General features: G+C 70.9%; 52 protein-coding genes and 1 pseudogene. 31 read left to right on the top strand and 22 right to left on the bottom strand.

What is annotated here, in order from left to right; translation table 11 throughout:
* The first annotated feature begins 13 nt into the window (after nt 1-13).
* Both ACWFR3_RS21335 and ACWFR3_RS21330 read left to right on the top strand, forming a co-directional pair.
* A complete protein-coding gene (locus tag ACWFR3_RS21335) occupies nt 14-661 on the top strand; it encodes an HD domain-containing protein (protein ID WP_453736165.1) in 648 nt (215 codons plus the stop codon).
* 76 nt (nt 662-737) lie between these two features.
* Nucleotides 738-1,472 carry a Clp protease N-terminal domain-containing protein gene (locus ACWFR3_RS21330; protein WP_453736164.1) on the top strand — a complete coding sequence of 245 codons (735 nt, stop codon included), beginning with the start codon at nt 738-740 and terminating at the stop codon, nt 1,470-1,472.
* Nucleotides 1,473-1,500: 28 nt separating this feature from the next.
* Here ACWFR3_RS21330 and ACWFR3_RS21325 read toward each other — a convergent pair whose 3' ends face one another.
* Nucleotides 1,501-2,625 carry an isopenicillin N synthase family dioxygenase gene (locus ACWFR3_RS21325; RefSeq protein WP_453736163.1) on the bottom strand — a complete coding sequence of 375 codons (1,125 nt, stop codon included), beginning with the start codon at nt 2,623-2,625 and terminating at the stop codon, nt 1,501-1,503.
* A gap of 50 nt (nt 2,626-2,675) precedes the next feature.
* Nucleotides 2,676-3,566: a (2Fe-2S)-binding protein gene (locus ACWFR3_RS21320; protein WP_453736204.1), complete on the bottom strand. Its 891-nt coding sequence runs from the start codon at nt 3,564-3,566 to the stop codon at nt 2,676-2,678.
* A gap of 501 nt (nt 3,567-4,067) precedes the next feature.
* Between ACWFR3_RS21320 and ACWFR3_RS21315 the strand changes: the two genes are divergently transcribed.
* From ACWFR3_RS21315 to ACWFR3_RS21295, 5 genes are all read left to right on the top strand, one after another.
* The gene (locus ACWFR3_RS21315) at nt 4,068-5,273 is read left to right on the top strand and encodes an ATP-grasp domain-containing protein (RefSeq protein ID WP_453736162.1); all 1,206 of its coding nucleotides are present in this window, start codon (nt 4,068-4,070) and stop codon (nt 5,271-5,273) included.
* On the top strand, nt 5,270-7,183 hold the full coding sequence (locus tag ACWFR3_RS21310) for an IucA/IucC family protein (RefSeq protein WP_453736161.1): 1,914 nt from the start codon (nt 5,270-5,272) through the stop codon (nt 7,181-7,183). Before ACWFR3_RS21315 ends, ACWFR3_RS21310 begins: the two co-directional genes overlap by 4 nt.
* Nucleotides 7,180-7,392: a hypothetical protein gene (locus ACWFR3_RS21305; protein ID WP_453736160.1), complete on the top strand. Its 213-nt coding sequence runs from the start codon at nt 7,180-7,182 to the stop codon at nt 7,390-7,392. Before ACWFR3_RS21310 ends, ACWFR3_RS21305 begins: the two co-directional genes overlap by 4 nt.
* Nucleotides 7,393-7,472: 80 nt before the next feature.
* Nucleotides 7,473-9,368 carry an IucA/IucC family protein gene (locus ACWFR3_RS21300; protein ID WP_453736203.1) on the top strand — a complete coding sequence of 632 codons (1,896 nt, stop codon included), beginning with the start codon at nt 7,473-7,475 and terminating at the stop codon, nt 9,366-9,368.
* Complete coding sequence (locus tag ACWFR3_RS21295) at nt 9,365-10,567, top strand: type III PLP-dependent enzyme (RefSeq protein ID WP_453736159.1); 1,203 nt, start codon at nt 9,365-9,367, stop codon at nt 10,565-10,567. The genes ACWFR3_RS21300 and ACWFR3_RS21295 overlap by 4 nt, the downstream gene beginning before the upstream one ends.
* Before the next feature lie 69 nt (nt 10,568-10,636).
* Here ACWFR3_RS21295 and ACWFR3_RS21290 read toward each other — a convergent pair whose 3' ends face one another.
* Both ACWFR3_RS21290 and ACWFR3_RS21285 read right to left on the bottom strand, forming a co-directional pair.
* Entirely contained in the window at nt 10,637-11,566 is a 930-nt protein-coding gene (locus tag ACWFR3_RS21290; protein WP_453736202.1) for a D-2-hydroxyacid dehydrogenase, read from the bottom strand.
* A gap of 212 nt (nt 11,567-11,778) precedes the next feature.
* Nucleotides 11,779-12,294, bottom strand: a complete 516-nt coding sequence (locus ACWFR3_RS21285; protein WP_453736158.1) for a hypothetical protein — start codon at nt 12,292-12,294, stop codon at nt 11,779-11,781.
* 270 nt (nt 12,295-12,564) lie between these two features.
* Here ACWFR3_RS21285 and ACWFR3_RS21280 point away from each other — a divergent pair, with 270 nt between their 5' ends.
* A complete protein-coding gene (locus tag ACWFR3_RS21280) occupies nt 12,565-13,503 on the top strand; it encodes a GlxA family transcriptional regulator (protein WP_453736157.1) in 939 nt (312 codons plus the stop codon).
* Between the two features lie 20 nt (nt 13,504-13,523).
* Here the strand turns inward: ACWFR3_RS21280 and ACWFR3_RS21275 are convergent, their stop codons facing one another.
* Nucleotides 13,524-14,252, bottom strand: a complete 729-nt coding sequence (locus ACWFR3_RS21275; protein WP_453736156.1) for a class I SAM-dependent methyltransferase — start codon at nt 14,250-14,252, stop codon at nt 13,524-13,526.
* 101 nt (nt 14,253-14,353) lie between these two features.
* Between ACWFR3_RS21275 and ACWFR3_RS21270 the strand changes: the two genes are divergently transcribed.
* Together ACWFR3_RS21270 and ACWFR3_RS21265 are read left to right on the top strand one after the other, a co-directional pair.
* Nucleotides 14,354-15,208 carry a slipin family protein gene (locus tag ACWFR3_RS21270; RefSeq protein WP_453736155.1) on the top strand — a complete coding sequence of 285 codons (855 nt, stop codon included), beginning with the start codon at nt 14,354-14,356 and terminating at the stop codon, nt 15,206-15,208.
* A gap of 227 nt (nt 15,209-15,435) precedes the next feature.
* Nucleotides 15,436-16,263, top strand: coding sequence for a hypothetical protein (locus tag ACWFR3_RS21265; protein ID WP_453736154.1), 828 nt, complete (start codon nt 15,436-15,438; stop codon nt 16,261-16,263).
* A 53-nt stretch (nt 16,264-16,316) separates the two neighbouring features.
* On the opposite strand, the gene ACWFR3_RS21260 is transcribed toward ACWFR3_RS21265, so the two are convergent.
* Nucleotides 16,317-17,000 (bottom strand): alpha/beta fold hydrolase, encoded by a 684-nt coding sequence (locus tag ACWFR3_RS21260; protein WP_453736153.1) that lies wholly within the window; start codon nt 16,998-17,000, stop codon nt 16,317-16,319.
* 158 nt (nt 17,001-17,158) lie between these two features.
* On the opposite strand from ACWFR3_RS21260, the gene ACWFR3_RS21255 reads away from it, so the two are divergent.
* Entirely contained in the window at nt 17,159-19,603 is a 2,445-nt protein-coding gene (locus ACWFR3_RS21255) for a polysaccharide lyase 8 family protein (protein ID WP_453736152.1), read from the top strand.
* A gap of 292 nt (nt 19,604-19,895) precedes the next feature.
* The gene (locus tag ACWFR3_RS21250) at nt 19,896-20,342 is read left to right on the top strand and encodes a subtilase-type protease inhibitor (protein WP_453736151.1); all 447 of its coding nucleotides are present in this window, start codon (nt 19,896-19,898) and stop codon (nt 20,340-20,342) included.
* An 80-nt stretch (nt 20,343-20,422) separates the two neighbouring features.
* Here the strand turns inward: ACWFR3_RS21250 and ACWFR3_RS21245 are convergent, their stop codons facing one another.
* Entirely contained in the window at nt 20,423-20,809 is a 387-nt protein-coding gene (locus tag ACWFR3_RS21245; RefSeq protein WP_453736150.1) for a YunG family protein, read from the bottom strand.
* A gap of 86 nt (nt 20,810-20,895) precedes the next feature.
* On the opposite strand from ACWFR3_RS21245, the gene ACWFR3_RS21240 reads away from it, so the two are divergent.
* Nucleotides 20,896-21,420 carry a GNAT family N-acetyltransferase gene (locus tag ACWFR3_RS21240; protein WP_453736149.1) on the top strand — a complete coding sequence of 175 codons (525 nt, stop codon included), beginning with the start codon at nt 20,896-20,898 and terminating at the stop codon, nt 21,418-21,420.
* A 194-nt stretch (nt 21,421-21,614) separates the two neighbouring features.
* Here ACWFR3_RS21240 and ACWFR3_RS21235 read toward each other — a convergent pair whose 3' ends face one another.
* Entirely contained in the window at nt 21,615-22,490 is an 876-nt protein-coding gene (locus ACWFR3_RS21235) for a TauD/TfdA dioxygenase family protein (protein ID WP_453736201.1), read from the bottom strand.
* 253 nt (nt 22,491-22,743) lie between these two features.
* The gene (locus tag ACWFR3_RS21230; protein WP_453736148.1) at nt 22,744-23,592 is read right to left on the bottom strand and encodes an SAM-dependent methyltransferase; all 849 of its coding nucleotides are present in this window, start codon (nt 23,590-23,592) and stop codon (nt 22,744-22,746) included.
* Nucleotides 23,593-23,855: 263 nt separating this feature from the next.
* Here ACWFR3_RS21230 and lpdA point away from each other — a divergent pair, with 263 nt between their 5' ends.
* A complete protein-coding gene (gene lpdA, locus ACWFR3_RS21225; protein WP_453736147.1) occupies nt 23,856-25,259 on the top strand; it encodes a dihydrolipoyl dehydrogenase in 1,404 nt (467 codons plus the stop codon).
* Nucleotides 25,260-25,395: 136 nt separating this feature from the next.
* Nucleotides 25,396-27,552, top strand: a complete 2,157-nt coding sequence (locus ACWFR3_RS21220) for an MMPL family transporter (RefSeq protein ID WP_453736146.1) — start codon at nt 25,396-25,398, stop codon at nt 27,550-27,552.
* A gap of 18 nt (nt 27,553-27,570) precedes the next feature.
* On the opposite strand, the gene ACWFR3_RS21215 is transcribed toward ACWFR3_RS21220, so the two are convergent.
* A complete protein-coding gene (locus ACWFR3_RS21215; RefSeq protein ID WP_453736145.1) occupies nt 27,571-28,377 on the bottom strand; it encodes an isocitrate lyase/PEP mutase family protein in 807 nt (268 codons plus the stop codon).
* Nucleotides 28,378-28,578: 201 nt separating this feature from the next.
* Between ACWFR3_RS21215 and ACWFR3_RS21210 the strand changes: the two genes are divergently transcribed.
* The 4 genes from ACWFR3_RS21210 (at nt 28,579) to ACWFR3_RS21195 (ending at nt 31,515) form a co-directional block, all read left to right on the top strand.
* On the top strand, nt 28,579-28,995 hold the full coding sequence (locus ACWFR3_RS21210) for a YciI family protein (protein WP_453736144.1): 417 nt from the start codon (nt 28,579-28,581) through the stop codon (nt 28,993-28,995).
* Nucleotides 28,992-30,227, top strand: a complete 1,236-nt coding sequence (locus ACWFR3_RS21205; RefSeq protein WP_453736200.1) for an RNA polymerase sigma factor — start codon at nt 28,992-28,994, stop codon at nt 30,225-30,227. Before ACWFR3_RS21210 ends, ACWFR3_RS21205 begins: the two co-directional genes overlap by 4 nt.
* A 14-nt stretch (nt 30,228-30,241) precedes the next feature.
* Nucleotides 30,242-30,910, top strand: a complete 669-nt coding sequence (locus ACWFR3_RS21200; protein ID WP_453736143.1) for a formylglycine-generating enzyme family protein — start codon at nt 30,242-30,244, stop codon at nt 30,908-30,910.
* A 251-nt stretch (nt 30,911-31,161) separates the two neighbouring features.
* Entirely contained in the window at nt 31,162-31,515 is a 354-nt protein-coding gene (locus ACWFR3_RS21195) for a hypothetical protein (protein WP_453736142.1), read from the top strand.
* 18 nt (nt 31,516-31,533) lie between these two features.
* Here the strand turns inward: ACWFR3_RS21195 and asnB are convergent, their stop codons facing one another.
* Nucleotides 31,534-33,375, bottom strand: coding sequence for an asparagine synthase (glutamine-hydrolyzing) (gene asnB / locus ACWFR3_RS21190; RefSeq protein ID WP_453736141.1), 1,842 nt, complete (start codon nt 33,373-33,375; stop codon nt 31,534-31,536).
* 164 nt (nt 33,376-33,539) lie between these two features.
* Complete coding sequence (locus ACWFR3_RS21185; RefSeq protein WP_453736199.1) at nt 33,540-34,127, bottom strand: TetR/AcrR family transcriptional regulator; 588 nt, start codon at nt 34,125-34,127, stop codon at nt 33,540-33,542.
* A gap of 182 nt (nt 34,128-34,309) precedes the next feature.
* On the opposite strand from ACWFR3_RS21185, the gene ACWFR3_RS21180 reads away from it, so the two are divergent.
* The gene (locus ACWFR3_RS21180) at nt 34,310-35,269 is read left to right on the top strand and encodes a DMT family transporter (RefSeq protein WP_453736140.1); all 960 of its coding nucleotides are present in this window, start codon (nt 34,310-34,312) and stop codon (nt 35,267-35,269) included.
* On the opposite strand, the gene ACWFR3_RS21175 is transcribed toward ACWFR3_RS21180, so the two are convergent.
* The 3 genes from ACWFR3_RS21175 to ACWFR3_RS21165 all read right to left on the bottom strand — a co-directional run bounded on the left by ACWFR3_RS21175 (nt 35,242) and on the right by ACWFR3_RS21165 (nt 37,947).
* Entirely contained in the window at nt 35,242-35,688 is a 447-nt protein-coding gene (locus ACWFR3_RS21175; RefSeq protein ID WP_453736139.1) for a cupin domain-containing protein, read from the bottom strand. The two genes, ACWFR3_RS21180 and ACWFR3_RS21175, sit on opposite strands and share 28 nt — an antisense overlap.
* Before the next feature lie 152 nt (nt 35,689-35,840).
* Nucleotides 35,841-36,446 (bottom strand): TetR/AcrR family transcriptional regulator, encoded by a 606-nt coding sequence (locus ACWFR3_RS21170; RefSeq protein WP_453736198.1) that lies wholly within the window; start codon nt 36,444-36,446, stop codon nt 35,841-35,843.
* Nucleotides 36,447-36,468: 22 nt separating this feature from the next.
* Nucleotides 36,469-37,947 (bottom strand): MFS transporter, encoded by a 1,479-nt coding sequence (locus ACWFR3_RS21165; protein ID WP_453736138.1) that lies wholly within the window; start codon nt 37,945-37,947, stop codon nt 36,469-36,471.
* 221 nt (nt 37,948-38,168) lie between these two features.
* Here ACWFR3_RS21165 and ACWFR3_RS21160 point away from each other — a divergent pair, with 221 nt between their 5' ends.
* From ACWFR3_RS21160 to ACWFR3_RS21140, 5 genes and pseudogenes are all read left to right on the top strand, one after another.
* Nucleotides 38,169-39,053 carry a Gfo/Idh/MocA family protein gene (locus ACWFR3_RS21160; RefSeq protein ID WP_453736137.1) on the top strand — a complete coding sequence of 295 codons (885 nt, stop codon included), beginning with the start codon at nt 38,169-38,171 and terminating at the stop codon, nt 39,051-39,053.
* 493 nt (nt 39,054-39,546) lie between these two features.
* A pseudogene (locus ACWFR3_RS21155) lies at nt 39,547-39,783 on the top strand (helix-turn-helix domain-containing protein); the annotation flags it as partial.
* 123 nt (nt 39,784-39,906) lie between these two features.
* The gene (locus ACWFR3_RS21150; protein ID WP_453736197.1) at nt 39,907-40,368 is read left to right on the top strand and encodes an MmyB family transcriptional regulator; all 462 of its coding nucleotides are present in this window, start codon (nt 39,907-39,909) and stop codon (nt 40,366-40,368) included.
* A gap of 123 nt (nt 40,369-40,491) precedes the next feature.
* Nucleotides 40,492-41,532, top strand: coding sequence for a 3-oxoacyl-[acyl-carrier-protein] synthase III C-terminal domain-containing protein (locus tag ACWFR3_RS21145; protein ID WP_453736136.1), 1,041 nt, complete (start codon nt 40,492-40,494; stop codon nt 41,530-41,532).
* 55 nt (nt 41,533-41,587) lie between these two features.
* Nucleotides 41,588-42,376 (top strand): GNAT family N-acetyltransferase, encoded by a 789-nt coding sequence (locus tag ACWFR3_RS21140; protein ID WP_453736135.1) that lies wholly within the window; start codon nt 41,588-41,590, stop codon nt 42,374-42,376.
* A gap of 49 nt (nt 42,377-42,425) precedes the next feature.
* Here ACWFR3_RS21140 and ACWFR3_RS21135 read toward each other — a convergent pair whose 3' ends face one another.
* The 6 genes from ACWFR3_RS21135 to ACWFR3_RS21110 all read right to left on the bottom strand — a co-directional run bounded on the left by ACWFR3_RS21135 (nt 42,426) and on the right by ACWFR3_RS21110 (nt 50,152).
* Entirely contained in the window at nt 42,426-42,980 is a 555-nt protein-coding gene (locus ACWFR3_RS21135; protein ID WP_453736134.1) for a DUF1062 domain-containing protein, read from the bottom strand.
* Nucleotides 42,981-43,170: 190 nt separating this feature from the next.
* On the bottom strand, nt 43,171-46,107 hold the full coding sequence (locus ACWFR3_RS21130) for a tetratricopeptide repeat protein (RefSeq protein WP_453736133.1): 2,937 nt from the start codon (nt 46,105-46,107) through the stop codon (nt 43,171-43,173).
* A 150-nt stretch (nt 46,108-46,257) separates the two neighbouring features.
* Nucleotides 46,258-46,806, bottom strand: coding sequence for an isochorismatase family protein (locus ACWFR3_RS21125; RefSeq protein WP_453736132.1), 549 nt, complete (start codon nt 46,804-46,806; stop codon nt 46,258-46,260).
* Between the two features lie 97 nt (nt 46,807-46,903).
* On the bottom strand, nt 46,904-48,304 hold the full coding sequence (locus ACWFR3_RS21120; protein WP_453736131.1) for an MFS transporter: 1,401 nt from the start codon (nt 48,302-48,304) through the stop codon (nt 46,904-46,906).
* Complete coding sequence (locus tag ACWFR3_RS21115) at nt 48,301-48,780, bottom strand: MarR family winged helix-turn-helix transcriptional regulator (protein ID WP_453736130.1); 480 nt, start codon at nt 48,778-48,780, stop codon at nt 48,301-48,303. The genes ACWFR3_RS21120 and ACWFR3_RS21115 overlap by 4 nt, the downstream gene beginning before the upstream one ends.
* A gap of 145 nt (nt 48,781-48,925) precedes the next feature.
* Nucleotides 48,926-50,152, bottom strand: a complete 1,227-nt coding sequence (locus ACWFR3_RS21110; protein WP_361388264.1) for an acyl-CoA dehydrogenase family protein — start codon at nt 50,150-50,152, stop codon at nt 48,926-48,928.
* Between the two features lie 167 nt (nt 50,153-50,319).
* On the opposite strand from ACWFR3_RS21110, the gene ACWFR3_RS21105 reads away from it, so the two are divergent.
* On the top strand, nt 50,320-50,967 hold the full coding sequence (locus tag ACWFR3_RS21105) for a TetR family transcriptional regulator (RefSeq protein WP_453736129.1): 648 nt from the start codon (nt 50,320-50,322) through the stop codon (nt 50,965-50,967).
* Between the two features lie 30 nt (nt 50,968-50,997).
* Here the strand turns inward: ACWFR3_RS21105 and def are convergent, their stop codons facing one another.
* Nucleotides 50,998-51,537 (bottom strand): peptide deformylase, encoded by a 540-nt coding sequence (gene def / locus ACWFR3_RS21100; protein WP_453736128.1) that lies wholly within the window; start codon nt 51,535-51,537, stop codon nt 50,998-51,000.
* Nucleotides 51,538-51,679: 142 nt separating this feature from the next.
* Between def and ACWFR3_RS21095 the strand changes: the two genes are divergently transcribed.
* The 5 genes from ACWFR3_RS21095 to ACWFR3_RS21075 all read left to right on the top strand — a co-directional run bounded on the left by ACWFR3_RS21095 (nt 51,680) and on the right by ACWFR3_RS21075 (nt 56,168).
* Entirely contained in the window at nt 51,680-52,918 is a 1,239-nt protein-coding gene (locus ACWFR3_RS21095) for a MurT ligase domain-containing protein (protein ID WP_249585950.1), read from the top strand.
* A 40-nt stretch (nt 52,919-52,958) separates the two neighbouring features.
* Complete coding sequence (locus tag ACWFR3_RS21090) at nt 52,959-53,687, top strand: type 1 glutamine amidotransferase (protein ID WP_453736127.1); 729 nt, start codon at nt 52,959-52,961, stop codon at nt 53,685-53,687.
* Nucleotides 53,688-53,830: 143 nt separating this feature from the next.
* Nucleotides 53,831-54,856 carry a 6-phosphofructokinase gene (locus tag ACWFR3_RS21085; protein ID WP_453736126.1) on the top strand — a complete coding sequence of 342 codons (1,026 nt, stop codon included), beginning with the start codon at nt 53,831-53,833 and terminating at the stop codon, nt 54,854-54,856.
* Nucleotides 54,857-54,959: 103 nt separating this feature from the next.
* On the top strand, nt 54,960-55,910 hold the full coding sequence (locus ACWFR3_RS21080) for a cytochrome c oxidase assembly protein (protein ID WP_453736125.1): 951 nt from the start codon (nt 54,960-54,962) through the stop codon (nt 55,908-55,910).
* 96 nt (nt 55,911-56,006) lie between these two features.
* Nucleotides 56,007-56,168: a hypothetical protein gene (locus tag ACWFR3_RS21075; RefSeq protein ID WP_393406862.1), complete on the top strand. Its 162-nt coding sequence runs from the start codon at nt 56,007-56,009 to the stop codon at nt 56,166-56,168.
* Nucleotides 56,169-56,171 lie beyond the last annotated feature (3 nt).

The raw sequence follows: 56,171 nt of genomic DNA, 5'->3' as shown, positions 1-56,171 counted from the left end.
CAGGAGTCACGCCATGACCGTCCACGCCTCTTCCGCCGCCGGAGTGTCCGTGCCGGACACCGAGCTGGCCGCGGCGGCCACCGAACTGGTGCGGGACACGACGAGCGAGCTGATCTACCACCACTCCCGCCGCGTCTTCTGGTTCGGCAGCCTGCAGGGCGGCCGGCGAGGGCTGAGCTTCGATCCCGAGTTGCTCTACATCGGCGCGATGTTCCACGACCTGGGCCTGGGCGAGCGATTCCATGACAGCGGCCGCCGCTTCGAGGTGGACAGCGCCGAGGAGGCCCGCGGCTTCCTCCACGCGCACGGTGTGCCGGAGGACAGCGTGCGCCGGGTGTGGACCGCCATCGCCCTGCATACGACCCCCGGCATCCCCGAGTTCATGGAGCCGGAGGTCGCCCTGGTCACCGCCGGGGTGGAGTACGACGTACTCGGCATCGGCTACGACGACCTGACCGCCGGGCAGCGCGCGGAGATCACCGCGCTGCACCCCCGCCCCGACTTCAAGCGGCGGATCCTGGAGGCATTCACCGAGGGCATCGCCCCCAAGCCGGAGACCACCTTCGGGAACGTGAAGGCCGATGTCCTGGAGCACTTCGTCCCCGGCTTCACGCGCGGCGACTTCGTCGAGGTGATCCGGAAGTCCCCGTGGACGGAGTAGGCGCCGGAGCCGCACCGGAAATCCGGTTGTCAACCCGGGGTTGACGCCCTCTCGGCTGTCAACCTACGGTTGACACATGACGCAGCCCACACACCCCATCCGCCTTGACGACCTGATCCAGGCCATCAAGAAGGCCCACCCCGAAGAAGCACTCGACCAGCTCTCCGACGCCGTGATCGCCGCCGATCACCTCGGCGATGTCGCCGACCATCTGATCGGCCACTTCGTGGACCAGGCGCGCCGCTCGGGCGCCTCGTGGACCGAGATCGGCAAGAGCATGGGCGTCACCCGGCAGGCGGCCCAGAAGCGGTTCGTGCCCAAGGACCCGGGCGAGGTCTCGGATCTCGACCCCCGCCAGGGCTTCAGCCGGTACACCGACCGGGCGAAGAACGTGGTCATGGCCTCGCAGGAGGAGGCCCGCGCGGCGGGCAACGACGAGATCGGCCCCGGCCATCTGACGCTCGCCCTGCTGACCGAACCGGACGCACTCGCCGCGAAGGCGCTGGTCGCGCAGGGCAGTTCGCTCGACGCGATCCGCGAGAGCGTCACCGCGACACTGCCGCCCGCGGTCGGCGAGGTGCCCGACCTCATCCCGTACGACGCCGGGGGGAAGAAGGTCCTGGAGCTCACCTTCCGCGAGGCACTGCGGCTCGGTCACAACTACATCGGCACCGAACACATCCTGCTCTCGCTCCTGGAGGCGGAGGGCGGCACGGGCACGCTCTCCGGGCTCGGGATCGACAAGGCGGCCGTCGAGGCGAACATCCTCGAAGCCCTGGAAGTCATCCGCGCCTCCCTCGACCAGGGGTGACGCAACCGGAACCGGCCGCGGGGCCGCCCTACCGGGTCTCGTGCCCCGCGGCGCGCTCCGTCGCCGCACGCACCCGCGCCGCCTCCCGGACGGCCGCCGCGTTCGCCTTGCCCTGCCGGGATCCCGCCAGCTTGGCCTTGATGTGGTCGCGTACGAGGATCGGTTCGTAGGCCAGTTCGTCGTCGGCATCGAGGTGGCTCGGCAGCGTGGCGATGACCGCGTCGACGTTGCCGTCGTGGAAATAGGCGGCGGAGCGGCGCCGGACGATGGAGCCGTCGACGATCGGCGGCTTGACGCGGTGCAGGGTGGACATCCAGCGGTCGTTGGTCAGCCGGGCGGTGAGGTCACCGAGATTGACCAGGAGCGCACCGTCGACGGGGGAGACATCGTGCCAGGCCCTGTCGGTGCCGAGCACCTGCAGCCCGGCCACCTGATCCGCCCACAGCACGGTGACCAGACCGAAATCGGTGTGCTCCCCCATCCCCGTCGGATCGCCGTCGGGACTGACGGAGCCCTCCGGCAGGGCGTAGTTGTTCATGCGCAGTACGTCGATGGAGTGATCGGTCAGCGGCTCGAAGAAGCCGGGAGGCTCCCCCAGGGCATCCGCGAAGATCCGGGTCAGGGTGCGTGCCACACGCCCTGCCTCGGCGAAGTAGCCGAGTACCGCCGGTTGGAAGCCCTCGACGCGCGCGGGCCAGACGTTGAGGCCGTAGTCGTCCTCGGACAGGCCGAGTCCGGGGAACGAGCGGGCTTCGGTGCCGATGTTGAACGCTTCGAAGAAGTCGTTCATGCTTCCGGCGGACTCCACGCCCAGGCTCAGGCTCAGGGATTCACTCCGGGGCGGGCTGTAGCCGCGGTTCGCCCCGGTCACCCGGTAGTCCTTCTTCGTCTCCAGGGGCAGGCCGAAGAACCCGTCCACCGCGGCGGCCAGACCCCGCACCGTCTCGTCGGGAATCCCGTGGCCGAGGATCTGGACGAAGCCGACGCGGGCGCAGGCATCGTCCATCTCGCGTGCCACGCGGGCGCGTTCGGCCTCCGGGCCGCCCTGGACGTACGACGTGATGTCGATGACGGGCACCTCGAAGGGCACGGGCGGAACGGCCGACACAGGCGGCCCGGCCGGCACAGGTGGCTCGGTCGTGGACGGGGACATGGGCGTCTCCTGACGTGAGCAAGGGCTACGCCAGAGTGCCTATCACGGATTCACCGAGCGGTTTTTGACGCCGCATCGACCACCGCGATGTCCGTCTCCATCCGCCGCAGCCGCTCCTCGTCGCAGACGCGCGGGCAGGTGCCGCACGCATCGGCGGCGGGGATCGTGTAGTAGAGGCAGCACCCGAGGCGGGTGCGGGTCGGGTGCCGTTCACCGTCACGGGTCGTCAGACGACGGAAGGCCGCGCCGCCGGGGAAGGGCGCGACGGGGCCCGGAAGCAGGGCGTCCACGGCCCGCAGCGCCTCGTCCTCCTGGCCCAGCATGCGCCCCAGGTACCAGATCCCGGAGACGAGATCGTCCCCGGCCATGCCCCACAACACCCTGCGCGCCCGCCGCGCTTGGGGCCCGATCGCCGTGAGCAGCGGCCGCATGTGCGCGACGACCGCGGCGCGCAGTTCGACGCGCAGCGACTCCTCGTCGGGGAAGACCCGCGTTCCGGGCAGTCCTGCCGCCGGGTCGTCCGGGAAGCAGGCGAAGGAACCGGGGACGATCTCGAAGGCGCCGGTCTCCAGGTGGACGCGTACGTCCTGCGGGCGGATGCGCGGCACGCGCCGCTCCAGGTACCAGGCACCGCTCATCAGCAGGCAGACCGACCAGAGGTAGCCGTGCAGGGCGCGGGACGCGGCGACGTCCGGGCGCGGGGTGTGGTCGTGACCGGCGCGGATGCGGGTGGCCTCCGCCTCGACGAAGGCATCGAGGGCAGGTTGATGTGCCGTCAGTTCGGCGCCGGAAAGCCACCCTTGTCCGGCACTCGAACCGGGTTGCGCCACCGTGACGTCGAGCGTCTCGCAGTGCGTGGTGAGACGCCGGTAGGTCGTGGCGAGCAGGGCGGCTGGGCTCAGGGCGGTGGCGGTCGGCGCCAGGTCCGGGGCCACGGTCAGCGGCACGCGTAACTCCTTGGAAGGCAGGTCCACAGATCGTTCACCGGCGGACCCGTCCGCGGTGAACTAGGTAAGGCTTACCTTATTTCTCTTCAATTTACCGCATCGGCAGCGGCGTGCCGCCCGCCGCGCCGTGGCGAGTGACCCCGCCCTCACGGCGAGTTGACATCGTTAGGCATACCTAACCTAAACTCTCACCCCGTGTCCAAGATCGCTCGGGCCGTCCCGCCAGACAGCCTCTTCACGCGGCGGACCCCTCTCTGTGCCCTGCATCTGACGCGGCCCGTCGAACGCGTCCGACCCCGACAGGACCCGGCAGAAGGACGCCACGTCCAGCCGCGGAGCACGTCCCCCCTGACGTGGCCAGGGCGACGGACGCCGAACCGCCTGCGCGGCGGGCGCCCCTCTTCGGGCCTGCTCCGGGCGAGTCCCTCCTGAGGCCCGCCCCTTCCTTGCCTCTCCACACATCCACCTCCGCTCGCACCCGGAAGTGAACGCGCCATGCGGCTGTACGTCCTTGCCCGCAACCCCACCGACTCGGTCACCGAAGGCTTTCTGCCCGCCGCGGGCAGGCTCGGCCTCGACGTCACCCTCCTCACCGATCAGCCCGACGCCCACCGGCGCGCCCCCGCCCCGGAGAACCTGAGCGGCCCGGAGATCCTTGAGTGCGACGTGCGCGATTTCCGCGCCGTCATCAGCCGGATCTCCGCACATCACTCCCCCGGCGCCGTCTTCACCAACAGCGACCACCTGCAGACCCAGGCCGCGCTGGCCGCCGAGTACTTCGGACTGCCCGGCAAGGACTGGCGGACAGCGCTGCGCACCAAGGACAAGGCGCAGATGCGGCGTCATCTCGCGGCGGCGGGCGCCGACGCGGTCTGGTCCGCGGAACTCCCCGAAGGCCAGGACCCGGCCGCGCTGACCGCGCTCGACGTGCCGTTCCCGTGCGTGGTCAAACCGCGCGAGGGCGTGGCGAGCGAGGACGTCGTGCTGGTCGAGGGGCCGGGGCAGTTGGAGCGGCGGTGCGCGGAGATACAGGCACGGCGGCCGGGAGCGGCGCTGGTCGTCGAGGAGTATCTCGCCGGGGAGTTGTGCACCCTGGAGACGCTCGGCGACGGCCGCGTCCGGCATGTCCTGGGCGGTTTCCGTACGGAGCTTTCGCCGCCGCCGTACTTCATCGAGGAGCGGATGACGTTCGTACCGGCGCACCCGGAAGCGGTGACGGCCCAGGTGCTTGCACAATTGAACGTACTGGGGGTGGGGTTCGGCGCCTGTCACACGGAGTTCGTGGTGGCGGAGGGACGAGCACGGCTCATCGAGGTCAACTACCGCGCCATCGGCGACCAGTGCGACCTGCTCCTGGCCCAGCTCCTGGACATACCGCTCTTCGAGCACATCCTGCGTACGCATATGGGCCGGCCGCTCCCCGCAGAACTGGGCGCACGCTCCGACGGCCGGGCACGGCTCGACTATCCGTGCGCGAAGAGCGCCGGAACACTGACGGCCGCACCGCCCGCTTCCGAAAAGACAGTGGACGGGGTGCGGCTGACGTATCGTCCGCTGCGAGCGGTCGGCGAGCGGCACGACCTGCACGGGACCAACCGCGACTTCCTCGGCGTGGTCCGCGCCACCGGCACCGAACAGGGCGCGGTGGACCGGGCCGTGGCGGACTTCGTCGCCGGGCATCACTGGGAGATCACGCCGTGACAGGCCGCACGGGCAAGGCCGCGCCTTCCCCGGCGGTCGGCGTCGAGGGCGAACTCTTGTTACGTGTGCTCGGTGCGCTCCTGCGCGAGGACGTGGTGGGGTGGCGCACCCGGAGCAGCACGGTGCGGCAGACGGACGGCTTGTGGCTGAGGCTGCCGGGGTGGGGGGCGGACGCGGATTCGCTGCGGGATTCTTCGGCAGCCGGGTACGTGGCACGGCCCGGCGCCCCCGCGCGCTCGCCCCGGAACGCCCTGCTCATGCCCGTCCGCGCGGACGGCTACCAGGGGACGTACGCCGCCAGGCTTCCCCTTCTCCGTCAGGAGCCGGACGGAGCCGAACTCACCGACGCGGGCGGCATCATGTCCGCCCTGCGTGACCTGGCCGACCCCGTCGACCGCGGCGGGTTCGACGCCTTCGCCGCGGAGTGCGGGGAGGCGCTCGACGCCATGCGGCTGCACGCCGGGACGAGGAGCGAGACGGACGCCCTGCTCACCCGGCGTTACGGCGGCGATCCCGCCGCCTGGACCGGCCTCACGGGCGGGCTCGCCCACGACACGCTCGCGGCGCGCGCGGATCATCCCGTGTATCCGACCTCGCGCGGCCGCTCCGGGCTCTCCATGGCGCAACTGCGCGCGTACGCACCCGAGTTCCATCCCGCCTTCGCGCTGCGGCAGCTCGCCCTGCCCCGCGAGGCCGTCACCGTCGGCGGCAGCGGGGGAGGCAGCGACAGCAGCGGAGACAGCGGCAGTCACGCCTGGCTGTCCCCCGCCGCAGCCGGCGTTCCCGAGTTCGAGGACAGCCATCTTCTGCTCCCCGTACACCCGCTGACCGCGGACGAGCCCCTGCGGGACGCGCTACGGGAAGCGGGGCTCGACGGGCGGGCCCGCCTCGTCGAGGGGCCCGGCCCCGATGTCGTACCGACCCTGTCGATGCGTACCGTCGCCCTCGCTTCCCGCCCCACGGAGCACCTCAAGCTGCCCCTGGCCACCGCCACCCTGGGCCTGCGCAATCGCCGTACGATCAAGCCGGGCACCCTCGTCGACGGCGCCGCGGGCCAGCGCCTCGTCGAAGCCGTCATCGCCCGCGAGGCCCGGTTCGCGGGGGTCGTCCTGCACGCGGACGAGACCCGTTTCGCCCACGCAGGGCATGAACTCCTCGCCGTGCTCCTGCGCCGCTACCCGGCCGGACTCGACGGCTCCGCGGTCGTACCGATGGCCGCCCTGCTGTGCCCGGCACCCGGCAGCGATCGCCTGGTGATCGACCACCTCGCCGAACGCTTCTACGGCGGCGATCCCCTGGCCCTCCTGGACGCCACGCTCGCGCTCCTCTTCGACTGGCAGACCACGCTCTTCGCCCACGGGATCGCCCTGGAGTCGCACCAGCAGAACATCTCGCTCGTCCTTGACAGGCCCGCGGACGAGGGCGCGGACGGAGGCGCCAACAGCCGGACCCGGCTGCGGCTGCTGTTCAAGGACAACGACGGGCCGCGCATCAATCTCGCCCGACTGCGCGATGTCATGGGCCAACAGGCCCTGGATCGAGCAGAGTTCGATGATGCGAGGATCTTCGTCGACGGCGACCGGCCCGTGCTCGATCTCTTCATCACCATCACTCTCCACCTCTGCGCGGGCTCTTACGCCTTCGGACTCGCCCGGCACGGCCGCGCCCCACTGGAGCGGCTGCTCGGGCTCGTGCGCGACCGGCTCTCCGAGGCCGTCGAGCGGCTCGGCGCGGGCCCCGGCGAGCCGGGCGCACTGCTGCGGGCGCACGTCCTGGACGCGGCGGAGCTGCCGGTCAAAGCGATGGTCACCGCGGGCACCCTGCTCTCCAAGGAGCGCTCCGGGGCCGCCGACATCAACAAGCACTACACGACGGGCCCCAACTACCTGCGGAGGGCGGGGGCTTCATGACGGCCGCCGCATCAGCCTTCGTGTCGTCCTTCGCCGCGCTCGGCCTGCCGCCGTATCTCGCCGAGACCCTGCACCAGGCCGTCGAGCGCCGCCCCATACCGGGGAACGCCGCCGGGTCCGGACCGGTCGCGCCCGCCCCGCCGTCCCCGGCCACCCTCATTCTTCCCGCCCTGTTCCGCCGCTCGCCCCGCATCCGCTGGAGCCGTTGATGTCCCTGCCGACCGGCACGTTCGCCGCCCCGTCCGCCCTGCCCGCCCAGTCCACGCCGCCCGCCAAGTCCGCTGCCCTCATGGCGGGCGCCCCCGTCACGGGCACCCCCCTCACAGGCACCCCCGTCGCGGGAGCTCCCCTCGCCGGTGCCGCGCCCACCCGGCTGCCCAGCGCCGACCAGGCGGTGACGCACACGCTCCTCAACTGCCTGCTGCGCGAGGTCTCGGGGCCCGAGCACCAGACCGCCGTCGTCGACGGCGATCTTCTGCTCCGGCTGCCGCGCCGCGGGGTCCTGCTGCGCGTCGCGCTGCGCCGCGCCTCGCTCCTCGGCGCCCACCGCTTCACCGGCCCGGTCACCGAGCAGCGGGACGGCCGCTGGGTGGAGGTGGACTGGCCGCGCCTGGCCGAGTACACGCATGCGGAGCTCTCGCTGCGTACGGGCGTGAGCAACGAGGAGTTCCTGGAGCAGATCGCCTCCAGCCATGAAGGCGTCAGCGCCGCCATCGCCGCCGCCCGTCCGGCGCCTGCCACGGGGGCAGCTCCCACCGCGCGTTCGGCCACCGCCACGCATGCGACCCCCGCCACGCGTGCGATCTCCGCCGCGCGTGCGACCTCCGCCACCGATCCGGCCCCGAAGTGGCTCGCGGACTACCTGGCCTCCGAGCGGTCCCTGCTCTTCGGCCACCGCTTCCACCCCACCCCCAAGGCCCGCGGCGGCGACCTCGCCGACTGGTCCGCGTACGCCCCCGAAACCTCGGCCGCCTTCCCGCTGCGCCACCTCGCCGTACGGGACCACCTCATCGCCGAGGAGTCGGCGCGGCCGGACGCCACGGCCCCGCTCGACCGCCTCGGAAGAGTGCCGCGCGGTTATCGCCTCCTTCCCGTGCACCCCTGGCAGTACGACCTGTTGCGGGGGCATCGGGGGCTGCGCGCCGCCCTGGACCGCGCGGACGTCATCGACCTGGGGCCCGGCGGCTCCCCCTTCGCGGCCACCGCCTCCGTACGCACGCTGTACGACGGCGACACCTTCCTGAAGTTCAGCCTGAACATCCGCATCACCAACTGCCTGCGCAAGAACGCCAGTTACGAGCTCTCGGGCGCCGTCGCCCTCACCCGCACGCTCGAAGGCGCCCTGGACGACCTGTCCGCCCGTTTCCCGGGCAGCGCCGTGCTCCGCGAACCCGCATACCGCAGCCTGGCGATCCCGGGTCCGGGCGGGCGACCCGACCTCGCCCTCCTGGAAGGCTTCGGCGTCATCGTCCGCGAGGGTCTGGCCGGACGACTGCTGCCCGGCACGACACCGCTGCTCGCCGCGGCCGTCGCGGACGAGTACCCGACGGGGCCCGGCCACATCTCCCGCCTCCTCGAAGGCGCGGGGCCGCACCGGGCGCTCCAGTGGTGGCGCACCTACCTGCGGCTCCTGCTGCCGCCGGTGCTCGCCGCGTACTTCGACTACGGCCTGGTGCTCGAACCGCATCTGCAGAACGTCCTGGTCTGCGTCGACGACGACGGCATGCCCGCTCAGGTGCTCTTCCGCGACCTGGAGGGCACCAAGCTGGTCCCCGAGCGCCACGCGAAGACCCTGGCAGCACTCCCGCCCGAGGTCGCGGGACCGCTCACGTACGACGCGCAGCGCGGCTGGGACCGCGTCGTCTACTGCCTCCTGGTCAACCACGTCGCCGAACTGCTCGCCGCCCTCGCAGACCTCCACCCGCACACCGAGCCCGCCCTGTGGTCCGAGGTCCGGGCCGCCGTGCAGGAGTTCGCCGACACCCACGGCTGCCCGCCCCGGCTCAGCGCCCTGCTCGCCGGGGTGCCACTGCCCGCCAAGGCCAACCTGCTCACCCGCTGGGAGCGCAAGGCCGACCGGGACGCGGGCTACGTCCGCCTCACCTCACCCTTTACGCTCGCCGAGCATGTACCTGTGCGGGACGCGGGTCCCCGTACCGAAGCACCTTGGAGCGCCGCCGGATGACCGCCCCCACTCCCGCCGTACGCGAACGTGCCCTCGGCCTGGCGTCCGGGGAACTGCCCGCCTATCTGTACGACCTCGCGGCGCTTGACGCGCATGCCGCCGCCGTGCGCGCCGCGCTGCCCCGGCAGGTCGAGCTCTACTACGCCGCCAAGGCCAATCCGGAGCCGCAGATCCTGGCCGCGCTCGGCCCGCACGTGGCGGGCTACGAGGTCTCGTCGGGCGGCGAACTCGCCCATGTGGCCAAGGCGGTGACTGGGCGCCCGCTGGCCTTCGGCGGACCCGGCAAGACACCGGACGAGATCGCGGCCGCCCTTGAGCTCGGCGTGGCGCGCTTCCATGTGGAGAGCGCCTACGAGCTGCGGATGCTGGCCGCCGTCGCCGCGCGCGTCGTGCCGCACACCCGCGTCGGCGTACTGCTGCGGTTCAATCTCGGCCTCGACGACGCGTCCCTTGCGGGCAGTTCCCTCACGATGGGCGGGCGTCCCACTCCCTTCGGCCTCGACCCGGCGGAGGCCGACTCCGTCATCCCTGCCTTCACCGACGGCAGCCTTTCCCGCCTCCAACTGCTCGGCGTACATGCCCATCTGGCCAGCGGTCTCGACGCGCCGCGGCAGCTCGCGGTCGCCGAGACCATCGTGACCTGGTCACAGGCGCTCGCCGAGCGCCACGGCATCCGCCTCGCGGAGGTGAACGTCGGCGGCGGGATGAGCGTGGACTACGCCGACCCCGGCGCGCTCTTCGACTGGGCCCGCTACGGCGAGGACCTCGCCCGGCTCTGCGCCGCGCACCCGGACCTCACGCTCCGCATCGAGCCGGGGCGGGCGCTGAGCGCGTACTGCGGGTGGTACGCCACCGAGGTCCTGGACGTGAAGCAGAGCCACGGCGAGGAGTTCGCGGTGGTGCGCGGCGGCACCCACCATCTGCGCACCCCCGCCGCCAAGGGCCACGACCAGCCCTGCACCGTGCTCCCGGCGCGCGAGCCGTGGCCGCACCCCTGGCCGCGGTCCGGGGCACGGCAGGACCGGGTGACGTTCGCGGGGCAGTTGTGCACCCCCAAGGACGTCCTGGCCCGACAGGTCGTGGTGGCGGGGCTGCGGGCCGGGGACCGGGTGGTGTTCTCGATGGCGGGCGCGTACGCGTGGAACATCTCGCACCACGACTTCCTCATGCACCCGAGGCCGGGCTTCCACTTCCTCTGATCCTTCCGAGCGACGGCGGACAGCCCGCCCCCCCTCGCCCCGCTGCCCCCTGATGCTCCCGAGTTCTCCCTAGTACCCCCTGGGCCAGTGCACGACGTTGCGCAGCGGCTCTCCGCCGGTGAGCCGCTGCCAGTTGTCCGCGAACAGGCCGATGACGCGTTCCGTCTCGTCGCGTGAGCCGCCCGCGGTGTGCTGGGTGAGGATGACGTTCGGGCAGCTCCACAGCGGGTGCCCGGCGGGCAGCGGCTCCTCGCGGGTGACATCGAGGACCGCTCCGCCCAGGCGGCCCGAGGCGAGGGCGGCGACCAGGGCGTCCTCGTCGGCCAGGGTGCCGCGTCCCGCGTTCACGAACACCGCGCCGGGACGCAGCAGGCCGATGCGCCGCCGGTCGAAGAGGTCGGCGGTCTCGTCCGTGCCCGGCAGCAGTCCCACCACGATGTCGAACCCGGGCAGCCCGGCGTCGAGTTCGCCCGGGGTGCGGATGTCGCCGTCGCCCCGCGCGAAGTGCGTGACGGAGCAGCCGAAGGGCGCGAGGAGTCCGGCAAGGCGCCGGGCGATGGAGCCGCGGCCCAGGATGAGGACGTTGGCGTCGCTCAGGAGCCGCAGGCCGGGCCGGACGTCGGGCTTCGACCAGGTCTCCCCCGCGCGGAGTCCGGCCAGCACGTCGACACCGCGGTAGAGCGCGAGGATGCCCGCGAGGCAGGTCTCCGCGACCGGATCGGCGAAGAGTCCGCCGAGGTTGGTCACGGCCAGGCGCTGCCCCAGGACCGGCCAGTCGAGGCCCGCGTATCGGTCGATGCCGACGGACGCGAGCTGCAGCCAGCGCAGGTGCGGCGCCTTCTCCACCCAGTCCGCCCTCGGATTGCCGAGGGCGATGTGGGCGTCGGAGAGGACGCGCGCGTCGTCGGGCGAGCCGGAGTCCGGTTCGGCGAACCAGACCGGGCCCGGTGCGATGTCGCGGAGCCGGCCCTGTTCGTCGGCGTCGAGCGCCAGCTCCACGTACAAGAGGGCGTCCGGTGGCAGGCCGACCGGGTCTGAGCATTGCTGAGCGTGTGGTGCACGGACCATTTCCTGATACCCCCGTGGTAAGGAAAGCGCTGGTGAACGCACGTTCACCGAACTTAGGGCTTGTGCCGCGCGGGGGTCAACAGTGATCTGTGCGCCGGGAGCGGACATGCGGGGTGCCAGACGGGTCAGACGGGTCAGGTGGGTCAGGCCCCGGTCGTGGAGCCGGGCCTGATGATCATGAGGACGGTGACCGTGGCCCAGAGGAGGTTGAAGATGCCCGTGTACATGGCCAGTTGTGTACTGGCGCGTTCCCCCACCGCCACCACCACCGCACTCGACCCGGCTGCCGGCTGACCGCCCGTGCCGCCTTCGCCCTCCCCGGTCACCGCTTCGAGCGCCGCCTCCTGACGCGGCAGGACGAGGACGATGAGCACCGCGGCCGCGGCCATGGTGAGGATGATCGAGGCGATCAGCCAGGCACTGCCGAGCACCCCCAGACTGCCGGCGGTCGCGAGCCCGGTGACGGGGACGGCGACGCCGACGAACGCGTACACCGAGCAGATGCGCTGCAGCAGACGCAGCGAGGCGACGGCCGATGCGTCCTGCGGATCGGCCTGCGCCCGGCGCAGGGCCGCGGGGAACATGCTGGCGGCCACGGTGACCGGGCCGACGGCGAGAATGGCGGCCAGCACATGGAGCGTCAGGAGGAACTTGGTCACGGCAGGGGTCCTCTGGTTCTCGGAGATCGGCACTTCGGGAACGGTTCTACGGGGAACGGTTCTTTGGGGAACGGCGGAGATCCGTCGGCTCCCGACCGGGACCCGACGGCCGAGATTAGTCAGCGTGCGTGTCCACCGGCCAGTGGCATTAATGACAGGCTTCGCACAGATACCGCCATCGGTTCTCCGGGCAGGTCAGGAGGTACGGGGAGGGCATATCCCCTGATGCCCGCGCTTGGCGGGAGAGCACCGCTGTCGTACGTTTCCGCCATGCACACCGTGGCCGTCCTGGCGCTGGACACCGTCATCCCGTTCGACCTGTCCACCCCCATCGAGGTCTTCAGCCGCACCAGGCTGCCGGGCGGGCGGCCCGGCTACCGGGTGCGTGTCTGCGCCGCCGCGCCGCAGACCGACGCCGGTCTGTTCACGATCCAGACGCCGTGGGGGCTCGAAGGGCTCGCGGACGCGGACACGATCATCGTGCCCGGCACCTCCGACGTGTCCGGGCCGGTCCCCGGTGCGGTGCTCGACGCGCTGCGGGACGCGGCGGCCGACGGCACCCGGATCGCCTCCATCTGCGTGGGCACCTTTACGCTCGCCGCGGCCGGCCTGCTGTCCGGGCTGCGCGCCACCACGCACTGGCTGGCCGCGGCCGGGCTCGCCGACCGCTATCCCGACATCGACGTCGACCCGGATGTCCTCTACGTCGACAACGGGCAAATCCTGACGTCCGCCGGTGCCGCCGCCGGACTCGACCTGTGTCTGCACCTGATCCGCCGCGACTACGGCTCCGCTGTCGCCGCCGATGCGGCCCGCCTGTCGGTGATGCCGCTGGAACGCGAGGGCGGCCAGGCCCAGTTCATCGTCTCCGAGGCGCCGTCCACACCCCGGGGCTCGGAACTCGAACCGCTCCTGCGCTGGCTGGAGGAGAACGCCGAGCGCGAACTCACCCTGGATGACATCGCGGGACGGGCGGGCATGAGCACCCGCACCCTGCTGCGCCGCTTCCGGGACCAGACGGGCAGCACGCCGCTGCAGTGGCTGCACCGCACGCGGATCCGGCAGGCCCAGCATCTGCTCGAAACGACGGGCCACTCCGTCGAGCGCATCGCCGTCCAGGTCGGCTTCGGCTCGCCCACCGCTTTCCGCGACCGCTTCAAGCGCGTCGCCGGGGTCAGCCCGCAGGCCTACCGCAAGGCGTTCCAGTGACCCGAGGTCTTGCGCGTCCTTCAGGCCTTGCACGCCTCGACGAGGCACCAGTTGGGGCTGCCGTCGGGGCGGCGGCCGAACTCCTCCAGCGGGTGCAGCCGCATGGTGAACCCGGCCCGCAGCAGGTCGTCGCGCACACCCCGTAGCGGAAAGGTCCGGTAGTACATGACGAACGACGGACGCCACAGCAGATTGCGCACCCGCATCACTCCGTCGAAGCCGAGCAGCGCCCAGTACAGCGGTGACGTCATGGGCTGCGGCGCGCCGATCGGGAAGGCGAAGATCCCGCCGGGCCGCAGCGCCTCGTAGACCTCCGCGAACAGCCGTGGCCGCTCGGCGGGCAGGAAATGTCCGAATGCCCCGAAGCTCACCGCCAGGTCGAAGGACCCGGCGAAGGGCAGGGCGCGGGCATCGGCGCGCACCCAGTCCACCGCGGGCCCGCCGTTGACCGGGGCGACGGCGGCCTGCGCCCTGGCCAGCATTCCGGCGCTGAAGTCGACGCCGGTGACCCGCTCCCGGCACAGCGGCAGCAGCGTCTCGACGCCCGCGCCGGTGCCGCAGCAGACATCGAGCCCCGCGTCGAACGGCCCGAGATCGCGCAGCGTGTCCGCGACCGCGTGCAGGATGCGGTCGGGCGTGCGGAACGGGGTGTGGTCGAACTTCGGGGCCAGCAGGTCGTAGCCGTCCTCGATGGAGGAGAGAGCCTGCACGGCCAGTTCGCGGAGCGTGGGCCCCTGGGAGGTGAACACCGTGCCCACCCTAGTCAGCGGCGGGACGGCAGGGGCTCGACCACGGACAAACCAGGGCATATCTTGGTAGTGACGGGCGACTCGGAGGATAGGGGGTCGTCATGGTCGAAGAGCTGCTCACAGCGGGTGCCGCGGTCGCGGCTGCCGGGTTCGTGTACGTGGTGTCGGCGGCCCGGGTGATCAAACAGTACGAGCGCGGCGTCGTGTTCCGCCTCGGCCGCCTGCGGGATGACGTCCGCGGGCCGGGGTTCACCATGGTCGTCCCGGGTGTGGACCGGATGAGCAAGGTGAACATGCAGATCGTGACGATGCCGGTCCCGGCGCAGGACGGCATTACGCGGGACAACGTCACGGTACGCGTCGACGCCGTCATCTACTTCAAGGTGATCGACGCCGCGGACGCGGTGATCAAGGTCGAGGACTACCGCTTCGCGGTCTCGCAGATGGCGCAGACGTCGCTGCGCTCGATCATCGGCAAGAGCGATCTCGATGACCTGCTCTCCAACAGGGAGAAGCTCAACCAGGGCCTGGAGCTGATGATCGACTCCCCCGCCATGGGCTGGGGCGTGCAGATCGACCGGGTCGAGATCAAGGACGTGTCGCTGCCCGAGACGATGAAACGCTCCATGGCCCGCCAGGCCGAGGCCGACCGCGAGCGCCGGGCCCGGGTGATCAACGCGGACGCCGAGTTGCAGGCCTCCAAGAAGCTGGCCCAGGCGGCGCACGAGATGGCGGACGAGCCGGCCGCGCTCCAACTGCGGCTGCTGCAGACCGTGGTGGCGGTCGCGGCCGAGAAGAACTCCACCCTCGTCCTGCCCTTCCCCGTCGAACTGTTGCGCTTCCTGGAGAAAGCCCAGCAGACGCAGGCGTTTTCGCCCTCACCGCCCGCGCCTGCGGACCCGCTCGCGCCCCAGCCCGCGACCAAGTCGACCCCGGAACGACCGGCGGCGGCATAGGCCTGGTCCCAGCCGTTCGGGCCTGAACCAGCATCGGAGGTGTTCTCGGCCGGCAGCGGATCACCCGGCTTCGACCAGCGTGCAAACGTAACGGGCCGGGGCAGTTTCACGAACCCCTGACCGCCGCGGTGGCCGGTTACCGCCAGGAGGTCTATCGGGTCGAGCCAAGGGTCGGATAGACGTAGCGCGACCCCAGACCCCGCCACTCGGCACGAGGAGGCATGCTCATGACCGGTGCCCGGACCACCACCGCGGCAGGCAAGACCCGGTTCGACGACATCTACGACAAGCCCGATCCCCGCGCGTACTTCCGCACGCTGGCCCCTCTGCGGTACGAGATACCGCAGCAGGCAAGGGACGTCTTCCGGCGCACGCTCGCCCAGCGGTCCGCGGTGCGCGGCACCCGCCTCCCGGTCACGGTCCTCGACCTCTGCTGCTCCTACGGGATCAACGCGGCGCTGCTCAACCACGACCTCACGCTCGCCGACCTCTACGCGCACTACACCAGCGCCGAGACCGACGCCCTCACCCGCGGTGAACTCATCGAGTCCGACAAGGAGTTCTACGCCTCGCGGCGGCGGACGGACGCGGTCCCGGTCATCGGTCTCGACACCGCCGACAACGCCACCCGGTACGCCCTGGAGGTGGGGTTGCTCGACGAGGCCTATGCCGAGAACCTCGAGCGTCATCCGCCCAGCAGCGAGCTGCGCCGTGCCGTGGGGCGCGTCGGCCTGATCACGGTCACCGGAGGCATCGGCTACATCACCCACCGCACCTTCGACGCGCTCCTCGACGCGACGCGCATTCCGGTGTGGGTGAGCGCGTTCGTCCTGCGCACGGTGCCCTTCCAGCAGATCGTGGACGTCCTGGACGCCCACGGTCTCGCCACCGACACCGACCCCGAACGGACCTATCCGCAGCGGCTGTTCAGCGATCCCGCCGAGCAGGCCGCCGCCGTGGAGCAGGTACTCAAGGCCGGTGACGACCCCACGGGTCTGGAGGCGGAGGGCCGGTACTACACCCGCCTCCACCAGTCACGGCCCCGGCCGGCGTAACCCCGGGCGAGTCGGGCGAACGTGGTGCGGGGCGTGGTCCGACCACGCCCCGCTCAGCTGGTGAAGAACTCGCTGACCTGCTCGGCGAACTGCTGCGGGCTCCCCTCGTGCACCGAGTGCCCGACCGGGATCGTGATCACCCGGGAGTCGGGGATCGCCGTGGCCATGTCGGGGATGCGCCCCTGCGGCATGCTGCTGTCCGGGCCGCCCGCCACGATCAGGGTCGGTGCGACGATCTCGCCGAGCCGCTCGGCCCACTCCGGGTCGGGGTCGAAGATCTGGGCGCGGACCGCCGGGGAGACGGGCCAGTCGAAGTCGATGGCCTCCTCGGGGCGGGGCGCCTCGACCCAGTCGCGCGGATAGGGCGGCGGCGTCTCCTCCAGGACGAGGCGCTCGACGCGGTCCGGGTGCTCCTCGGCGAGCAGGTACGCCACGACCCCGCCCATGGAGTGGCCGACGACGCCGACGCGGTCGAGGCCGAGCTCGTCGAGGAAGCCGAGCACGTCGTCGCGCATCAGCTCGACCGAGTACTCGTCGGGCCAGTCGCTCTCCCCGTGCCCGCGCAGATCGAGCGCGTACACCCGCCACTCCTGGCCGAGCATCTGGCCGACCTGCTCCCAGGACTCCGAGGAACCGCCCAGCCCGTGCAGCAGCACGACAGGCGCTCCGTACGAGTCGCCCCAGGTCCGATAGGCCAGGCGTACGTCGCCCACATCCACCACTGCGTGATCGCTCATGCCCCTGACGCTACAGCGCGGCGCCCGAACCATTGAGCAGTGGCCTAGACCCATGCTAGAAAGCGCTTGCTCTTCTCGCCTGCCCCCCGCGCCTCTCTCGCCTCACCCCTCCCCTCCCCTTTTCTTCTCTCCCCTCCCCCTCCACCATCGGAGACCCCATGCACTCTCCTTGGTCCCGCCGCGCCTTCCTGCTCACCACCGGCGGCTCCGCGCTCGCCCTGACGGCCTCGGGGCTGCTGCCCTCGGACGAGGCGACGGCGGCGGTGGCCGCCGACGAGTACGCGGCGCTGCGTGCCAAGTGGCGCACCCTGATACTCGGCGAGGGCTTCTCCCCCACGGCCGAGCCCTTCAAGAGCCGCCTTGCCGCACTCGGCACCACCGCACGGGAGTTGCGCGCCGCCATGGCCCCCGCCGCGGGCTCCCTGTGGCCGGACATCTCCTACGCCGACCCCGACCCGGACACCGACCAGGAGTCGTACGGCTACTCGGCGAACGTGGTGACCGGCTACAGCAGGCTCAACACCATGGCCCAGGCCTACCGCCACGAGGGCACGGGCCTGACCGGCGACGCGGGGCTCAAGGCCGACATCCTCACCGGCCTCGATCATCTCTACGCGCAGGTCTACAACGAGAATCAGGCGCGGTTCGGCAACTGGTACAGCTGGCAGATAGGCGCCCCGCAGAACCTCCTCGACGTGTGCGTGCTGATGTACGACCACCTGTCGGCGACCCAAGTGGCCGACTACTGTGCGGCCGCCGACCACTTCGTGCCCGACTCGGCGGTGGGCAGCTACACCGGCACAAGCACCGGAGCGAACCGCGTCGACCTGTGCCGGGTGCTCGCCCTGCGCGGGGTCGTCGGCGACTCCTCCGCGAAGATCGCCCTGGCCAGGGACGCCCTGTCCCCCGTCTTCCCGTACGTGACGACCGGCGACGGCCTCTACACCAACGGCTCGTTCATCCAGCACACCACCGTGCCCTACACGGGCTCGTACGGATCGGTGATGCTCGGCGGGCTCGGCATGCTCTTCGCCCTGCTGCGCGGCTCCGGTTGGGAGGTCACCGACACCAAGAAGCAGATCGTCTTCGACGCCGTGGAGAAGGCGTGGGCCCCGTTCATCTACAACGGTCTCGTCATGGACGGCGTGGCGGGCCGCGCCATCAGCCGCGGTCTTTCCGCCTCCGACGCCACCAGGACCCAGGCCGACGACCACCGGCGCGGCCACCCCATCATGGCCGCCGTGGTGCTGCTCGGGCAGGGCGCGAGCGCGGCCGAGAACGCGCGCTGGCGCGGCCTGGTCAAGGGCTGGATGCGGCGCGACTACTACAGCCCGCCGCTGAGCGACTCCTCGCTCGGCCTGACGGGTCTGGCCCGTCTGCAGGCCGTCGAGGACGACGCTTCGGTGAGCGCGATCGCCGAGCCCACCGGCCACCGCCTCTTTCCCGACATGGCGCGCGCCACGCACCGGCGCCCCGGCTGGGCGGCTTCGATCAGCATGGCCGATCCCCGCATCACGTACTACGAGACGGGCAACGGCGAGAATCTGCGCGGCTGGCACACCGGCTCCGGAATGCTCTACTGGTGGGGCGACACCTACGCCAACGGGCAGTACAGCGACGCCTTCTGGCCCACCGTCGACCCCTACCGGCTGCCCGGCATCACCGCGTCGCGCAAGGCGCTCGCGGACGCGGCGGGCGGCGACTGGGGCGCGTCGATGCCGGACGTGAAGTGGGTGGGCGGCGCGAGTGACGGCGGGCGCGCCGCCATCGGGCAGTACTTGAAGGGCTTGCAGAGCACCCTGCGCGCGAAGAAGTCGTGGTTCTGCCTGGACGACGCGATCGTCTGCCTGGGCGCGGGCATCGTCTGCACGGACGGCGCGGCGGTCGAGACGACCGTCGAGAACCGCAACCTCGGACCGACGGGCACCGCCTCCTTCCAGGTGGACGGCGCCGCCAAGCCGACCAGCGCCCCCTGGTCGGCGACCCTCACCGGCGCCAAGTGGGCACACATCGGGGGCCACGGCGGCTACGTCTTTCCCGGCGGCGCGACGGTGAAGGCGCTGCGCGAGGAGCGCACCGGCAAGTGGAGCGACATCAACAAGGGCGGCGCCACGACCGCGATCGCCCGCAAGTACCTCACGATGTACGTCGACCACGGCACCGCACCGACCAACGGGACGTACGCCTACGCCCTGCTGCCGGGAGCGAGCGCGGCGCAGACGGCGGCGCGGTCCGCCGACACCGGATGGCTCCAGATCCTGGCCAACTCCGACGACCAGCAGGGGATTTACGTCCCCTCGCTCGGCTTCACCGGCGTCAACTTCTGGTTCGGCGGCACGGTGGGCAAGCTCACCGCGAGCGCCCCCTGTTCGGTGCAGATCAGCGAGAAGAGCGACGGCACCGCGGTCATCTGCGTCAGCGACCCGATGCGCGCCCAGACCTCCCTGACCCTGACCTGGCAGCGCGCCGTGTCCGCGGTGACGGCCAAGCCGGCCACCGTCACATCGGCGGTCACGGGCGCGTCCCTGAAGCTGGCCTTCGGGAATCTGAGCGGCACGAGGGGGGCCAGTCAGCGGATCAGCGTCAGGCTGGGCAGCTCTTAGCAGCGATGCTTTCCGGTCGACCCTCGATTCCGGTAGAAAATCGAATCAACTGTCGCCGCAGGTCAGGCAGTTGTTCTTGGTTGCACCATCACTTCCGGTCCACATGCTGGACACCACAAGCGCACCCTGCGGCACACCCCTCCGCCCGCTCTGAGCTGCCCGAACACTCATCGGGTGACCGCTGAGCGGACACAAGCATCCGGAAATCGACCATGCATTTGGTGCTCACTCTCCGCACCGGCAAGACTCCCGTCCGCAACCAGAAAACCCCCCGCATCAAAGGAGAGTTGACGTGCGTTTCTTCCTCAAGACGGTGGGCGCCACCGCTGTCGTGGCCGCCTGTGTGATGTCCGGAACCGCTGGCACCGCGCAGGCCCAGCCGAAGGCCGCCCCCGCCGGCCTCTACGCGCCCTCGTCACTGGTCCTCGCCGTCGGCCAGGGCGAAGAGGCGGACACCGCGACCATGCAGCGCGCCGTGACCCTGACCTGTACGCCCAAGTCGGCCTCGGGCAGCCACCCCGCCGCGTCCGCAGCGTGCGCCGAACTGACGGCGGCCAACGGTGAGTTCGCCCGCCTGGTCGCCAAGACGCCCGGCATGGCCTGCACGAAGGAGTGGAAGCCCGTCGTCGTCTCCGTGGACGGCGTGTGGCAGGGCAGACGAGTCGCATGGTCCGCGACCTTCGGCAACAGCTGCGAGATGGGGGCGAGCCTGACGGGCGGCGCGACCCTCACGTTCTGACCCTGCCTTTCGCACGCCTTGGACGCCATCCCGAACGGCGTCCAAGGCGCTGGCCGTCCCGGGACAGGGGCGGCCTTTGCTCACCCGGGAACGCCCAGCTTCTCCAGGACGCGGGCGCGCAGCAGCTCGTACTCGTCGCACAGGCGGCGGATCTGCGGGGGCCGCACGATGACAACGCCCCCGCTGACGATCTCCTCCGGCATGAACTGCTCGCGAGTGAGGTCGACTTCCAGGCCTTCGCCCAGGCGGTTCCACCAGTGATGGTCGGTCCACTCGCCCGCGACCCGCACCTCGCCCCGTATCAGCTCGCCGCCCAGCAGGTCCTGGAGCACCAGCGCGGTGACGCCGCACTGGCCGCGGGCCGGGTTGTCCGGAGGCCAGACGTGGGAGGAGTCCGACGGGTAGGTGTCAGGGCCCCAACTGGCGCGCACGGCTTCTTCGATGTCGGTGAGGATCAGTGGGCTCATGGCCGGAATCGTCGCAGCCGCCACTGACAATCCGACCCCCGTGCACCCGCACGACCCGCCCGCTCCAGCCCCGGCTACTCTGACGCATGACCGTGATCCACGCCCCGGAAATCAGCACCGCCCGCCTCGTCCTCGTACCCCTTCGGGTCGAGCACGCCGACGAGATGGCCGATGTGCTCTCCGACCCCGCCCTGCATGCCTTTATCGGCGGGTCTCCCGACGACTCGCAGGCCCTGCGCGCCCGTTACGGGCGTATGACCGCCGGGGCGCCCGACCCGGCGGTCTCCTGGTGCAACTGGGTGCTGCGGCTGCGCGACGAGGGGTGTCTGGTCGGGACGGTGCAGGCCACGGTCGGGCCCGGCGGCGACGGAGCGCTGGTCGCGGAGATCGCCTGGGTGGTGGGAACTCCCTGGCAGGGGCGCGGTTATGCCGTGGAGGCGGCCCGTGGTCTCGCCGGGTGGCTGGCGGGGCAGCCAGACGTGCTCCGCGTCATCGCGCACGTCCACCCGGACCACCGAGCCTCGGCCGCCGTTGCCGCCGCCGCGGGGCTCGCCCCCACGGACGAGTGGCACGACGGCGAGGTCAAGTGGCAGCGGGCGCTGGAGCGTTGAGCGAGGGCACTCGGCCGGCAGCCGCGGCGCACGCCGCAGTACCCGTCCTCGCTGCCCACGCCGTCGGGCCGCCCCGTCAGCCGCAGCCGCGCCCCCGAGGCCTTCGCGCACCGCGTCGGGGACGTGGATCGGCTCGGCTCAGGAGTCAACGGGAAGCACGCTGCGGCTGACATCGGGTTCCCCCGACGACAGGGTCAGTACGGGCGGTCGCCCGCGATCGCGACCCGTTCGGCCACGCGACGGTGCGGGGCGTAGTCGTCGACCGCGTAGTGCTGGGTGGAGCGGTTGTCCCAGAAGGCGACGTCACCGGCCTGCCAGTGGAACCGCACCTGGTACTCGGGGACCTGCGCCTGGCGCACCAGGTAGCTCAGGAGCCGGTCGCTCTCGGAGCGCTCCATGCCCACGATGTGCGTGGTGAAGGAGGTGTTCACGAAGAGCATCTTGCGCCCGGTCTCCGGGTGCCTGCGCACGACGGGGTGGGTGACCGGCGGGAACTGCTCCTGGAGCGGGATCAGCTTCTCGGGGCCGTAGAAGCGCACGAAACCGGGGATGAAGTCGTGCACCGCCTGCGCGTCCTCGATGCGGGCCTTCACCTCGTCGGGGAGGTTGTCGTACGCGGCAGCCATGTCCGCCCACATGGTGTCGCCGCCTACCGGCGGCACCTCACGCAGTTGCAGGACGGCACCGAGCGCGGGGTTCTCGCGGAAGGTGACGTCGGCGTGCCAGACGTTCTCGTACGTGGGGATGCCGCTGCCGCCCTTGTCGAACCGGACGACATCCTCGGCCGAGCCGCGCGCGAGCAGCGGGTTGGTCTCCAACTCGCCCCAGTTGAGGGCGAAGGCGCGCTGCTGCTCGGAGGTGATGTCCGCGCCCCGGAAGAAGAGCACCTTCCACTCCAAGAGGGCACGGTTGAGCTCCTCGCGCAGCGCCGGAGTCAGCGGCTGCGCGAGGTCGACGCCGCGGATCTCGGCGCCGATGATGCGTCCCTGCGGCACGACGTCGAGCAGTTCGTAGGGGCGCTCTTCCCAGCCTTCGGGGACGCGGCGCAGGGTGCGGCGGCCTTCGTACATGCCGTCGGCGGGAACGCGGGCGTCACGCAGGGCGGGAGCGACGGGGGAACCCACCGTCGCGTAGGAAACCACGGTCATGGTGATCCTTCAGTTGTGAGTGAACGGGTGGCGTCACGGAGGGGAAACTCCGGACGGTCGGGAACGGATTCCCGGGCAGCTAGCGACCCGATCGCTCGCACCCGCGCCGCCACGGGACCATGAAGGTCCTCTCGGCGGCGGTCAGGTGCTGGATCATGCACGCCATTGTGTATGGCTATGCCTTGCGGAGCAAACCCCCGTACTCGTAGATCCCCTTGTTCTGCTCGGTGGCTCCCAGATAGGGGGCCAGGTCGGCGTGGACGGGGGCGAGCGGCGGCTGGTCCGCGTCGGGCCGCCAGTCGACCAGATTCACCAGGCCGGGTTCGACCGGCACCAGACCGTCCAGGAGGGCGTCGACCTCGGCCGGGGTGCGCGTCTGCCAGGGCACTCCGCCGCCGGAGATGTGCGCGCTCATCGCGGCGCCGCGGGCCGGGTCGTCGGCCACGACCTGCGAAAGACCGAGGTAGCTGCCGGGCGCCGCCCGGTCGATGATCGTGCGCAGCACACCGCGGGGGCCGTCGGCGTCGGTCAGGTGGTGCACCACCGACAGGAAGAGCACCGCGACCGGCTCGTCGAAGTCGATGAGGCGGGTCATGTCGGGATGGCCGAGGATCGCGTCCTGCTCACGCATGTCGCCGTGGATGACGGTGGTGGTGGAGTCGTCGGCGAGCAGCGCCCTGCCGTGCGCGAGGACGATCGGGTCGATGTCCACGTAGACGACCCGGGTGTCCGGTGCGAAGCGCCGTGCGACCTGGTGGACGTTGTCGTCGGTCGGCAGTCCGCAGCCCATGTCGATGAACTGGCGGATCCCCGCCTCCGTCAGGTGCCGTACTACGCGGAACAGGAACTCGCGGTTCTGCCGGGCGATGTCCACGCACTCGGGGAAGTCGGGCAGCGTCCGCAGCAGGAACTCGCGGTCGACCGCGTAGTTGTCCTTGCCGCCGAGCATCCAGCCGTAGGCGCGTGCCGACGTCGGCACGTCGAAGGGAATGGACGATCTTGTCGACAGGTCTTCTGCGGCCACAGCGCGTTCTCCGCCTCTCCCCCGGGGACATGAGTGTGTGCTCCGTCGTGCTCCGTCACGGCGACACTATCCCGCTGCCCACGGCCGGGTGAACCCGGTACCGATCAGCAACAGGCGTGCCCACAGGGGCGGTTGGGAAAACGGCCCGGAACGGGCGGCATGACATCGGACACCCACCCGCCCGCGACGCGGCGAGATGGCGCATGATCGGACGTGCGCGAGTCACGTACCACCCGATACGTACCACCAGAGAGGACCTCCCCATGGAAGACCGCTTCGACGTCGTCGTGCTCGGAGCAGGACCCGGCGGCTATGTGGCCGCCATCCGCGCCGCCCAGCTGGGCAAGCGGGTAGCGGTCGTCGAGGAGAAGTACTGGGGAGGTGTCTGCCTCAACGTCGGCTGTATCCCGACCAAGGCGCTGCTGCGCAACGCCGAGCTGGCCCATCTGTTCACGCACGAGCAGAAGACGTACGGCATCAAGGTCGACGGCAACGTCTCCTTCGACTACGGCGAGGCGTTCAACCGCAGCCGCACGGTCGCGGACGGCCGCGTCAAGGGCGTCCACTTCCTGATGAAGAAGAACAAGATCACGGAGTTCGACGGCCGGGGCACCTTCCTCGACGCGAACACCCTCCAGGTCGCCAAGTCGGACGGCTCCACGGACACGATCACGTTCGAGAACTGCATCATCGCCACGGGCGCCACGCCGAAGCTGCTGCCCGGCACGCGGCGCTCCGAGCGCGTCGTCACGTACGAGGAGCAGATCCTCGCCGACTCCGTGCCGCAGTCCATCGTGATCGCGGGCGCCGGCGCCATCGGCATCGAGTTCGCCTACGTCCTGCACAACTACGGCGTGAAGGTCACGATCGTCGAGTTCCTCGACCGCATCGCGCCCCTGGAGGACGCGGACGTCTCGACGGAGCTGGCCAAGCAGTACCGCAAGCTCGGCATCGACGTGAAGACCTCGACCCGCGTCGAGTCGATCGACGAGTCGGGCCCGCAGGTCAAGGTCACGGTGACCGGCAAGGACGGCAAGCAGGAGGTCCTGGAGGCGGACAAGGTCCTGCAGGCCATCGGCTTCGCCCCGAACGTCACCGGCTTCGGCCTTGAGGCGACGGGCGTGGCGCTGACCGAGCGCGGCGCCATCGACATCGACGGGCACGGTCGGACGAACGTGCCGCACATCTATGCCATCGGCGACGTCACGGCGAAGCTGATGCTCGCGCACACCGCCGAGTCGATGGGCGTCGTGGCCGCCGAGACCCTCTCCGGGGCCGAGACGATGGAACTCGACTACCCGATGATCCCGCGGGCCACCTACTCCCAGCCGCAGATCGCCAGCTTCGGCTGGACCGAGGCGCAGGCGAAGGAGAAGGGCTTCGACGTCAAGGTCGCCAAGTTCCCCTTCATGGCGAACGGCAAGGCGCACGGCCTGGGCGACACCACCGGCTTCGTGAAGATCATCAGCGACGCGCGGTACGGCGAGATCATCGGCGCCCACCTGATCGGCCCGGACGTCACCGAGCTGCTTCCCGAGCTGACCCTGGCCCAGCAGTGGGACCTGACGGTGCACGAGGTCGCGCGCAACGTCCACGCGCACCCCACGCTCGGCGAGGCGGTCAAGGAAGCGGTGCACGGCCTGGCCGGGCACATGATCAACTTCTAGCGGCCCCGCGTCCCCGGGGCGCGCCCCGCCACTGCGCCGAACGGCTCAAGTGGCGGGGCCGCCCGGTCCGGAAGATCCTTGGTCAGAACGCGTCGTTACGCTCGTCACGCCTCGGGGGCGAGGGAGGCAGCAGCCGATGTTCTCTGGCCTGGGCCGATTCGTGGTCCGTCGCCCGTGGTGGATCATCCTGGCGTGGGTCGTGGCGGCCGGCGCGGTGATCTCCCTGGCGCCGAAACTCACCTCGAGCAGCGACGAGGCAAGCTTCCTGCCGGACCATTACGAGTCCATCCGCGCGGCGGACGTGCAGGAAACGGAGTTCCCCAAACAGCAGAACGTCGGCGCGATCATCGTCTTCCAGCGCTCCGACGGCGGAACGCTGACGGCGGCCGACTCCGCGGACGTCGCCCGCGTCTCCAAGGACCTGCAGGCCAAGAAGATCCCCCAGGTGCAGGCGGTAGTACCGGGCGCGGTCTCGCCCAACAAGCTCGTGCAGACCTCGGTCGTCGCGATGCCCAAGATGACCAACCCCGAGGACACCGCACAGCAGGACGCCGTCAAAGACCTGCGGTCCGATCTGAAGCCCGAGCTGAAGAACACGGACCTGTCCGCCGGGATCACCGGCTCCGCCGCCCAGGCGCTCGACGAGAGCGACGCCTCGGAGCGGGCCGGCCTTCTCGTCGGGGTCGGCACGATCGTGATCATCATCGTGCTGCTCCTGGTGATCTTCCGGAGCCCGATCATCGCGCTGCTTCCCGTGGTCCTCATCGGCCTCATCTCGCCGATGGCGACCGGTCTGATCGCCTCCGCGAACAAGGCCTTCGACATGAAGGCCGACTCCTCCATCCAGGAACTGCTCACCGTCGTCCTGTTCGGCGTCGGCACGGACTACATCCTCTTCCTGCTCTTCCGCTACCGGGAGGCCCTGCGGGCGGGCGAGGATCCCAAGGGCGGCATGGTGCATGCCGTCGAGCGGGTCGGCGAGGCGATCACCTCGGCGGCCGGCGCCGTCATCGTCGCGTTCGCCGCCCTGACGCTCTCCTCGCTCGGCATGCTGCGCTCCATGGGCCCTGCCCTGGCCATCGCGGTCTTCGTGACCCTGCTGGCCGGGCTCACCCTGGTCCCCGCCGTCGTCTCGCTGCTCGGCACGAAGGTGTTCTGGCCCTCGAAGTCGTGGCAGAAGGAGCCGCAGGGCACCGGCTTCGCGCGGCTCGGCACCTCCATCGCCCGCAAGCCCGCCGTCTGGGCCCTGGTCTCCGCCCTGTTCATGGGCGCGCTCACCCTGGGTGCCCTGGGATACCGGGCCAACTTCGACCTGGCGGGCTCCTCGCTGCCCAAGGACAAGGAGTCGATGGTCGCCCTGGACAACCTCCAGAAGGGCTTCCCCGCGGGCTCCACCGACCCGACCTCCGTCTACCTCACCTCGAAGGACGACGGGCCGCTCCCCGCAGCGCGCACGGCCGCCTTCCGGACACAGCTTGCCGACATCCAGGGCGTGGGCAAGGTCTCCGCTCCCCAGCCGAGCAAGGACCGGACGACGGCGTCGTTCTCCGTGATCCTCGCCGACCCGCCCGCCTCCGACAGGGCTCTGGAGACGGTCAAGGACCGGCTGCGCCCGACCGCCCACCAGGACGCGCCGTCCGGCACCGAGGCGCTGGTCGGCGGCACGACGGCGGTCTACGTCGACATCAACAAGGCCGTGGACCGCGACTACTCGGTGGTCTTCCCGGTCGCCGCGCTCGCCATCATGGTCATCCTCGGCCTGCTGCTGCGCAGCTTCGTGGCGCCCTGGTACCTGATGCTGTCGGTGGCCCTCGGCTTCGGCGCGACCCTGGGCGCGACCTCGCTGCTCTTCCAGCAGATCGGCAGCCAGCCAGGGCTGATGTTCATGCTGCCCGTGATCATGTATCTGTTCGTGGTCGCCCTCGGCACGGACTACAACATCCTGATGGTCTCGCGCCTGCGCGAAGAAGCCCGCGAGGGCCGTACCCCGCACGACGCGGCGGGCACGGCGGTGCGCCACTCGGGCCCGACGATCGGCTCGGCGGGCGTGATCCTCGCGGGCACGTTCGCGACCCTCATGCTCGCGGGCAACTCGACGCTCTCCCAGATGGGCTTCTCCCTCTCCTTCGGCATCCTCATCGCCGCCTTCGTCATGGCGATGATCTTCACGCCCGCGCTGACGGCACTCATCGGGCACGCGGCCTGGTGGCCGGGGCACGGGGACCGGAAACGCGAGAGAAGCGAACGGCCGGACGAGGAAGACGAGTTGGGATCCGGAAGCACGCGGAGCTAGCGCGCGATGGACACGGCCCTATACCCCTTCGCCGTACGCCGCCGAGAGCGCTTGGGCGTCCGCGTACGAGGGCAGGTCATCCGGCACCGCGCCGCCCCGGCCGATCGAGTGTGCCGCCTCGACTGCGGCGTGCACCGCGGCGCGGAAGAGCAGCGAGCCGCTGCTCACCCGGCGCACGCCGAGCTCCGCGAGGCGCCGGTAGGTCAGGGCGCCGGGCGCGAAGAGGATGTTCAGCGGGATGTCGAGCACGCCGTCGACCAGCCCTGTGATGGTCTTGTCGTCCTGGAGGCCGGGGACGAACAGGCCGTCGGCGCCCGCCTGTTGGTAGTCCGCGGCCCGGCGTTCGGTCTCCCGGGCTTCCCCGGCGTGCAGCCAGTACGTGTCCGTGCGCGCGTTGACGAACAGGTCGGGGACACTCTCCTTGACGGCGCGGATCAGCTCGCACTGCAGTGCCGTGTCGGCCAGCGTCCCGTCCGGGCGCCCGTCCTCGATGTTCACGCCCACCACGCCCGCCCGGGCCAGTTCCGCGGCAAGGGCCGCGACCTCCTCGGGCCGCTCGCCGAAGCCGCCCTCGATGTCCACGGTGATCAGGGCGGGCAGCCGGGCCAGGCCGCGTGCCAGGCGAAGGGTCTCCTGCCGGGTGCCGCCCGTGGCGTCCGCCTTGCCGGCGGCTGCCGCCACACCGAGGCTGGTGGTGCCGATCGCGGGGAACCCCGCACCGGCGAGCGCGGCGGCGGAGGCGTGATCCCACGCGTTGGGAAGGAGCAGGGGTTCGCCGGTGCGGTGCAGGACGCGGAACTGGGTGGCTCGATCGGCGTAGGTCATGCCCGGACCGTAGCCCCGCGTCGGTTCGGCGACCACCGAAACGTCCTGCTGGGCAGGGGTCCGCGGCGACTCCCGGACACCTCTTCGAAAACTTCCGGGAAAATGTTCCGCCGTTGTGTCGAGAACGGGTGGTCGGCCCCGACGTCCCCTGTGAGAGTTGCCCACAAGGGGTGACCACCGCACAAGTCGAGGAGATACGTCATGAAGTACCTGGTGATGGTGCAGGGCACGCAGGCGGACTACGAGGCGCAGAGCGGCAAGGCCAACGCGCACAGCCCGGCGTGGGGGGAGAAGGACCTGCAGGCGATGTTCGAATTCATGGGCGCGCTCAACAACGACCTGGCCGAGTCCGGGGAGCTGGTCGACGGGCAGGGCCTGTCCGAGCCCGCCCAGACGCGCCTGGTCGACGTGGACAAGGAGGGCCGCCCGGTCATCACGGACGGTCCCTACGGCGAGACGAAGGAAGTACTCGCCGGTTACTGGGTCCTCGAATGCGAGAGCCTGGACCGCGTCACCGAGATCGCCAACCGCATCCAGCAGTGCCCGTGCCCCCAGGGTGCCCCCCTCTACCCCGTGGTGATCCGTCCCATCATGGGCGGCCCCGAAGACGCGTCCTGAACGGCACATCCGCGACCGAGGACCTGCTGCGCCTGCACGCGCCGCAGGTCCTCGGCGCGCTCGTACGCCGGTACGGGCACTTCGGCGAGGCCGAGGACGCCGTGCAGGAGGCGCTGCTCGCCGCCGCCCGGCAGTGGCCCGAACAGGGCGTGCCCGACAATCCGCGGGGCTGGCTGATCAGGGTGGCGTCGCGGCGGCTCATGGATCAGCTGCGCAGCGACGAGGCCCGGCGCAGGCGCGAGGAGGAGGCCGCACAGCTGTCGCCGCGGGACGCCTTCACGGCGCCGCCGCCGGGCGAGAGCCGTGCGCCGTCCGAGGACGACACCCTGACCCTGCTGTTCCTGTGCTCCCATCCGGTGCTGAGCCCGGCGGCGCAGGTCGCGCTGACGCTGCGCGCGGTCGGCGGTCTGACCACGGCCGAGATCGCGCGCGCCCATCTCGTGCCCGAGGCGACCATGGCGCAGCGGATCAGCCGGGCGAAGGCGAAGGTCAAGGGGGTGCCCTTCGAGCAGCCGCGCCGCAAGGACCGTGATCAGCGGCTCGCGGTGGTGCTCCAGGTCCTCTACCTCATCTTCAACGAGGGCTACACGGCGACATCGGGCGACGCCCTGCACCGCGCCGACCTGGCACGCGAGGCGATCCGGCTCACCCGGTCCGTGCGCACGCTGCTGCCCGCGGACGGCGCGGTGACCGGGCTGCTCGCGCTCATGCTGCTCACCGAGGCCCGCAGCGCGGCGCGCACCGGCCCGCACGGGGAGCTGATCCCGCTGGACGAGCAGGACCGCTCGCGCTGGGACCGCCGCGCGATCGAGGAGGGCTCCACGCTTGTCGAGAAGGCCCTGTCCCAAGGCCCTGCGGGCCCATACCAGTTGCAGGCGGCGATCGCCGCGCTGCACGACGAGGCGGCGGGCGCCGACGACACCGACTGGCCGCAGATCCTCGCCCTCTACGACATCCTCGTACGCCGTACTCCCGAGCCCATGGCCGAGCTGAGCCGGGCCGTGGCCTTCGCCATGGTGCACGGGCCGAGTGCCGGGCTCGCCGAAGTCGCGGCGCTGGAGGACCGGTTGGCGGGCCATCACCGCCTCGATGCGGTGCGCGCCCATCTCCTGGAGCGGGCGGGCGACACCGAAGGGGCCCGCGCCGCCTACCAATTGGCGGCCAGGCGTACGCTGAGCATCCCCGAGACGCGCTACTTGCAGATGCGTGCGGCCCGCCTGCTGTCCACCTGAGTACGGAGAACGAGATGATCGGCGTCCCGGCGGGGAAGGTGACGCTGACGGACCGGCGTACACAGCGCAGCTGGGCGGTCGACGTCGCGGCCCACGAACTCGCGCCGTTCCCCGTCACGCAGGAGCAGTACGCCGAGGTCACCGGCGAGCGGCCGAGCAGCGCGACCGGCGAGCGGCTGCCCGTGGAGGGCGTTTCCTGGCTGGACGCGGTCCGGTTCTGCAACGCCCTGTCCCTGCGCGAGGGACTGGCACCCGCCTACCGGCTCGGACCTGATGCCGAAGGTGTCGAGGGTGCCGACGGTGCCGAATGGGACACGGCCGCCGACGGCTACCGGCTGCCCACCGAGGCCGAGTGGGAGCACGCCTGCCGGGCCGGCACGGACGGCGCGCGCTACGGGCCGCTGGACGAGATCGCCTGGTACGGCGGCAACGGCTCCGGGCGGATCCACGAGGTGGGCGGCAAGCAGCCCAACGCGTGGGGCCTGCACGACATGCTGGGCAACGTGTGGGAATGGTGCTGGAACCTCTACGACCCCGAGGTGTACGGCACCTACCGGGTCCTGCGGGGCGGCGGGTGGTTCGACGAGCACTGGAGCTGCCGGGCCTCGGTGCGCCGCCGCAGCCATCCGACGTTCCGGATCGACGATGTGGGGTTCCGTGTCGCGCGCTCTCGCGTGCGCTGACCGGACGCGGCGAGCGGTTCCGCCACCCGCCGGTCACGTAACGCAGCTCACACGAACAGGGCCCCGACCTGGGAACACCAGGAGTTGGTTCACCGTTGAACAGTACGTAGGTCCCGACCGCGATTCCCCCGTCCGGCCGGGGCCTACATCTATTTCCGACCGTTCATGTCCATTCCGTTCCGTTTCACGCCTTCGAGCGCGAATATGCCAACCGCACCGCACGGCGCACGTCCGGACGGCATCATGCGGTCATGGACGGTGCCAAGCCTGTGCAGGTCTTGTTCACGCCCGACGAGTACGAAACGGTCCTGCGGAACGCGGACCAGCTCGGCCTCCCGGTCGATGAGTTCATACGCCGGGCCGTGATCGTCGACGCCACGCAGCCCCCCTGCCCCGCCGACGCCGCACAGCCGCCGTGCCCCACCTCGGGGGCCCGGCGCGGCTCCGGCGTTCCGGCGCCCGTGCCGCCCATCCGCCGCAGCCCGGCAGCTGGTGGCACTCCCGCGCTCCAGCGCTTCCTGGACACCCTCGCGGCTGCGGTGGAACCCGATGCCGATGAGCAGGTTCCACCGCAGCCGACGGTCCGCAGCTGTTCGGGGCAGTGACGCCCGGCGCGGGGGTCCTCAGGCCAGGGAGATCTCCGGCTTGTACAGGTCAAGCCAGAGCGCGAGATCCAGCGTGCGCTCAAGGCCGCGCCGGGACGCCTGGGTGATCTGCGGTACGTCGCGTCCCGCCGCCCGTGCCACCCGGTCCCGGTCGACGAGGTCGAAGACCGGATGGGCGGGCTCGCCGAGCAGGTCCTTGACGTGTTCCTGGAGGGCGATGGCGTACTTGGGGTCCTGCGTGGAGGGATAAGGGCTCTTCACGCGGTCGTACACCGAGCGCGGCAGGACGTCCGCCGTCGCCTCCCGCAGGAGCGTCTTCTCCCTGCCGTCGAAGGACTTCAGGGACCAGGGGGCGTTGTAGACGTACTCGACCAGGCGGTGGTCGCAGAACGGCACCCGCACCTCGAGGCCCACGGCCATGCTCGCGCGGTCCTTGCGGTCGAGCAGGACACGCACGAACCGGGTCAGGTGCAGATGGCAGATCTTGCGCATCCGGAACTCGAAGTCGCTCTCGCCCTCCAGACGCCGGATCCCGGCGACCGCCGTGTCGTAGCTGCGCCGGATGTACGCGGGCAGGTCGAGGGCGGCGGCGAGGTCCGGGCGCAGGACGTCCGCGTCGTCGCCGAAGTGCTCGGCGAACCGCACCAGCCAGGGGAAGGTGTCGGCGTTACGGGCGTCTTCGTCGAAGAACTGCAGGTAGCCGCCGAAGACCTCGTCCGCCGACTCCCCCGACAGCGCGACCGTCGAGTGTTCGCGGATGGCCCGGAAGAGGAGGTAGAGGGAGGCGTCCATGTCGCCGAAGCCCATGGGCAGGTCGCGGGCGCGGATCATCTTGGCCCGCACCTCGGGGTCGGCGAGGGCGTGCGAGTCCAGGACGATGTCGCGGTGATCGGTGCCGGAGGCCTTGGCCACGTCGTGCACGTAGGGCGTGTCCGGGGTGGGGCGCAGCTCGTCGGCGACGAAGTTCTCGCTCTGGCCGACGAAGTCGACGGCGAAACTGCGCACGGTCTCGCCCGCTTCACCGAGCTGGCGTGCGGCGATCGCGGTCATCGCGGAGGAGTCGAGGCCACCGGACAGGAGCGTGCAGCGCGGCACGTCCGAGACGAGCTGGCGGCGCACGATGTCGTCGAGGAGCTCGCGCACCTTGGCGACGGACTCCTCGCGGCCGTCGGGGTGCGGGCGGGTTTCCAGCTGCCAGTAGGCGTGGCGGCGCAGGCCGCCGCGGTCGACGGTCACGACCGTGCCGGGTTCGACCTCGTTCATGCCGTCCCATACGGCGTGACCCGGTGTCTTGACGAAGGTGAAGAGTTCCCGCAGGCCGTCGGTGGTCACCTTGGCGCGGGCCAGCGGGTTGGCGAGGATCGCCTTGGGTTCGGAGCCGAACAGGACGCCGTCGGGGGTCTCGTAGTAGTAGAAGGGCTTGATGCCCATCCGGTCGCGGATCATGACGAGCTTGTCGTGCCGCCCGTCCCACACCGCGAACGCGTACATGCCGTTGAGGCGTTCGGCGACCGCCTCGCCCCATTCCAGATAGCCGCGCAGGACGACTTCGGTGTCGGATTCGGTGGTGAACTCATGGCCGCGACCGGTCAGTTCGCGGCGCAGTTCGGTGAAGTTGTAGGTCTCCCCCGAGTAGACGAGGGCGACGGTGCCGCGCGGTGTGCGCGCGGTCATGGGCTGGCGCCCGCCGGGCAGGTCGATGATGGCGAGCCTGCGGTGCCCGAGTCCGGCGGGCCCTTCGATCCAGGTGCCGCGGTCGTCGGGGCCGCGGCAGGACATCGTCTCGGTCATCGCGTCCAGGGAGCCGGACACGGACCGCAGATCACGGTCGAAGGAGACCCAGCCAGTAATGCCGCACATGCGCAACCTCCTGCTTCACGCCGCCTGCGAGCCATCACCCCGAAAAGTAGGTGTAGCTAGCAGCTATGTGGCGAGCGTGCGCCTGCCGACTGCGTACGGTCAATGAGCCGGCAACACGGAGCAACACATTCCGGCCAACGGCAAAGACTTCCCCAAAGGGGCTCTCACCTGCTCTTTTCCCTAGCCGCAGGAGTGGCGCGCAGGGCATCGCGGAGCAGCGCCGCGGCGTCGTCACGGGCGTGGTCGATCGCGTCCGGGAAGACGCCGAGGCCGTGCGCGACCAGGGCTCCTTCGTGCAGCAGCATGAGCGTGCGCCCGAGCTTCGCCGCCCGGCGGGGCGCGAGGTCGCGGGCCAGACCGGTGAACAGGGCGAGCATCCAGGCCTTCTGGCCGGTGATGACCTGATACGCGGGGTGCGCGGGGTCGCTGATCTCGGCGTGCGCGTTGACCATGCTGCAGCCCTTGGTGCTGTTCTCGCCGGCCCAGTCGCGCGAGGCGTCGAAGACGGCCAGGATCCGGGCGCGCGGGGTGGTGGCGGCCTCGACGTACGGGGCGAGGAAGGCCTGCCAGCGCTCGTCACGGGCGGCCAGGTACTCGACGACGATCTGCTCCTTGGAGCCGAACCGGTCGTACAACGTCTTCTTGGTGACCCCGGCCTCGGCGGCGATGAGGTCCACCCCGACGGCATGGATACCGCGTTCGTAGAACAGCGCGCTCGCGGCATCCAGGGCGCGGCGCGCGCCCGGCGTCATGGCGATCCTCCGCGGCGCGCTCCCGGAGCCCGTGGCGGCCTTCGCGATCTCACTCACACTGTCACCCATACCTCCATAGTAAACCGATCTGTATAGTCGAGGGCGAGTAGACAGATCGGTTTACTTTTGCCGTCCGCCATCGACGGCTCGGCCAGGACCGCAGCCGGCATCGGAGGAACGCCATGAACGTCCTGCTCTCGATCGCATTCGTACTGACCTGGAGCTCCGGTTTCATCGGGGCCAAGCTGGGCGCCGGGAGCGCGTCCGCGGTGACGGTCCTGATGTGGCGGTTCCTGCCGCTGGCCCTCGCGCTCGCGGTCGTCGCCCTCACCATGGCGCGGGCGTCCTGGCGCGGTCTCACCGCGCGGGACGTCCTGCGCCAGGCGGTGGTCGGGGCGCTGTCACAGAGCGGCTATCTGCTCACCGTGTACTACGCGATCCAGCTCGGCGTCTCCAGCGGGACGACCGCCCTGATCGACGGCACCCAGCCACTGGTGGCGGGCGCGCTCGCCGGGCCGCTGCTCGGCCAGTACGTCTCGCGCACCCAGTGGGCCGGGCTCGGGCTCGGCGTCGCCGGGGTCGTCATCGTGACCGCGGCGGACGCCACGGGCGGCACCGACGCTCCCTGGTGGGCCTACGCCGTGCCGTTCCTCGGGATGTTCTCGCTGGTCGCGGCGACCTTCCTGGACCGCCGCTCCCCCACCGCCGTGTCCCCGGCGGTCTCGATGACCGTCCACTGCGCGACCAGCGCCGTCATCTTCACCGCGCTCGCGGTGGGCGCGGGCGCCGCGATCCCGCCGGCGGAGGCGTCGTTCTGGGTGGCGATCAGCTGGCTGGTGACGCTCTCCACCTTCGGCGGGTACGGGCTCTACTGGCTGATCCTGCGGCGCTCCGGGGTCACCCGGGTCAACACGCTCATGTTCCTGATGGCGCCGGTGACGGCTCTGTGGGGCGCCCTGATGTTCGGCGAACCCTTCGGCGTACAGACGGCGTTGGGCCTCGCGGTCGGACTCGCGGCGGTCGCGGTCGTGCACCGGGGCGAGTCCTCGGCACCGACGGTGGTGTGCTCGCCGCGGGAGACATCCCCGACCGGGCCGTCCCGGTACGTGCCCGCTCAGTCCGCCAGCCGGAAGTCCGCGTAGTCGAAGCCGGGCGCGACGACGCAGCTCACCAGGACCGGCTCGTCGCCGGCCGGGCGCGCCGCCTGCCACACGCCGCCGGGCACCAGGATCTGCGGGCGCTCGCCGTGCTCGACGCCCGGACCGAGGCGCATGGGCGCCGCGCCCTCCTTCGGGAGCTCGCCGTCGCCTCCCAGGCGCAGGTCCAGAGGGCCGCCGCGGTGCCACAGCCAGATCTCGTCGGAGCGCACCACGTGCCAGCGGGACTCCTCGCCCGGACAGAGCAGGAAGTAGATGGCGGTGGCCGCCCTCCGCGCGCCGGGATAGCCCGGCGGCGAGAAGGAGTGGTCCGAGGCCCAGGTCTCCACGAACCAGCCGCCTTCGGGGTGCGGCTCCATGCCCAGCTCGCGCGCCAGGTACGGGGGTTCATTCGCCTCGCTCATGCGTGCTCTCCGTTCCGGAAGTGGCGCGGCCGTCGGCTTCACCGCCCGGTCGACGATACGCAGAAGGAGCGGCGCGTGCGCCGGACGCGCCCTGCGGGGCACGGTCTCGCGGCGGACGGTGTCCTCACGGAGGTGTCCTTACGGAGGTGTCCTCACGGCGGCGTGAGGAAGCCCTGCACCACGGGCGCGTACCGCTCGGTGATCTCGTCGATCGGCGTGCCCCGCACCTGCGGTCCGCGCGCTATTCCGTACATCACGCCCAGACCGAGCAGCGTGCCCACCGCGAGTTCGGCGCGTACGCCCGCGTCCGGTCCCGTCAGGCGTGCGCCGAGGCGGTCGACCACCTGGGTCCGGAAGTTGGCGCGCAGGGTGTCGCCCCGTTCGCGGTGGAGCGGGGCGAAGACGATCCGCAGGATGGGGTCGGCGCCGTGCTCGGCCTGGCCGGTCAGCAGATGGCGGACCATGTGGTGGCCGAGTTCGGCGAGGGGCGCGTCGAGGAGCGCCTCGGCGTCGGCCTCGAAGGACATGACGCGGGCGAAGAGCGCGTCCTTGTTGCCGAAGTACTTGAGGATCAGCGGCGCGCTCACACCCGCCCGTTCGGCCACCGCCTTGAGCGTGATGTCGGTGTGTGCGTGCCGGGCCAGGAGGTGGCGGGCGGCGCGGATGATGGCGGCCTTCGTCTCCTCGGCGTCACGGCGGGCGGGGCCGGTGGCACACGCTCCGGACGGCGCTGCGGTGCCGGAGGCCGGAGTGGTCACGGCGTCGGATGTGTCCAAGGTGTCAGCTTCTTCCTTCCAGGGCCGTCTCCTGCGTGGGTCCTGGCCGCCGGACGGTCCGTTCCGGGCCGTCCGGTGTCGGGTCCGAGGGTATGGCGATGGCCGCGGCGCAGGCGACGAGCGCGATGCTTCCGGCCATGGCGAAGGCCAGTTGATAGCCGCCCAGGGTCGGCACATGCACCCCGTCGAGCACGGTGGTGTGCCGGACGAGCACGGCGGCGACCGCCGCGCTGCACACGCTCTGCCCGATGGTGCGCATCAGGACGTTCACGCCGTTCGCGGACGCGGTCTGCGCGAGGGGCACCGCCCGCAGGATCAGGGTGGGCAGCGCCGAGTACGCGAAGGTCGTTCCCGTCGACACCACGGCCGCACCCAACAGGATCACCCAGAGATCGCGGCTGTCGACGATGCGCACGACATAGCCGAGTGCGATGGCCGCCGCCCCGATGGCCAGCGTCACGCGGGCTCCGTACGCGGTGGAGATCCGGGCCGACACGGGCGAGAGCACCAGCATGATCAGGCCGTTGGGCAGCAGGCAGAGGCCGGTCGCCACGATCGAGAGGCCCCGGCCGTAGCCGCTGGCGACGGGCGCCTGCACCAATTGGGCGGTGACCAGCGAGTTGGCGTAGAAGGCGAATCCGGCCAGGAGCGCCGCCACGTGCGGCAGCGCCACCCGCCGCCCGGACGCCAGGCGCAGGTCCACCAGGGGCTGCTTCGACCGGAGTTGCTGTCTGCACCACACGGCGAGGATGAGGACGGCCCCGGCGAACAGTCCGAGCACGGTCACGCTGCCCCACCCCCACTGCCCGCCCTGCGACACCGCGAGCAGCAGACACACGAGCCCGGCGGCGAGTCCCAGGGCGCCTCCTATGTCGAAGCGCCCCGGCGAGCGGACCGGTGACTCGCGTACGGTCCACCAGGCTAGGGCGAACCCGATGGCGCCCAGCGCGCTCGTCGCCCAGAACATGGCGTGCCAGTCCGCGTACTGCACGATCAGCGCGGCCAGCGGCAGGCCGAGCGCCGCGCCGACCCCGACGGTCGAGCTCATCAGGGCCACCGCCGAACCGGTGCGCTCCGGCGGCAGTTCGTCCCGCAGGATGCTGATCGCCAGCGGTACGACGGCTGCCGCCGCGCCCTGCAGCGCGCGGGCCGCGATCAGCAGCCGGATGTCGGAGGTGAGCGCGCAGAGCATCGAGCCCAGGGTCATCAGACCGAGCGCGGTGAGCAGCACCCGTCGCTTGCCGTACATGTCGCCCGCCCGGCCGAGCACCGGCGTGAGGACGGCGCCGGCCAGCAGGGTGGCGGTGACCAGCCAGGACACCGCGCCCGGTGAGCTGCCGGTCAGGCGCGGCAGGTCGGGGAGCAGCGGCACGACCACGGTCTGCATGACCGCCATGAGAATGCCGCCGAAGGCCAGCACGGGAACCGTCAGGCGGGACCGTATGCCTGCGCCAACTGCGGAAGATATCGGGACGAGCTTCATGATCTCTCCAGCGCGGGCGCAAAATCCAGGGAAGTGAACGGAGGCGAAGCGCAGTGAATACGAATTCACCATAGCGGGTGAATGGGCTTTCACTACCGCCCGGTTGGGAATCGAGATCCAGCCACCCATGACTTGAACATCGCAGCGAAGTACGGCCAACAGCCTTGCGGGCACTGGGCATCGCCATCGTCGACGGTATGGAGTCAGCCATAATGCCGTTCATGAAGAGACTGCGAATCGGGCTGGTCGGCACGGGCTCCTGGGCCTCGTCCACGCACGCTCCGGTGCTCGCCGAGCACCCGGACGTGGAGTTCAGCGGCGTATGGGGGCGACGGCCCGACGCGGCGTCCGCCCTGGCGACGGCGCACGCGACCACTTCGTACGCGGACGTGGACGAACTGTTCGCCGCGAGCGAGGCAGTGGCGTTCGCCGTGCCGCCGGACGTACAGGCACCGCTGGCCGCGCGGGCCGCCGCGGCGGGCTGCCATCTGCTCCTGGACAAGCCCGTGGCGACGACGGTGGCCGCGGCCCGCGACCTCGCCGCGGCGGTGGAGGCGGCCCGGGTTGCCTCCGTCGTCTTCTTCACGCTGCGCTTCGCCGGACCGACGTCGGCCTGGGTGACGGAGCAGGCGGCGGAGGAATGGTTCGCCGGGCGCGCCGACTGGTACAGCTCGTTCTACGCGGCGGACGGATCCAGTCCGTTCTCCTCGCCGTGGCGGGCACAGCGGGGCGGCCTGTGGGACGTCGGCCCGCACGCCCTGTCCGTCCTGCTGCCGGTGCTCGGCGATGTGACCGCGGTGACGGCAGCGACAGGCCGGGCGGACCTGGTGCATCTGATCCTGCGGCACAGCACGGGGGCGTCGAGCACGGCGACGCTGAGCCTGACCACGCCGCCGAAGGCCTCGGGGGTGACGGTGGAGCTGCGCGGCGAGACGGGGACGGCCCTGATGCCGTCCGGCGGCGGGGCGCTCGACGCGTTCCGCTCGGCGGTCGACGCGCTCGTCGAATCGGCGCGATCCGGTCGGCCGCACGCGTGTGACGTGCGGTTCGGTCTGCGCGTGACGGAGATTTTGGCCCTCGCGCAGGAGCAGCTCACGGCCGGCTGAGCCGACCGGCTCCCTGCCGGGTGCGTCCGGCAAGGATGCGCCGGGCCGATCGACTTGCGGCACCGCCCTGGACAACTGTGGGCGGCCGGTACCGTGGCCGCTACGTAATGGCGAGTGACGGCACCGGCCGCAGCCAGTGGGCCGGGGAGCCGATTCGGGAAGTCATGCGCCGTACGTCCCGAGTGCGACGATTCCGACCACACTCATCGGAATACGAACAACCGATCCATACTCTTCCCGCAGCGGCCCCGTAGGCCTAGGGGGTATCCGGTGCCGGGGAATTTCAGCCAATTTCAAGCTCCCCGGACAAGATGCCCCACAGTTGTGTCCGCGTGCCCACCGACGATGGAACTTGCAGGTCGGCGGTCCCGCTTCGTCCATGATGCCGCATCGACTGATCGTTTTTCTTCGGGCAATCTTTACTACCAAAGACGGTGAGAATATTTAGACTGCTGATGCTCAACTCGGCGCGCACCAAGAGGGATTACCCACCATGAACAAGACGGCGCTCCGCGCTCTGCTCCGCGAACGACGCGCCCTCATTGCCCCCGAATCACACGGCTTCAGCCGCCCCACGGGCCAGGGCAGACGCGCCCGCGGCCTCTCTCAACACCAGGTCGACCAGCTGTTGCACCGGGCTATCGGGACGTATCACCGCCTGGAGTCGGGCAGTTATCCCAATCCGCCCTCTTCTTTGTTGCGGGATGTCGCACGCCTGTTTGGTCTTAATGAGCAGGAGTGGGTATCGCTGAACCGCTTCGCGTTGCTTCAGGATCCGCCGGGTCCACTGCACCAGTCGTCCGGCAAAGAGGTGCCGGGGGTATGGCAGGAAGCGGTAGCCGGGATCAGTCACATGGCGTACGTGACCGACGCGTCCTGGGACATGCTCGCCTACAACGAACCCCTCGCGGCCATGTTCCCCGACGGGAACGTGCCCGCCAACACGATGCGCTGGATGGTCCTCGACCCCCACGGCCGCAAGGCCCTGATGGACTGGCACACGGCCTGGGCCCCCATGGTGCTTCCCCAACTGCGCGCCGCGCTCGCCTCCCGGCCCGATGACGAAGTCCTGCGGCAGATAGAGAAGGAAGTGCTCGCGGACCCCGAGACCGCCGGTCTCTACAACGACGGCGTCTCCTACCCGCATCCCGACGGCGACGAACGGCCCCTGCTGCACCCGAAGCTGGGCCCGGGCTGGGCGAGCATGTGTACGGCCCAGCCGCTGACGGCCCCCGGCGCACGTCTGATGATCCTCGTGTTCCGGCCCGGCCAGCGGCGCTCCCACACCCGCGAACCCATGCTGCGCGCGCGCTGACGGCGCGTCATACCGCATGCCCCATCTCTATGTGGCCTCCCGACAGAGACGGAGACGAGTTCAGCAGGGTGAAGTACCTTGTGGCGACCCCCCCAGCCCACTCACTCCCCGGGGAGTCACCTCGTGCCCGCTCATGTCTCCAGACCCCAGACAGTTGTCGGTGACCACAAGGTCACCACAACGGAGATAGCCGACGACATACGCACGCACCATCCCGAGCACCCCCGCCTCGGCGCGTTCCTCCGTGTCATCGGCAACTGCGGTGTCCACACCCGCTACTTCACCCGCCCCCTCGATTCCCACACCATCGTCGGCGACGCCGACATCGGCGAACGCGCCCGCGCGGCCTTCGGCGACGCGCTTGCCATGGCCGAGCGTGCCGCCCTCGCGGCCCTCGACACGGCCGGTCTCGCGGCGAAGGACATCGACGCGATCGTCACCACGCACACCACCGGCTGGGCCGTCCCCAACCTCGACATGCACCTCATCGCCCGGCTCGGACTGCGCCCCACAGTGCGCCGCATCGCGCTGACCACCCTGGCCTGCCCCGGCGGCACACAGTCCCTGATGCGCGCCGCCGATCTCGTCGCCGCCCGGCCCGGCAGCAAGGTACTCGTCGTGGCGGCCGAGGTCATCTCCAGCGTCTATCACCATGGCGACACCGGCATCGAGGCCATGATCTACAAGGCGCTGTTCGGTGACTCCGCCGCCGCGACCGTCGTCTCCGACGTGCCGCTGGGGCCGGGGATCGCGATCGACGACTCCTTCGAGTACGTCCTGCCGCACAGTCTCGACCGGCAGCGCGGCCGGATCTCCCCCTCCGGTTTCCACTTCGACTCCACCAAGGAGGCGCTGACCGCGGCCGACGACGTCCTGCCCCAGCTCATGGAGTGGGTGGGCCCGCAGAGCGTGGACTTCGCCGTCATCCACCCCGGCAGCCTGCGCATCATCTCCGACACCGCCGCCGCCCTGGGCCTGACCCCTCACGATTCGCGCCACTCGACCGACACCCTCGCCGACGAGGGCAACCTCGGCGGCGTCAGTGTCCTGCGGGTCCTCGAACGCACCCATGCCGCCGCCCCCGCCGACGGCGCCCGCGGCATCATGGTCGCCTTCGGCCCCGGTTTCGCCACCGCGGCGCTGCGCTGCCACTGGCAAGCCTGACCCCGCCACCGGTAAATCGGTTGCCGCGCCCCGCCGCCGCTGCTGAAGTGCCCGCATGGATCACGAAGCGGTACTGGCGACGTACGACCGGCAGATCCGGCGCGACGCACGGACGGACAGCCCGGGCGCGCGCGTCGAACGGGCCGGGGCCGTCGTCCGGCAGATCGGCGCCGAGCACGACTGGAACGGCGTGCACTGGGCGGACATCGACGAGGCCACGGCGGACGGTGTCATCGCCGAGCAGGTGCGGTACTACACGTCTCTGGGGCGCGAGTTCGAGTGGAAGCTGCACTCCCACGACCGCCCCGCCGACCTCGCCGACCGGCTGCGAAGGGCCGGTTTCGTCCCGGAGCCGCCGGAGACCGTGATGGTGGCCGAGGTCGCGGGACTGTCCACGCGGCCCGAACTGCCCGAAGGGATCACCCTGCTGCCGGTGACGGACGCGGCCGGCGCGCGGCTGATGGCCGACGCCCACAACGCGGCGTTCGGCGAGGACAGCGCGGAACTCGGCGAGCGGCTCGCCAAGCGGGTCCTCACCCAGCTGACCGAGACACCGGACGCCGTCGTCGCGGTGGTCGCGATGGCGGGCGACGTGCCGGTGAGCTCGGCGCGGATGGAGTTCTGCCCCGGCACCGACTTCGCGGGCCTGTGGGGCGGCGGCACCGCACCGCAGTGGCGGGGCAAGGGCATCTACCGTGCGCTGATCGCCCACCGCACCCGCATCGCCGCCGAACGCGGCTACCGCTACCTCCAGGTGGACGCCACCGACGACAGCCGCCCGATCCTGCGGCGCCTGGGCTTCGCGCCGCTGAGCGTGACGACGCCGTACGTCCACCGGCCCTGAGCCGTACGTCCACCGGCCCTGAGCCGCCGGCAGACGTACGGCCCCGACCTCAGCGCTTGAGCGTGAAGGTGAAGTCGCCGGAGAGTTTGCCGCTCAGGCGGACCGCCGACACGAGGTTCCCCTCGGCGAGCAGCCTCTCGACCCCGGCCCGCGAGAGGCCGAGCCCTTCGGCGATCAGCCGCACCGGCCGGACGGGTATCCGCGCCGCGAAGCGGACCGAGACCTCGATCGCCTCGCCCTCCCGCGGCTGTCGCGATCCGGCGTCGGCGTCCAGGCGCCAGGCGCCGGTCCAGTCGAGGGCGATGCGGTTGCGGCGCCGCAGGACCGGGTCCTGGAGCAACTCCGCTGCCAGGGCCGGGTCGTTGTCATGCATCCGGTCCAGAAACCCGGGCCGTACGGAGCGCACGTTCGCCCGCTCCAGGACAGTGACCTTGGTGGTGTCCCCGCAGCCGGTGCACAGCGCGAGGAGCCAGGCGTCGATGAGCTTGTGGTTGGCGTTGACGCGGAATTTTCCGCTCGCCCTGAAGCGTCCGGAGGCGCAGCCGTGGCAGCGGCGCAGAACGGTCGGCAGGCAGGTGGGCGTGACCACCCAGATTTTGAGCACAGAAGTACACCGGTTCCAGTGAGAAGTCCGCAGCAAGAAGAAGCGCGGCGCACAGGCGCGACGCGCGACACATCAGCACTCGGGAGGTCTCACTTGGTGTACAACGGCACGTCCTTGCCCAGACGATCTGACTCGGCAGCACGCTAACGGGGCACGGAGGTATGACTCCACCGGTTTTCCGTGCGGGTGACTAAGGCTCCCGCCCGGCCAACCTGCCCTCCAGCTCCGCCAGTTCCCTGTCGATCCGGTGGGCCTCGAAGGCACGGATGTCCGTGAAGATCCGCACGGCCTGCCGCAGATCGACCACGGCTTCGGCCTCGCTTCCGTTGATCAGGAGACAGTGCGCGGCGCCGTGGTGGGCACGCCCCTGCTCCAGCGGGCTCTGCACCTGCCGCGCCGCCCTGAGGGCCGATCGGTGCCGGGCGAGACCGCCGATCGGGTCGGACGTGGACAGCAGCAGCTCACCGAGGTGGTTGAGCACCTCGGCCTGGCCGAGCCGGTCGCCGAGCTGCCGGAACCGCTGCAGGGAGTCCTCCAGGTCCCGCTGCGCCCCGGCCGGGTCGCCGAGAGCGTCCTTGACCAGGGCGCGCCCGGCCTTCACGTTGGCCTGGCCGAGCGGGTGCCCGATGCGTACGAAGATCTCCTCGGCCCGGCCCAGGCGCTCGTCGGCCGCCTTGTAATCCGTGCGGTCGTGCGCGGTCAGCCGCAGGATCGTGCCCAACTGCTGGAGGGCGTTGGCCTGGCCGACGGGGTTATGGACCTCCTTGAACTCGTCGAGCGCCCCTCGGAGCAGCTCCTCGGCCCGCTCGAACTCACCGGTCAGCCGCAGGACCACGCCCAGGTGGCTCAGGGCCTCGGCCTTGCCGAAGGGCCGCCGGTGCCGGCCGTACAGCCCGGCCGCCTCCTCCAGCCTCCGGGCGGCCTCCCCGTACTTCCCCTTCAGCCGCAGCGCGATGCCGAGCCCGTCCAGGGCCTCGGCCCGGCCCAGGCTCTCGCCGAGCTCGCCGTAGATCCGCACAGCTTTCTCGGAGTGCCGTGCGGCCAGGGACAGCCGGCCCGTCACGCGCAGGACCGAGCTGTACACCTCCAGTGCGTTCGCCTGTCCCTGTCGCACCCCGAGTTCCTCGTAGCCGGCCAGCCCCTCGCAAGCGGCGTCCCGCGCGAGTTCGTACCGTCCGGTCAGGCGCAGCGCCCTGGCCAGGTGCAGCTGGCTGTTGGCCTCGCCGATCCTCGATCCGAGCCCGCGATAGCGGGCCAGGCAGCTCCTGAACCGCCCTTCCGCGCTGATCGCTTCGCCCTTGAACAGCTCGACCAGGCCCAGGGAGTCAAGGGCGTTGGTCTCCCCCAGTTCGTCGTGCATCTCGGAGCAGAGTTCCACGGCCCGCTTCGCGAGCGCCTCCGCCTCCTCCGGTCGTGTCATCCGCAGCAGATCGCTCAGCTGCTTGCAGACATCGGCCTCGCCCAGCTGGTCCTTGATGGCCCTGAAGGCGCCCAGGGCGACGCGGACCTGGTCCTCCGTGCCGGCGTCGTCCGTCATCCACTTGGCGTGCCCGCGCAGGGAGTGAGCCTCCGCCTCGATGATCCTGGCCACCTCCGGGTCCGCCCGCGGCGACGGATGCGTCGCCGCCTCCTGGCAGAGGCCCAGTACCGACCGCAGCAGTTCGTCCACCGCCGCGTAGTCCGGCTGCCGTTCGGCCCGCCGGAAGTGCAGATTCGCCTTGTTGAACAGTGCTCTGGCCTGTCCCAGAGCGTCTCCGGACGCGCGGGCCGAAGCCACCGCTCGATCGTGCAGTTCGATCCCCCGGTCCCAGGGGCCCTGCTGGCGCAGGAACTCCGCCATGGCCGCGGCCAAGCGCACGACACGTCCGTACTCCGCCGTCTCCCCTCTGCCGTAGGCGTACTCGGCGCAGGACAGCAGATTGGGGCACTCGGTCCGCAGCCAGGCCGCCGCCCGGGCCCGGTCGGTGAGGAGCGGGTGGCCGTACACCGGGGCGGGTGCCTGACCTGCCGGGCGCGCCCGGCGGTCGAAGTGGCGTCCGGCCAGGTCGGCCGTGTACTCGTAGAGGTCGAGCAGGCGGGCCGTCGCCGCGTCGCGGACCTCGGGCGGATCGGCCTCAAGGGCCCGCGCGTACACGTGATCCCGGACAAGCTTGTGCATCCGGTAACGGTCGGCGGCGCGTTCCGTCAGAAGGTGGCCCCGGTAGAGGTGGTCGAGGTGTTCGTCGGCCTGCTCCGCCGGGATGCCGTTGAGGGCGGCTGCGGCATACCGGTCGCACTCCACCCCGGGGTGCAGCGCGAGACGGCGCAGGAAGTACTTGGATTCCGGGGGCAGTTGGTCGTACCAGAACAGCAGGGTCTGATCCACGCGCCGTGCCCAGTCGCCGCCCTTGACCATGCCGGGGCGCGAGACGAAGTTGTCCCGCAGCTTCGCTACGGTCCACGTCCTGCGCTGCTTGAGCACGTTGGCCAGCACGGCGAGGGCCAGGGGCAGCCGGCCGCACATCTCCACCAGCTGGGCCACGGCGGCGGCGTCCCCCTGAGCGGGCTGCCGGTCGGCAAGGGCGAGGAAGAGCCGTGCCGCCTCCTGCGGTCCCGGCACGTCCAGGAAGACGAAATCGTCGACCAGGTCTCCGCCGAGCTGCTTGCGGCTGGTGATCAGGACCAGGCAGTCGTTGGAGTTGGGTGCGATCGCCTCGACCTGCGCCTCGTCCGCGTCGCCGAGGATCAGGAGCAGCCGCTTGCCCGACACGTGCACCCGCCACTGCTCGACCAGGCCCGCCAGGTCCTTGGCAAGGTCCCCCTGGTCCATGCCGCAGACCCTGAGCAGCCCGGCCACCGCGTCGCAGGGACGCACCGGCCAGGGGCACGAGGCCCGCAGGTCGATGTAGAGGCACTCCTCGAAGTCGTGCACGAGGTTGCGGGCGGCCTCCGCAACCAGCGTGCTCTTGCCGACCCCCGGCATTCCGTAGACCGCGCGGACGGGGCAGTTGCGCGTGGCGCCGCCCGCGTCCATCAGCGCGCGCAGCTCTTCCTCGCGGCCGATGAACCTGCTCACGCCCTTCGGTGCGGACTTCTGCACGGTGAGGGGCGGGGACGGCTGCACGACGAGAATCGGCTCAGAGGACATGGATCCCTCCCTCGGCACACACCCACACAGGGGGAAGCCACGCTACGCCGTGCGGTGGGCGGACCGGTGGGCTCCGCGGTGTGCACTGTGCTCACTCTCGCGGACGAGGATGCTGCGGACGTCCGTACGAAGCCAGGTCCGACAGGTCGGCTACAGCAGCTTCGCGATCGCCTCCGCGGTGTCCGTCTCGCCGAGCCTCGGGAAGATCTTCTCGATGCTGTTGCGGTGTGCGTCGGCGTCCATGTCGGTCACCGCGTCGACGGCGACCGTCACGTGATAGCCGTGCTCGTGCGCCGAGCGGGCCGTCGACTCGACGCCGATGCTCGTCGCGATGCCGGTGACCACGATCTGGGTGACGCCCAGGCGGCGCAGCCGGAGGTCGAGGTCGGTGCCGTAGAAGGCGCCCCACTGCTGCTTGGTCACGACGATGTCGCTGTCCCGGCGGCCGAGTTCGGGGACCAGGTCGGCCCAGTCGGCGGGCACCTCGCCGCCGCGGGCGGGCCCTTCGGTGCGTCCGGGGGCGCCGCCGGTGACGCGGACCAGGACGACGGGCAGGCCGCGCTCGCGGAAGGCGTCGGCCAGGCGCGCCGACCGCTCGATGATCTCCGCGGAGGGGTGGGCCGTGGGCAGGGCGGTGATGCCCTTCTGGAGGTCGACGACGACGAGGGCCGTGGTGGGGTCGAGGGTGGTGGCAGTCATGGTTGTGGTCTCTCTCTTACGGGGGTGTCGCCGGGAAGTGGGTCTTACGGGGGTGTCGCTGGGGTGTTGGTCTTACGGGGTTTCGCTGGGATGTTGGTCAGGTGCGGGCGCGCAGGGCGCGGTCGGTGAGGGTCAGGGCGACCAGGGCGAGCGCGAGAACGGCGCCCACCGCGCCCATGAGGTGCAGTCCGGCGTCGTCGGCGCGCTGCCCGTAGGCGAGGCCGATCAGGCCGGACGCGGCGATGGCGCCGATGTACTGGGCCGTGCGCTGCAGCCCCGCGGCGGAGCCGATCGCGTCGGCGGGGGCGAAACTCTGCACGGCGGCCTGGTTGCTGGTGCCCATCAGGCCCTGCGGAATGCCGAAGCAGGCGCCGGCCAGGAGAAGAACGGCGAGCGGTGTGCCGCCGGAGGTGAAGAAGAGCAGCGCGCTGCCCACGACGAGCAGGACGGCGGCGATGCTCAGCGGGGCGCGGATGCCCTTCGTACGGGCGCCGAGCAGCGAACAGGCCAGCGCGGCAAGGGACATGGGCAGCATGACGAGCCCGGTGTGCAGGGAGGAGAGGTCGCGGGCTTCTTCCAGCCACTGGGTGAAGCCGTACATGACGCAGTACACGACGAGGTAGCTCAGGCCGTGCCGCAGGTAGGTGCGGGCCAGTGCGTGGTTGCGGCCGAGCATGCGCAGGTCGATGAAGGGGTGCGGGTGGCGCAGCTGCCACCAGGTCAGCACGGCGGAGAGCACCGCGATGGGGGCGAGCAGCCACCACAGGGGGTGGGCCAGGTCGAGCAGGAAGATGACGAGGCAGGTCAGCGCACCGCTGAAGAGCAGTATCCCGAGGGGGTCGAGTGCGCTCGCACCGCCGCCCTTTTGGCGCGCGGCCCGTGGTCCGTCCGCCGGTATCCAGCGCAGCGCGCAGCCGAAGGCGATGAGCGCGACCGGGACGTTGACGGCGAAGATGCCGCGCCATCCCGCGGTCGCGACGAGCAGCCCGCCGAGGGTGGGGCCGATGGCCGCGCTGCCCAGCGCGGCGAAGGAGAGCCGGCCGAGGACAGTGCGCGGCGTGGGTATGCCGAGCCTGCGTGACTCGTCGCGCAGGACGGCCATCGCGGCCGGGTACGCCGCCGACGTACCGATGCCGAGCAGCAGGCGCGAGACAAGCAGCCACAGGAATCCGGGGGCGAACGCCCCCACGAGACCGGAGGCGACGACGACCACGAGCCCGGCGAGGAAGACCCGGCGCGGGCCGATGCTGTCGGCGAGCTTGCCGAGGACGGGCTGGGCGACGGCGCTGGCGAGGTAGAGCACGGAGACGAGCCAGACCGTGTCGGAGGCGCCGACCCCGAAGTCGTGGCCGATCGCCACCAGGCCGGTGGAGATCATCGTGGTGTTGAGCGGGTTGAGCAGCGAGCCGAGGAGGAGGGGCGCGGTGAGGCGTGCCCCGAAGGCGCGATGCCCGCCCGCCGCTGCCGGGCGGGCCGGGGCGTCCGGCTTCGTCCTCACTTCTGCACCAGCCGCTCCAACAGCACGATGGCATCGGCCAGTTGGCGGCGCTCGGCCGGGTCGAAGCCGTCGGTAAGGGACGTCGAGAGCCAGTCGTGCTTGGCGGCCCGCATCTCGGTGAGGGTGCGGTGCCCCTGATCGGTCACGGAGACGACGGACTGCCGCCCGTCATCGGGATCGGGGGCCCGCTCGACGAGCCCCATCTCCTCCAGGGCGGCCACGGTGAGGCGCATGGACTGGGGCCGGACGAGCTCCTCGCGGGCCAGGCCCGCGGTGGTGGCGGGACCCCCGCGGTCGAGGCGGGCGAGCACGGAACGCTGGGTGGGGCTGAGTCCGGTCTCCGGTGTCACGCCGCGCAGGCGTCGCACGAGCCGCCGGACGACGTTCGACAGATCGGCGGCGATCTGCTCGGGAGCCGAGTCGTCCTGCCCCGGATCGTCCTGCCCGGGATGCGGGTCGCCGGAAGGTGCGCTCATGTCCGCCACCGTACGAGATTGACAGGTAGCCTTGCAAGTTTGCCTGCCTATCTCCCCCGGCGGCGCGCCCCGGCCGGGGTCGCTCACAGCAACCGCCCCTGCCGCAAAAGCGGCAGGGGCGGATCTTTCCGGTGCGCCGGGCGTGCTAGCGGATCGGCATCCCCGACAACGTACGGGCGATCACCAGACGCTGGATCTCGCTCGTGCCCTCGAAGATCGTGTAGATCGCGGCGTCACGGTGCATGCGCTCCACCGGGTACTCGCGCGTGAAGCCGTTGCCGCCGAAGATCTGCAGCGCCTGCGCGGTGACCTTCTTGGCGACCTCGCTCGCGTAGAGCTTCGACATGGAGCCCTCGGCGGACTCGAACTTCTTGCCCGTGCTCGCCATCCACGAGGCGCGCCAGACGAGCAGACGCGCTGCGTCGATCTGCGTACGCATGTCGGCGAGCTGGAAGGCGATGCCCTGGTTGTCGATGATCGGGCGACCGAACTGCGTACGCGTCTTGGCGTACTCCAGGGCCTCCTCGTACGCGGCGCGCGCCGTGCCCACGGCCATGGCGCCGACCGCCGGGCGGGACGCCTCGAAGGTGGCCATCGCGGCGTTCTTCACGCGCTCGCCGCCCTTCTTGGCGCGCTCGCGGGAGCGGGCGAGGCGCTCGTCCAGCTTCTCCTTGCCGCCGAGCAGGCAGTGGCCGGGGATGCGCACGTCCTCCAGGACGACCTCGGCGGTGTGCGAGGCGCGGATGCCGTGCTTCTTGAACTTCTGGCCCTGGGAGAGGCCGGGGGTGTTCGGCGGGACGATGAAGGAGGCGTGGCCCTTGGAGCCGAGTTCGGCGTCGACGACCGCGACGACGACGTGGACGTTGGCGATGCCGCCGTTGGTCGCCCAGGTCTTGGTGCCGTTGAGCACCCACTCGTCCTTGGCCTCGTCGTAGACGGCGCGGGTGCGCATCGCCGCCACGTCGGAGCCGGCGTCGGGCTCGGAGGAGCAGAAGGCGGCGACCTTGACGTCGTTCACGTCGCCGTACATCTGCGGGATCCAGGTGCCTATCTGCTCCTCGGTGCCGTTGGCGAGGACGCCGACGGCGGCGAGGCCCGTGCCCATGATGGACAGGGCGATGCCCGCGTCACCCCAGAAGAGCTCCTCGGTCGCCATCACGATGCCCAGGCCCGTGGGGTCGAAGAACTGCTGGGCGTAGAAGTCGAGGGAGTAGATCCCCAGCTTCGACGCCTCCTGGATGATCGGCCACGGCGTCTCTTCACGCTCGTCCCACTCGGCGGCAGCAGGCCGGATCACGTCAGCGGCGAACCCGTGGAGCCAGTCCCGGACCTCCTTCTGTTCGTCGTTGAGCTCCATGGTGAACTCGGCCATGACCCCTCCAGGACCTGCGGTGAAGACATACGTTACTTGCGGTAACTGGAGTCTGTTACCGGCCGGTAGCCGATGTCAACTCCCGGCCGCCCGTTCGATGGGCGCCGAGCGCGGGGTGTTACGTTGCGCGTGCGTCACGCAATCGCCTGGGCGGGGAGAGAATCGCTATGGAGACCATCACACAGCAGACCGAGCAGCAACGGTCTGCCGAGCGCCGGCGGCGCGAGCTGCTCGAGGCCGCGGACCGGGTGGTGCTTCGCGACGGGCCCGGTGCCTCGATGAACGCCATCGCCGCGGAGGCGGGCATCACCAAGCCGATCCTCTACCGGCACTTCGGCGACAAGGGCGGCCTGTACGCGGCACTGGCCAAGCGGCACACCGACGCGCTCCTGGAAGCCCTGCGCGCCGCCCTGGACGCCCCTGCCGAACGCAGGGAGCGCGTCGAGCAGACCCTGGACACCTACCTGGCGGCGATCGAGGCCCGCCCGCAGGTCTACCGCTTCCTCATGCACCCCTCCGACAGCGCCACCGCCGGCGAGCAGGGCTTCGACGTGGGCCTGCACTCCGCCCCGGTCCTGCGCCGCATGGGCGAGGAGCTCGCGCAGGTCATAGAGGAACGCGTCGACCTCGGCCCGGGCAGTGCCCAGCTCGCCCGGGTCTGGGGGCACGGCATCGTCGGCATGATGCACGCGGCCGGCGACTGGTGGCTGGGCGAACGGCCCTGCCCGCGCGCCGAATTGGTCAGCAGCCTGGCCGACCTGCTGTGGGGACGCCTCGCCGCCGCGGGCGACCGCATCGGCGGCCCCGGCTTCTGAAGACCTCCCGGCCCGGCCCGCCGCGGCACATCAGCGGCTCCAGGACGCCCTGGCGGCGGCCCGCAGCACCCTGCGGCGCCGCCAGCCCGTGACGTGATCGGTGTAGACGCCGCCCTCCAAGTGGTCGCATTCGTGCTGCAGGCAGCGCGCGAACCAGCCGGTTCCGTGCACCCGCACCGGCGCACCGAGCATGTCGAAGCCCTCCACCACGGCGTGGTCGAAGCGCGGCGTGACGGCTTCCAGGCCGGGCAGCGAGAGACAGCCCTCCGGGCCGCGCACGCTCGGGCCGTCCATCTCCACGAGGCGCGGGTTCACCACGTACCCGAGATGACGCACATCGTCGTCGTCCGGGCAGTCGTAGACGAAGACCCGCTGATTCACGCCGATCTGGTTGGCGGCAAGACCGACACCCTCGGCGGCGTACATCGTGGCGTACATGTCCTCGATGAGCCGGGCCAGTTCGGAGCCGAAGTCGGTGACCTCCTCACAGGGCTTGTGCAGCACGGGGTCACCGAGCAGTGTCAGAGGTCGTACGCGCCCCGAGGCGCCCGGGATCGAGCCGTGTCGCATGGCCGCAAGGGTACGGTCCTAAGAAAGCCCCGGGGTCGGGGTGGTGCCGCGGTTCGGGCTTGTGAGTGGATCTCGATAGGCTGAGGTTCATCGCGTTGCCGGGGGCAGGCGCGGCGCCGTAAGCAAGGAGGATCCAGAACTGATGGCAGGCAACACGGACCCGCTGTCGCCGCGGGCCAAGCTGGCCGTGACGGCGGGCAAGGCGGCCGCGGCGGTGTCGCGCGCGGCGGGCCGCGGCAGCGGATCGGTGATCGGCGGCCGCGTTTCACTCAAACTCGACCCCGACCTGCTCGGGCGTCTCGCCACGCACCTGGACGTGGTGCTCGTCTCCGCCACGAACGGCAAGACGACCACGACCCGGCTGCTCGCCGAGGCGCTGCGCGCCAGCGGGCCCGTGGTGTCGAACGCGCTCGGCGCGAACATGCCGGCCGGCATCACCTCGGCCCTCGCGGGCGGTTCGGACGCCAGGTTCGGCGTGATCGAGGTCGACGAGAAGTACCTCGCCGGTGTCGCCCGTGACGTGGAGCCGAAGGCGATCGCGCTCCTGAACCTCTCGCGCGACCAGCTCGACCGCGCCGCCGAGACCCGCATGATGGCGGAGGCCTGGCGCGAGGGCCTGGCCGGTTCCAAGGCCGTCGTGATCGCCAACGCGGACGACCCGCTGGTCGTCTGGGCGGCGTCCTCGTCGCCGAACGTCGTGTGGGTGGCCGCCGGCCAGGAGTGGAAGGACGACGCCTGGTCGTGCCCCTCCTGCGGCGGCGTGATGCAGCGCCCCGGCGACGACTGGTTCTGCGGCGAGTGCGGCTTCCGCCGCCCGGCGCCGAGCTGGGTGCTCTCCGGCGACCACGTCCTTGACCCGCACGGCTCGGCCTGGCCGATCCACCTTCAGCTGCCGGGCCGGGCGAACAAGGCCAACGCCACCACGTCGGCCGCCGTCGCCGCCGTCTTCGGCGTACCGCCGCAGGTCGCCCTGGAGCGGATGTACCAGGTGCAGGCCGTCGCCGGACGCTATGACGTCGTGCAGTTCCAGGGCCGCGACCTGCGCCTGCTGCTCGCGAAGAACCCCGCGGGCTGGCTCGAGACGTTCTCGCTGATCGACCCGCCGCCCACCCCGGTGGTCCTGTCCGTGAACGCCCGCGGCGCCGACGGCACCGACACCTCCTGGCTGTGGGACGTCGACTACACCCGCCTGGCCGGTCACCCGATCTTCGTGCTCGGCGACCGCAAGCTGGACCTCGCCGTGCGTCTTGAGGTCGCGGGCCTTGACTTCCGGGTCTGCGAGTCCCTCGACGAGGCCGTGCAGCTGGCGCCGCCCGGACGCATCGAGACGATCGCGAACTACACCGCGTTCCAGGACCTGCGCCGCCGCGTCGGCAACTGACCCCACCGGACCCTCTAGACCCTCGTAGGGACGAATGAGCATGAGCGACAACAGCCTGCGGCTGGTGTGGGTCTACCCCGACCTGCTCAGCACGTACGGAGACCAGGGCAACGCCCTGGTCGTGGAGCGCCGCGCCCACCAGCGCGGCCTCCAGGTCGAGCGCTACGACGTGCGCAGCGACCAGCCGGTGCCCACCTCCGGCGACATCTACCTGATCGGCGGCGGCGAGGACCGCCCGCAGCGCCTGGCCGCCGAGCGGCTGCGCCGCGACGGCGGACTGCAGCGCGCCGTGGGCAACGGCGCGATCGTCTTCTCGGTCTGCGCGGGCTACCAGATCCTGGGCCAGGAGTTCATCAACGACCTCGGCCAGCGCGAGCCGGGCCTCGGCCTGCTCGACGTGATCTCCACCCGCGGCGAGGGCGACCGCTGCGTCGGCGACGTCCTGGGCGACATCGACCCGCAGCTGGGCCTGCCCCCGCTGACCGGCTTCGAGAACCACCAGGGCATCACGCACATCGGCCCCTCCGCGCGGCCCTTCGCCCGGGTCACGCTCGGCCGGGGCAACGGCACGGGCGACGGCACCGAGGGCGCATACAACGGCACGGTCTTCGGCACGTACATGCACGGTCCCGTCCTGGCCCGCAACCCGCTGATCGCGGACCTGCTCCTGAAGCTGGCCCTCGACGTGAACGCGCTGCCGCCGACGGACGACCGCTGGTACGAGGCGCTGCGCGCCGAGCGCATGAACGCGGCGCAGCAGCCCGCCTGATGCGCTTGCCGCACAGGTGAGCGGCGCAGTCCAGCAGTCGGACGCCCGGTACGGCCCCGCCCCCTCGCGCCTATAGGGTGGCGGGGTTCCAGCCGGACGACGTGGTCCGGACTTCGGCCCACGTTGCAAAGGTAATCCGGGCTATGCGCATTGGTGTCCTCACCTCCGGCGGCGACTGCCCCGGTCTGAACGCCGTCATCCGTTCGGTCGTGCACCGTGCCGTCGTCGATCACGGCGACGAGGTCATCGGCTTCCACGACGGCTGGCGTGGCCTGCTCGAATGCGACTACCGCAAGCTCGACCTGGACGCGGTGGGCGGCATCCTGGCCCGTGGCGGAACGATTCTCGGCTCCTCCCGGGTCCAGCCCGCGCACCTGCGCGACGGCGTCGAGCGGGCCAAGGGCCACCTCGCCGACCTGGGTCTTGACGCGGTCATCCCGATCGGCGGCGAAGGCACCCTGAAGGCGGCCCGCCTCCTGTCGGACGCCGGTCTGCCGATCGTCGGGGTGCCCAAGACGATCGACAACGACATCGCGGTCACCGACGTGACGTTCGGCTTCGACACCGCGGTCGGCGTGGCGACGGAGGCTCTCGACCGCCTCAAGACCACCGCCGAGTCGCACCAGCGGGTCCTGATCGTCGAGGTCATGGGCCGGCACACCGGCTGGATCGCCCTGCACTCGGGCATGGCGGCCGGCGCGCACGCGATCGTCGTGCCGGAGCGCCCCTTCGACATCGAGGAACTGGCGGCGAAGGTCGGCGAACGCTTCTCCGCGGGCAAGAAGTTCGCGATCGTCGTGGCCGCCGAGGGCGCCAAGCCCCGCGAGGGCTCGATGAAGTTCGACGAGGGCATCAAGGACATGTACGGCCACGAGCGGTTCGCCGGCATCGCCCGCCAGCTCTCCATCGAACTGGAGCAGCGCCTGGGCAAGGAGGCCCGCCCGGTGATCCTCGGGCACGTCCAGCGCGGCGGCACCCCTACCGCGTACGACCGTGTGCTCGCCACCCGCTTCGGCTGGCACGCCGTGGAGGCGGTGCACCGCGGCGAGTTCGGCAAGATGACGGCGCTGCGCGGCACGGACATCACGATGGTCCCGCTCGCCGAGGCCGTCGAGACCCTGAAGACGGTGCCGGACGAGCGCTACGCCGAGGCGGAGTGCGTCCTGTAGGGCGCGGCTTTTTCGAACGGCCCCCGGACGCGTCGGCGTCCGGGGGCCGTTCTAGTCTGGTGCGGACACACAGCGCACAACCGCACGAATCAGGAGCCAGTGGATGGATCACAGCGGGCACGGCATGAACATGGATCTGCCGCCGTTCACGCTGGGGCGCGGGCTCGAGCTCTCGGCCGACCCCTTCTTCCTCATCGGCTCCCTGGCGGCCCTGGCCCTCTACGGCTGGGGCGTGGTCCGGCTCGTGCGGCGCGGGGACAAGTGGCCGGTCGGCCGCACCATCTCCTTCGTGGTGGGCGTGCTGACCATCCTGCTCGTGATGTGCACCAAGCTGAACGACTACGGAATGGTCATGTTCAGCGTGCACATGGTGCAGCACATGATCATCAGCATGCTCTCGCCGATCCTGCTCCTGATGGGCGCCCCCATCACCCTGGCCCTGCGTGCGCTGCCGGTCGCGGGCCGCGGCCGCAAGGGCCCGCGCGAGTGGCTCCTGTGGGTTCTGCACAGCCGCTACATGAAGATCATCACGCACCCCGCGTTCACCATCCCGCTGTTCATCGCGAGCCTGTACGCGCTGTACTTCACCCCGCTCTTCGACACCCTGATGGGCTCCAAGGTGGGCCACATCGGGATGATGGTGCACTTCCTCGCGGTCGGCCTGGTCTTCTTCTGGCCGATCATGGGCGTCGACCCGGGGCCGCACCGGCCCGGCTACATCATGCGGATGCTGGAGCTGTTCGCGGGCATGCCCTTCCACGCGTTCTTCGGCATCGCGCTGATGATGGCGTCCGAGCCGATGGTCGGCACCTACAAGAACCCGCCCGCCTCGCTGGGCATCGACGCCCTCGCCGATCAGACGGCCGCGGGCGGCATCGCGTGGGCGTTCAGCGAGGTGCCCTCGGTGCTCGTGCTGCTCGCGCTGCTCTTCCAGTGGTACCGCTCCGACCAGCGCCAGGCACGGCGTACGGACCGGGCAGCGGACCGGGACGGCGACAAGGAGCTCGAGGCGTACAACGCCTATCTCGCCTCACTGGCCGCGCGCGGGCGCTAGCAGCCCTCTGGCGGCAAAGGGTCTTCGCAGGCGAGGATGGTCCCAGGCCGCGGTCTTGGCGTCGAGGCGCCGGGGCTGCCGGGAGGAGGCAGGGCGATGCCTGATTCTACGAAGACGATGGGTGTGTTCACCATCGGAGGCTTGGTCGCGGTGACCGCGTACACGGTCGCGCTCGGGAGCAACGGCTGGCTGTGGTTCGGCTGGGTCGTCATCGGCATGCTCACGCTGGCGATGGTGCTGTCGCGCGGCACCCCCTGAGGG

This window comes from Streptomyces sp. NPDC055189, from assembly GCF_053606765.1.
This window is presented reverse-complemented; position numbering and strand designations above follow the sequence as displayed.

Bases quoted from the DNA above. Each gene is read 5' to 3' on its own strand.
- ACWFR3_RS21335 (WP_453736165.1), top strand. From the start codon at position 14: ATGACCGTCCACGCCTCTTCCGCCGCCGGAGTGTCCGTGCCGGACACC.
- ACWFR3_RS21330 (WP_453736164.1), top strand. From the start codon at position 738: ATGACGCAGCCCACACACCCCATCCGCCTTGACGACCTGATCCAGGCC.
- ACWFR3_RS21325 (WP_453736163.1), bottom strand. From the start codon at position 2,625: ATGTCCCCGTCCACGACCGAGCCACCTGTGCCGGCCGGGCCGCCTGTG.
- ACWFR3_RS21315 (WP_453736162.1), top strand. From the start codon at position 4,068: ATGCGGCTGTACGTCCTTGCCCGCAACCCCACCGACTCGGTCACCGAA.
- ACWFR3_RS21305 (WP_453736160.1), top strand. From the start codon at position 7,180: ATGACGGCCGCCGCATCAGCCTTCGTGTCGTCCTTCGCCGCGCTCGGC.
- ACWFR3_RS21300 (WP_453736203.1), top strand. From the start codon at position 7,473: ATGGCGGGCGCCCCCGTCACGGGCACCCCCCTCACAGGCACCCCCGTC.
- ACWFR3_RS21295 (WP_453736159.1), top strand. From the start codon at position 9,365: ATGACCGCCCCCACTCCCGCCGTACGCGAACGTGCCCTCGGCCTGGCG.
- ACWFR3_RS21280 (WP_453736157.1), top strand. From the start codon at position 12,565: ATGCACACCGTGGCCGTCCTGGCGCTGGACACCGTCATCCCGTTCGAC.
- ACWFR3_RS21270 (WP_453736155.1), top strand. From the start codon at position 14,354: ATGGTCGAAGAGCTGCTCACAGCGGGTGCCGCGGTCGCGGCTGCCGGG.
- ACWFR3_RS21265 (WP_453736154.1), top strand. From the start codon at position 15,436: ATGACCGGTGCCCGGACCACCACCGCGGCAGGCAAGACCCGGTTCGAC.
- ACWFR3_RS21260 (WP_453736153.1), bottom strand. From the start codon at position 17,000: ATGAGCGATCACGCAGTGGTGGATGTGGGCGACGTACGCCTGGCCTAT.
- ACWFR3_RS21255 (WP_453736152.1), top strand. From the start codon at position 17,159: ATGCACTCTCCTTGGTCCCGCCGCGCCTTCCTGCTCACCACCGGCGGC.
- ACWFR3_RS21245 (WP_453736150.1), bottom strand. From the start codon at position 20,809: ATGAGCCCACTGATCCTCACCGACATCGAAGAAGCCGTGCGCGCCAGT.
- ACWFR3_RS21240 (WP_453736149.1), top strand. From the start codon at position 20,896: ATGACCGTGATCCACGCCCCGGAAATCAGCACCGCCCGCCTCGTCCTC.
- ACWFR3_RS21235 (WP_453736201.1), bottom strand. From the start codon at position 22,490: ATGTACGAAGGCCGCCGCACCCTGCGCCGCGTCCCCGAAGGCTGGGAA.
- lpdA (WP_453736147.1), top strand. From the start codon at position 23,856: ATGGAAGACCGCTTCGACGTCGTCGTGCTCGGAGCAGGACCCGGCGGC.
- ACWFR3_RS21220 (WP_453736146.1), top strand. From the start codon at position 25,396: ATGTTCTCTGGCCTGGGCCGATTCGTGGTCCGTCGCCCGTGGTGGATC.
- ACWFR3_RS21215 (WP_453736145.1), bottom strand. From the start codon at position 28,377: ATGACCTACGCCGATCGAGCCACCCAGTTCCGCGTCCTGCACCGCACC.
- ACWFR3_RS21210 (WP_453736144.1), top strand. From the start codon at position 28,579: ATGAAGTACCTGGTGATGGTGCAGGGCACGCAGGCGGACTACGAGGCG.
- ACWFR3_RS21200 (WP_453736143.1), top strand. From the start codon at position 30,242: ATGATCGGCGTCCCGGCGGGGAAGGTGACGCTGACGGACCGGCGTACA.
- ACWFR3_RS21195 (WP_453736142.1), top strand. From the start codon at position 31,162: ATGGACGGTGCCAAGCCTGTGCAGGTCTTGTTCACGCCCGACGAGTAC.
- asnB (WP_453736141.1), bottom strand. From the start codon at position 33,375: ATGTGCGGCATTACTGGCTGGGTCTCCTTCGACCGTGATCTGCGGTCC.
- ACWFR3_RS21185 (WP_453736199.1), bottom strand. From the start codon at position 34,127: ATGACGCCGGGCGCGCGCCGCGCCCTGGATGCCGCGAGCGCGCTGTTC.
- ACWFR3_RS21180 (WP_453736140.1), top strand. From the start codon at position 34,310: ATGAACGTCCTGCTCTCGATCGCATTCGTACTGACCTGGAGCTCCGGT.
- ACWFR3_RS21175 (WP_453736139.1), bottom strand. From the start codon at position 35,688: ATGAGCGAGGCGAATGAACCCCCGTACCTGGCGCGCGAGCTGGGCATG.
- ACWFR3_RS21165 (WP_453736138.1), bottom strand. From the start codon at position 37,947: ATGAAGCTCGTCCCGATATCTTCCGCAGTTGGCGCAGGCATACGGTCC.
- ACWFR3_RS21160 (WP_453736137.1), top strand. From the start codon at position 38,169: ATGAAGAGACTGCGAATCGGGCTGGTCGGCACGGGCTCCTGGGCCTCG.
- ACWFR3_RS21150 (WP_453736197.1), top strand. From the start codon at position 39,907: ATGGCGTACGTGACCGACGCGTCCTGGGACATGCTCGCCTACAACGAA.
- ACWFR3_RS21140 (WP_453736135.1), top strand. From the start codon at position 41,588: ATGGATCACGAAGCGGTACTGGCGACGTACGACCGGCAGATCCGGCGC.
- ACWFR3_RS21130 (WP_453736133.1), bottom strand. From the start codon at position 46,107: ATGTCCTCTGAGCCGATTCTCGTCGTGCAGCCGTCCCCGCCCCTCACC.
- ACWFR3_RS21125 (WP_453736132.1), bottom strand. From the start codon at position 46,806: ATGACTGCCACCACCCTCGACCCCACCACGGCCCTCGTCGTCGTCGAC.
- ACWFR3_RS21115 (WP_453736130.1), bottom strand. From the start codon at position 48,780: ATGAGCGCACCTTCCGGCGACCCGCATCCCGGGCAGGACGATCCGGGG.
- ACWFR3_RS21110 (WP_361388264.1), bottom strand. From the start codon at position 50,152: ATGGCCGAGTTCACCATGGAGCTCAACGACGAACAGAAGGAGGTCCGG.
- ACWFR3_RS21105 (WP_453736129.1), top strand. From the start codon at position 50,320: ATGGAGACCATCACACAGCAGACCGAGCAGCAACGGTCTGCCGAGCGC.
- def (WP_453736128.1), bottom strand. From the start codon at position 51,537: ATGCGACACGGCTCGATCCCGGGCGCCTCGGGGCGCGTACGACCTCTG.
- ACWFR3_RS21095 (WP_249585950.1), top strand. From the start codon at position 51,680: ATGGCAGGCAACACGGACCCGCTGTCGCCGCGGGCCAAGCTGGCCGTG.
- ACWFR3_RS21090 (WP_453736127.1), top strand. From the start codon at position 52,959: ATGAGCGACAACAGCCTGCGGCTGGTGTGGGTCTACCCCGACCTGCTC.
- ACWFR3_RS21085 (WP_453736126.1), top strand. From the start codon at position 53,831: ATGCGCATTGGTGTCCTCACCTCCGGCGGCGACTGCCCCGGTCTGAAC.
- ACWFR3_RS21080 (WP_453736125.1), top strand. From the start codon at position 54,960: ATGGATCACAGCGGGCACGGCATGAACATGGATCTGCCGCCGTTCACG.
- ACWFR3_RS21075 (WP_393406862.1), top strand. From the start codon at position 56,007: ATGCCTGATTCTACGAAGACGATGGGTGTGTTCACCATCGGAGGCTTG.